The 57,671-nt window shown below is 73.0% G+C and carries 43 protein-coding genes and 1 riboswitch (2 of these 44 only partly in view); of the genes, 19 read left to right on the top strand and 24 right to left on the bottom strand.

The features are described from left to right. The 3 genes in view from ACWDY5_RS23060 to ACWDY5_RS23050 are tightly spaced (at most 41 nt apart) and all read right to left on the bottom strand, a layout consistent with a single transcriptional unit that may run on beyond the window. On the bottom strand, positions 1 to 204 hold the start of the coding sequence (locus tag ACWDY5_RS23060) for an HXXEE domain-containing protein (RefSeq protein WP_449724237.1). Its footprint begins 369 nt before the window's first position; the window shows 204 of its 573 coding nt (coding positions 1-204); its start codon is at positions 202 to 204; the stop codon falls past the left edge of the window. A gap of 2 nt (positions 205 to 206) precedes the next feature. Next, entirely contained in the window at positions 207 to 2,840 is a 2,634-nt protein-coding gene (locus ACWDY5_RS23055) for a PEP/pyruvate-binding domain-containing protein (protein WP_449724236.1), read from the bottom strand. Between the two features lie 41 nt (positions 2,841 to 2,881). Further along, positions 2,882 to 5,626 (bottom strand): AAA family ATPase, encoded by a 2,745-nt coding sequence (locus tag ACWDY5_RS23050; protein ID WP_449724235.1) that lies wholly within the window; start codon positions 5,624 to 5,626, stop codon positions 2,882 to 2,884. Between the two features lie 135 nt (positions 5,627 to 5,761). Between ACWDY5_RS23050 and ACWDY5_RS23045 the strand changes: the two genes are divergently transcribed. From ACWDY5_RS23045 to ACWDY5_RS23030, 4 genes are all read left to right on the top strand, one after another. Continuing rightward, positions 5,762 to 8,920 carry a non-ribosomal peptide synthetase gene (locus tag ACWDY5_RS23045; RefSeq protein ID WP_449724234.1) on the top strand — a complete coding sequence of 1,053 codons (3,159 nt, stop codon included), beginning with the start codon at positions 5,762 to 5,764 and terminating at the stop codon, positions 8,918 to 8,920. Next, the gene (locus ACWDY5_RS23040; protein ID WP_449724233.1) at positions 8,917 to 11,637 is read left to right on the top strand and encodes a beta-ketoacyl synthase N-terminal-like domain-containing protein; all 2,721 of its coding nucleotides are present in this window, start codon (positions 8,917 to 8,919) and stop codon (positions 11,635 to 11,637) included. Before ACWDY5_RS23045 ends, ACWDY5_RS23040 begins: the two co-directional genes overlap by 4 nt. A gap of 35 nt (positions 11,638 to 11,672) precedes the next feature. Further along, complete coding sequence (locus ACWDY5_RS23035) at positions 11,673 to 12,590, top strand: tetrahydrofolate dehydrogenase/cyclohydrolase catalytic domain-containing protein (RefSeq protein WP_449724232.1); 918 nt, start codon at positions 11,673 to 11,675, stop codon at positions 12,588 to 12,590. Positions 12,591 to 12,685: 95 nt separating this feature from the next. After that, on the top strand, positions 12,686 to 13,921 hold the full coding sequence (locus tag ACWDY5_RS23030) for a cytochrome P450 (RefSeq protein ID WP_449724231.1): 1,236 nt from the start codon (positions 12,686 to 12,688) through the stop codon (positions 13,919 to 13,921). 16 nt (positions 13,922 to 13,937) lie between these two features. On the opposite strand, the gene ACWDY5_RS23025 is transcribed toward ACWDY5_RS23030, so the two are convergent. The 4 genes from ACWDY5_RS23025 to ACWDY5_RS23010 all read right to left on the bottom strand — a co-directional run bounded on the left by ACWDY5_RS23025 (position 13,938) and on the right by ACWDY5_RS23010 (position 17,168). Continuing rightward, the gene (locus ACWDY5_RS23025) at positions 13,938 to 14,843 is read right to left on the bottom strand and encodes an ATP-binding cassette domain-containing protein (protein WP_449724230.1); all 906 of its coding nucleotides are present in this window, start codon (positions 14,841 to 14,843) and stop codon (positions 13,938 to 13,940) included. After that, positions 14,840 to 15,628, bottom strand: a complete 789-nt coding sequence (locus ACWDY5_RS23020) for a hypothetical protein (protein WP_449724229.1) — start codon at positions 15,626 to 15,628, stop codon at positions 14,840 to 14,842. Before ACWDY5_RS23020 ends, ACWDY5_RS23025 begins: the two co-directional genes overlap by 4 nt. 113 nt (positions 15,629 to 15,741) lie before the next feature. Further along, positions 15,742 to 16,626, bottom strand: coding sequence for a hypothetical protein (locus tag ACWDY5_RS23015; RefSeq protein WP_449724228.1), 885 nt, complete (start codon positions 16,624 to 16,626; stop codon positions 15,742 to 15,744). After that, the gene (locus ACWDY5_RS23010; RefSeq protein WP_449724227.1) at positions 16,623 to 17,168 is read right to left on the bottom strand and encodes an RNA polymerase sigma factor; all 546 of its coding nucleotides are present in this window, start codon (positions 17,166 to 17,168) and stop codon (positions 16,623 to 16,625) included. The genes ACWDY5_RS23015 and ACWDY5_RS23010 overlap by 4 nt, the downstream gene beginning before the upstream one ends. Before the next feature lie 218 nt (positions 17,169 to 17,386). On the opposite strand from ACWDY5_RS23010, the gene ACWDY5_RS23005 reads away from it, so the two are divergent. Then, a complete protein-coding gene (locus tag ACWDY5_RS23005; protein ID WP_449724226.1) occupies positions 17,387 to 18,148 on the top strand; it encodes an ABC transporter permease in 762 nt (253 codons plus the stop codon). Between the two features lie 2 nt (positions 18,149 to 18,150). Continuing rightward, complete coding sequence (locus ACWDY5_RS23000; RefSeq protein ID WP_449724225.1) at positions 18,151 to 18,852, top strand: ABC transporter ATP-binding protein; 702 nt, start codon at positions 18,151 to 18,153, stop codon at positions 18,850 to 18,852. Here ACWDY5_RS23000 and ACWDY5_RS22995 read toward each other — a convergent pair. Further along, a complete protein-coding gene (locus ACWDY5_RS22995) occupies positions 18,774 to 19,841 on the bottom strand; it encodes an MsnO8 family LLM class oxidoreductase (RefSeq protein ID WP_449724224.1) in 1,068 nt (355 codons plus the stop codon). The two genes, ACWDY5_RS23000 and ACWDY5_RS22995, sit on opposite strands and share 79 nt — an antisense overlap. A gap of 64 nt (positions 19,842 to 19,905) precedes the next feature. Then, entirely contained in the window at positions 19,906 to 21,033 is a 1,128-nt protein-coding gene (locus ACWDY5_RS22990; RefSeq protein WP_449724223.1) for a class I SAM-dependent methyltransferase, read from the bottom strand. 110 nt (positions 21,034 to 21,143) lie between these two features. Between ACWDY5_RS22990 and ACWDY5_RS22985 the strand changes: the two genes are divergently transcribed. The 3 genes from ACWDY5_RS22985 to ACWDY5_RS22975 all read left to right on the top strand — a co-directional run bounded on the left by ACWDY5_RS22985 (position 21,144) and on the right by ACWDY5_RS22975 (position 23,168). After that, the gene (locus tag ACWDY5_RS22985) at positions 21,144 to 22,070 is read left to right on the top strand and encodes an ATP-binding cassette domain-containing protein (protein ID WP_449724222.1); all 927 of its coding nucleotides are present in this window, start codon (positions 21,144 to 21,146) and stop codon (positions 22,068 to 22,070) included. Next, entirely contained in the window at positions 22,067 to 22,921 is an 855-nt protein-coding gene (locus ACWDY5_RS22980) for an ABC transporter permease (RefSeq protein WP_449724221.1), read from the top strand. The genes ACWDY5_RS22985 and ACWDY5_RS22980 overlap by 4 nt, the downstream gene beginning before the upstream one ends. A 61-nt stretch (positions 22,922 to 22,982) precedes the next feature. Next, a complete protein-coding gene (locus ACWDY5_RS22975; RefSeq protein ID WP_252482030.1) occupies positions 22,983 to 23,168 on the top strand; it encodes a CsbD family protein in 186 nt (61 codons plus the stop codon). Positions 23,169 to 23,218: 50 nt separating this feature from the next. On the opposite strand, the gene ACWDY5_RS22970 is transcribed toward ACWDY5_RS22975, so the two are convergent. The 3 genes from ACWDY5_RS22970 to ACWDY5_RS22960 all read right to left on the bottom strand — a co-directional run bounded on the left by ACWDY5_RS22970 (position 23,219) and on the right by ACWDY5_RS22960 (position 27,568). After that, positions 23,219 to 23,842: a helix-turn-helix transcriptional regulator gene (locus tag ACWDY5_RS22970; RefSeq protein ID WP_449724220.1), complete on the bottom strand. Its 624-nt coding sequence runs from the start codon at positions 23,840 to 23,842 to the stop codon at positions 23,219 to 23,221. A 208-nt stretch (positions 23,843 to 24,050) separates the two neighbouring features. Further along, positions 24,051 to 26,882: an ATP-binding protein gene (locus ACWDY5_RS22965; RefSeq protein WP_449724219.1), complete on the bottom strand. Its 2,832-nt coding sequence runs from the start codon at positions 26,880 to 26,882 to the stop codon at positions 24,051 to 24,053. Positions 26,883 to 27,301: 419 nt separating this feature from the next. Continuing rightward, entirely contained in the window at positions 27,302 to 27,568 is a 267-nt protein-coding gene (locus tag ACWDY5_RS22960; protein ID WP_449724218.1) for a hypothetical protein, read from the bottom strand. A gap of 823 nt (positions 27,569 to 28,391) precedes the next feature. Here ACWDY5_RS22960 and ACWDY5_RS22955 point away from each other — a divergent pair. Next, a complete protein-coding gene (locus tag ACWDY5_RS22955) occupies positions 28,392 to 28,703 on the top strand; it encodes a hypothetical protein (RefSeq protein ID WP_449724217.1) in 312 nt (103 codons plus the stop codon). A 42-nt stretch (positions 28,704 to 28,745) separates the two neighbouring features. Here the strand turns inward: ACWDY5_RS22955 and ACWDY5_RS22950 are convergent, their stop codons facing one another. Further along, complete coding sequence (locus ACWDY5_RS22950) at positions 28,746 to 30,806, bottom strand: LuxR C-terminal-related transcriptional regulator (RefSeq protein WP_449724216.1); 2,061 nt, start codon at positions 30,804 to 30,806, stop codon at positions 28,746 to 28,748. 62 nt (positions 30,807 to 30,868) lie between these two features. Further along, complete coding sequence (locus ACWDY5_RS22945) at positions 30,869 to 32,053, bottom strand: cytochrome P450 (RefSeq protein ID WP_449724215.1); 1,185 nt, start codon at positions 32,051 to 32,053, stop codon at positions 30,869 to 30,871. A 316-nt stretch (positions 32,054 to 32,369) separates the two neighbouring features. On the opposite strand from ACWDY5_RS22945, the gene ACWDY5_RS22940 reads away from it, so the two are divergent. Beyond that, entirely contained in the window at positions 32,370 to 32,819 is a 450-nt protein-coding gene (locus ACWDY5_RS22940; protein ID WP_449724214.1) for a hypothetical protein, read from the top strand. Between the two features lie 10 nt (positions 32,820 to 32,829). Continuing rightward, positions 32,830 to 34,677, top strand: coding sequence for a DNA helicase RecQ (recQ, locus tag ACWDY5_RS22935; protein WP_449724213.1), 1,848 nt, complete (start codon positions 32,830 to 32,832; stop codon positions 34,675 to 34,677). A 3-nt stretch (positions 34,678 to 34,680) separates the two neighbouring features. On the opposite strand, the gene ACWDY5_RS22930 is transcribed toward recQ, so the two are convergent. Beyond that, the gene (locus ACWDY5_RS22930; RefSeq protein WP_449724212.1) at positions 34,681 to 37,950 is read right to left on the bottom strand and encodes a GH92 family glycosyl hydrolase; all 3,270 of its coding nucleotides are present in this window, start codon (positions 37,948 to 37,950) and stop codon (positions 34,681 to 34,683) included. 358 nt (positions 37,951 to 38,308) lie between these two features. Between ACWDY5_RS22930 and ACWDY5_RS22925 the strand changes: the two genes are divergently transcribed. Next, positions 38,309 to 39,247 carry an endonuclease/exonuclease/phosphatase family protein gene (locus tag ACWDY5_RS22925; protein WP_449724211.1) on the top strand — a complete coding sequence of 313 codons (939 nt, stop codon included), beginning with the start codon at positions 38,309 to 38,311 and terminating at the stop codon, positions 39,245 to 39,247. Between the two features lie 43 nt (positions 39,248 to 39,290). Then, complete coding sequence (locus tag ACWDY5_RS22920; RefSeq protein WP_449724210.1) at positions 39,291 to 39,881, top strand: TetR/AcrR family transcriptional regulator; 591 nt, start codon at positions 39,291 to 39,293, stop codon at positions 39,879 to 39,881. Between the two features lie 21 nt (positions 39,882 to 39,902). Here ACWDY5_RS22920 and ACWDY5_RS22915 read toward each other — a convergent pair whose 3' ends face one another. After that, positions 39,903 to 40,124: a LuxR C-terminal-related transcriptional regulator gene (locus ACWDY5_RS22915; RefSeq protein ID WP_252482041.1), complete on the bottom strand. Its 222-nt coding sequence runs from the start codon at positions 40,122 to 40,124 to the stop codon at positions 39,903 to 39,905. A 360-nt stretch (positions 40,125 to 40,484) separates the two neighbouring features. On the opposite strand from ACWDY5_RS22915, the gene ACWDY5_RS22910 reads away from it, so the two are divergent. Further along, the gene (locus ACWDY5_RS22910; protein WP_449724209.1) at positions 40,485 to 41,462 is read left to right on the top strand and encodes a methyltransferase; all 978 of its coding nucleotides are present in this window, start codon (positions 40,485 to 40,487) and stop codon (positions 41,460 to 41,462) included. Here ACWDY5_RS22910 and ACWDY5_RS22905 read toward each other — a convergent pair. Continuing rightward, positions 41,459 to 42,676 (bottom strand): PucR family transcriptional regulator, encoded by a 1,218-nt coding sequence (locus tag ACWDY5_RS22905; RefSeq protein WP_449724208.1) that lies wholly within the window; start codon positions 42,674 to 42,676, stop codon positions 41,459 to 41,461. The genes ACWDY5_RS22910 and ACWDY5_RS22905 overlap by 4 nt on opposite strands. A 234-nt stretch (positions 42,677 to 42,910) precedes the next feature. Between ACWDY5_RS22905 and ACWDY5_RS22900 the strand changes: the two genes are divergently transcribed. Beyond that, positions 42,911 to 43,216 (top strand): hypothetical protein, encoded by a 306-nt coding sequence (locus tag ACWDY5_RS22900; protein ID WP_449724207.1) that lies wholly within the window; start codon positions 42,911 to 42,913, stop codon positions 43,214 to 43,216. On the opposite strand, the gene ACWDY5_RS22895 is transcribed toward ACWDY5_RS22900, so the two are convergent. After that, positions 43,213 to 46,305, bottom strand: coding sequence for a family 78 glycoside hydrolase catalytic domain (locus ACWDY5_RS22895; RefSeq protein ID WP_449724206.1), 3,093 nt, complete (start codon positions 46,303 to 46,305; stop codon positions 43,213 to 43,215). The genes ACWDY5_RS22900 and ACWDY5_RS22895 overlap by 4 nt on opposite strands. A 138-nt stretch (positions 46,306 to 46,443) precedes the next feature. On the opposite strand from ACWDY5_RS22895, the gene ACWDY5_RS22890 reads away from it, so the two are divergent. Then, positions 46,444 to 47,277, top strand: coding sequence for an aminoglycoside adenylyltransferase domain-containing protein (locus tag ACWDY5_RS22890; protein ID WP_449724205.1), 834 nt, complete (start codon positions 46,444 to 46,446; stop codon positions 47,275 to 47,277). Here the strand turns inward: ACWDY5_RS22890 and ACWDY5_RS22885 are convergent, their stop codons facing one another. From ACWDY5_RS22885 to ACWDY5_RS22875, 3 genes are all read right to left on the bottom strand, one after another. Further along, on the bottom strand, positions 47,278 to 47,883 hold the full coding sequence (locus ACWDY5_RS22885; protein WP_449724204.1) for a lytic polysaccharide monooxygenase auxiliary activity family 9 protein: 606 nt from the start codon (positions 47,881 to 47,883) through the stop codon (positions 47,278 to 47,280). It lies immediately after the preceding gene. Positions 47,884 to 48,039: 156 nt separating this feature from the next. Then, on the bottom strand, positions 48,040 to 49,503 hold the full coding sequence (gene gndA, locus ACWDY5_RS22880; RefSeq protein ID WP_449724203.1) for an NADP-dependent phosphogluconate dehydrogenase: 1,464 nt from the start codon (positions 49,501 to 49,503) through the stop codon (positions 48,040 to 48,042). 96 nt (positions 49,504 to 49,599) lie between these two features. Beyond that, positions 49,600 to 50,553 (bottom strand): alpha/beta hydrolase, encoded by a 954-nt coding sequence (locus tag ACWDY5_RS22875; protein WP_449724202.1) that lies wholly within the window; start codon positions 50,551 to 50,553, stop codon positions 49,600 to 49,602. 92 nt (positions 50,554 to 50,645) lie between these two features. Between ACWDY5_RS22875 and ACWDY5_RS22870 the strand changes: the two genes are divergently transcribed. After that, on the top strand, positions 50,646 to 51,671 hold the full coding sequence (locus ACWDY5_RS22870) for a helix-turn-helix domain-containing protein (RefSeq protein ID WP_449724201.1): 1,026 nt from the start codon (positions 50,646 to 50,648) through the stop codon (positions 51,669 to 51,671). A 209-nt stretch (positions 51,672 to 51,880) separates the two neighbouring features. On the opposite strand, the gene ACWDY5_RS22865 is transcribed toward ACWDY5_RS22870, so the two are convergent. The 3 genes from ACWDY5_RS22865 to cobN form a co-directional block, all read right to left on the bottom strand. Further along, a complete protein-coding gene (locus ACWDY5_RS22865; protein ID WP_449724200.1) occupies positions 51,881 to 52,195 on the bottom strand; it encodes a hypothetical protein in 315 nt (104 codons plus the stop codon). A gap of 283 nt (positions 52,196 to 52,478) precedes the next feature. After that, positions 52,479 to 52,964, bottom strand: a complete 486-nt coding sequence (locus ACWDY5_RS22860; protein WP_449724199.1) for a hypothetical protein — start codon at positions 52,962 to 52,964, stop codon at positions 52,479 to 52,481. 634 nt (positions 52,965 to 53,598) lie between these two features. Further along, entirely contained in the window at positions 53,599 to 57,204 is a 3,606-nt protein-coding gene (gene cobN / locus ACWDY5_RS22855) for a cobaltochelatase subunit CobN (RefSeq protein ID WP_449724198.1), read from the bottom strand. Between the two features lie 35 nt (positions 57,205 to 57,239). After that, positions 57,240 to 57,371: riboswitch (cobalamin riboswitch) on the bottom strand. A gap of 6 nt (positions 57,372 to 57,377) precedes the next feature. Between cobN and ACWDY5_RS22850 the strand changes: the two genes are divergently transcribed. Continuing rightward, positions 57,378 to 57,671: the 5' portion of a hypothetical protein gene (locus tag ACWDY5_RS22850; protein WP_449724197.1), read on the top strand. Its footprint extends 906 nt past the window's final position; 294 of the gene's 1,200 nt are visible here — the first part of the coding sequence; the start codon lies at positions 57,378 to 57,380; the stop codon falls past the right edge of the window.

Genomic DNA, 57,671 nt, shown 5'->3' with positions numbered 1-57,671 from the left:
CAGGCCGATCGCGGTGGCGGTGTGCACGCCGTCGGTGCGCAGCGCGGTCCACATCCGCTCGGGCACGGCCGGATACCGGGCGCGCAGGCCGCGCAGCCATTGCTCGTTGTGGGCGGGCATGGTGAGCAGCTCTTCCAGGTCGTGCACCGCGAAGGCGGCCAGCAGTCCCCAGGTCACGCTGCCCGGCACCGTTGTCTCCGGCATGCTCAGTCCACCTTCACCACTCCGGCGGTCCCGTCCACGGTGACCGGCTGCCCGTCGGTGATCTTGCCGGTGACGCCGGAAACCCCGACCACGGCGGGAATCCCGTACTCGCGGGCCACCACCGCGCCGTGCGAGTTGACCCCGCCGGTCTCCAGCACGACCCCGGCCGCGGTCAGGAACAGCGGGGTCCAGCCGGGGTCGGTGGAGGGCGCGACCAGCACCTCGCCGGGCGCGATCTTGGCTCCCACCGGGTCAAAGACCACCCGCGCCGGGCCGCTGACCGTGCCGGGTGAGGCGCCGGTGCCGCGCAGGCCGCCGTCGGGGCCGGCCACCGACTCGGTGGGTTCGGTGCCGTCGGAGAGCAGCAGCTTGGGCACCTGCCTGCGCCGGGACTCCCGCTGGTGCTCGGCCCGCCGCTGCTCGATCCGCGCCCGCAGCTCGCTCGTTGCCGCGCCGGAGACGGCGGCGCGCGTCTCGGCCAGGTCCAGGAAGAAGACGTCCTCGGCCGCGGCCAGCACACCCCGCTCGGCCAGCTCGTCGCCGACCGCGCGCAGCTGCCGCCGGGCCCGGTCCAGCAGGGCGACGGTGTAGAACTTGGTGATCTCGCGGTACCCCATCAGCTCGCGGGTCCGGCGCAGGGCGAACCGCACCACCGCCCCGCTCAGCCGCCCGTCCGTCCTGGCGCGGGCCACCAGCTCCCTGGTCATGGCCGTGGCGGCGGCCGCGCCCTCGGCGAAGTGCCGCTCCGGGGAGTGCGCCGGATCGGCGGAGGCCAGGTAGTTGCCGACCACGCCGAGGATGTGCGCGGGGTCCTCGGACCAGCGGGCCGCGCCGAGGTCGATCTCGGCGACGCAGCGGTGCCCGTACTCGGCCAGGAACCCGGCCAGCGCGCGTTGCAGCTTCGGTGGCAGCTCACCGCGCCGGTAGTCCTCGGCCAGTCGCGCCGGGTCCTGGAACAGCGCCGCCGCCTCGCCTGCCTGCTCGGCCAGCCGCCACAGCGCCAGGTCCATCTCGGTGGTGACGTTGTGCGGCAGGCCGCGCAGCAGGGTGAAGACCTCGGCGGAGGAGATCCGCTCGCCGAGCAGCTTCACCGCGATGCCCAGCATCGCCCCGCCGACCGCGGACACCGGCACCATCCGGGGGAAGATCGCGGGCAGCGCGGTGAGCAGGATCCGCTCCACCGCCGCCAGCCGCTCCCGCGCGTCCGCGTTCGCCGGTCCCTCGTACCGGCGCAGGTACCGCTTCCCTGTCCGCCGCACCCGGCGGCGGGCCGAGGCCGGGAACACCAGCGCCTCGACCACGCGCGCGGGCACGTTGGCGCGCAAGGCGATTCGCAGCAGGGCACGCACCAGGCCGCGCTTGGAGGGCTGCCGCAGCGGGAACCGGGGGTCCTCGGTGAGCGCGGTGAACAGCCGGGCCACCCCGTCGTCGACCATGGTCAGCAGACCGGGCAGCGCGGCCCGGCCACCGGCGGAGGTCAGCGCCGGGGTGAGGTCCAGCATGATCCGCCCGCCCGCCTCCGCGCAGACCGCCGGTCCCCGGTCCGGATCGGGCACGGTGCGCCCGGCCAGCCGGGCCATGCCGGTGGCGGCCAAGCGGAAAGCCGAGCGGCCCATCGGGGTCAGCGGTCCGTGCATGCCCTGCCAGACCATGCTGTAACACAGGTAGGCGCGCGGGGTGTCCGGGTCCGCGGCGGCCGGCAGCGGGAACAGGGTGGTGATCGGCCGGGACTGGGTCAGCCACACCAGGCCCTCGGCGTCCAGGGCCCACTCCACGTCCTGCGGCGCGCCGAAGTGCGCCTGCACCTCGCGGCCCGCGGCGGCCAGCCTGCGCAGCGCGCCCTCGTCCAGGCACTCGCCGCCGCCGGAGGTCTCGACCACCTCGACGCCGCCGCCCTCGACCGGCCGGACCTCCTTGCCCTTGTCGCCGGGGACCCTGGAGAGCACCTGGCCGTCGGCGTCGAGCACGTAGTGGTCGGGGTTGACCAGGCCGGAGACCACTGCCTCGCCCAGTCCTGGGCTGGCGTCCACGCTGAAGCAGTCCCGGCGGCCGGTGACCGGGTCGGCGGTGAACAGCACGCCGGCGACCGCGGCGGGCACCATGCGCTGCACCACCACGGCCAGGGTGACCTCGTGGTGGTCGATGTCCTGGGCGGCGCGGTAGTCCACCGCCCGGTCGGTCCACAGCGAGGCCCAGCAGCGCCGGACCGCGGAGAGGACCTCGGGTTCGCCGAGCACGTGCAGGAAGGTTTCCTGCTGACCGGCGAAGCTGGCCCAGGGCAGGTCTTCGGCGGTGGCGGAGGAGCGGACCGCGACCGGGCCCGCGCCCAGCTGCCGGTAGGCGGCCAGCACCGCGGCGGCCACCTCCTCGGGCATCGGGCGGGCCAGCAGCGCCGCGCGCACCTCGGCGGCGGGCGCGCCGGTCCCGGTCAGCGCGTCGAGCGCGGCGCGCACCCCGTCGTCATCGGCGGCCCGGCGGTAGGCCTCGGTGGTGAGGCAGAACCCGTCCGGCACCCGCAGCCCGGCGCTGATCATGGACGCCAGGTTGGCCGCCTTGCCGCCGACCAGGTGCCCTTGGCCGTCCTGGATCGCGCCGAGGTCGAGGACCAGGGGACTGCTCTTCGCTGCCTGACTCACCGCGCCAGTGCACCGCGAAACGCCGCGGGTGCGCATCGTGGTCACCCCGCAGGGATAGCCGCATCCTCGCCGTCGGCCAGGCCGAGCTTGCCGAGTCCGGCGGGCAGCTGGGCCCGGCCGCTGATGCCGAGCTTGCGGTAGACGCTGGTCAGGTGTGCCTCCACGGTGCGGCGGGCCAGGTAGAGCCGGGCCGCGATCTCCTCGTTGGTGGCTCCGCGCGCGGCCAGCAGCGCGACCCGCCGCTCCCCCGTGGTCAGCGGCCCGTCCTGGTCCGGCCGGGGCAGCCGGGGCCGTCCGCCGACCGCGATCAGCTCGTCGCGGATCCGAGCCAGCAGCCGGTCCGCGCCCAGCTGCCCGGCCCTGCGGTGCGCCTCGCCGAGCACTTCCCTGGCCTGTTCGTGCTCCCGCACCGAGCGCAGCAGCCTGCCCTTGACCAGCAGGCCGCGCGCCAGTTCCAGGGGGAACCGTTCGCCGAGCAGGGCCACCGACTCCTCGACCTCGGCGAGTCCGTCCGGTCCGCCGCGCACGTCGCCGCTGCGGCGCAGGGCCACCGCCAGCGCCCGCGCCGCGCCCCAGCAACGCGCCAGCCGCACCTCCTCCTCGGCCAGTGCGAGGGCTTCCTCCTCGCGGTGCAACCGGGACAGCGCGACCGCGGCGGCCGAGCGCCAGGGCGCGGCGGCCGGGTTGAGGCAGCCGATCGCGGTCAGCCGCTGTCCGGCCGCGAGCAGGTCGGCCAGCCCGGCCTCGGGGCGTCCGGCGTCGACCTTCCACTGGCCGCGGGCGGCCAGGGCGAGGTCGGCCACCCACAGCCGGGGCAGGTCGCCGTGCTCGTCCAAGCCGCAGGCAGCCGGTGAGGGGAAGGCTTCCGGGCACTCCTCGGCGATGGTCAGGGCGGCGATCGCCGGGCCGGCCCGCCACAGGTCCCAGTCCCGGCCCTGCGCCAGCCGGATCGCGGTGGCGGTCAGCTCGCGCGCCTGGTCGGGACGTCCGGCGTGCCAGGCGGTGAGTCCGCCGAGCCAGGCCGCGGTGTAGCGGGGCAGCGGGGCGTGCCAGCGGCCCGCCTCGGCCGCGCCCTTGGCGAACAGCTGCTCCGCGGTGTCCAGCTGGTCGGCCCACAGCAGCACCCCGGCCACCACCAGCCAGGTCATCGCGGACTGGTCCGCGGGCTCCAGTCCACCGGCCAGGGCCTGGTGGATGCGGGCGGTCACCTCGGTGGCCGGGCGGCACTCGAAGGCGGCGGAGAGCACCTGGTAGGCCCCGGACATGCCCTCCACCCTGGCCGCGCGCCGCCCGAGGCCGCCGGTCTCCTCGCGGCGCGCGCTGAGCACGTCGTCGCTGCTCAGCGCGATGAAGGTGAGCTCGGCGGCGGCTCGGCCGAGCAGTTCCTGCTGACCGTTGAGCGGCACCCGGTCCAGTTCGGCGCTGAGGATGTCGCGGGCCTGGGCGGCCTTGCCGGTCAGCGCCAGCGCGTGCGCCAGCTGCAGCGCCCAGCCCAGCCGGGACTCCGGCGCGGAGGACTCGGCCATCGCGGTCTCCAGGTGCCCGGCCGCCGAGGGGGTGTGCTGGTACAGCTCGGCGGTGCCCAGCCCGGCCAGCAGCTCCGCCCGCCGGTCGCCGACCACCGGTTCGGCCAGCGCGCGGCGCAGCAGCTGGGCCGCGTCGGTGTAGCGGCCCTGGGCGAGCAACTGGTCCGCGCTGGTGTGCAACAGCTCCAGGTGGCTGGAGTTGCCCTCGGGGTAGACGGCCAGCAGGTGCCGGGCGGCTCGTTCCCGCCCGCCGGGTTCGGCGGCGAAGACGGCCACCACCCTGGACTCGGCCTCGTGCCGGGCCGAGGGCGCCAGCGCCTGCCGGACCGCCTGCCGCAGCAGCGGCGGCCCGATCGCCACCCCGGCCGCGTCCACGCTCGCGCAGGACAGGCGGGCCAGTAGCGCGAGCACGTCGGCGGTCCCGGCAGGCGGCCGGTCCAGGATCTTGGCCGCCACCGGCGCGGGGACCGGCGTTTCCAGCACGGAGAGCACCCGCAGCGCGCGGGCCGCCTCGGGGTGGTGCGCGCTCGCCCTGGCCAGCGCGGCGGCCGCCACCGAACGCGGCGCGCTGCCCACCGGATCGGCGGTCAGGAACGCGGTGACCAGTGCGGGAATGCCGTGGGTGGCGGCAAGGCAGGCGCCGGCCGGGCCGTCGTGCCCGAGCACCCGCCGGCATTCGGCGGCGACCTGGTCGGCGGTCAGCGCGGGCAGCGGCACCCGGAGCAGGTCGGGGTCGTCGGTCAGCTCGGCCAGCGCGCGCTCCGCCTCCGGGGTGGCGGCCGGGTCGGCCCCGACGGCGAGCAGCAGTGGCGCGTGCTCCAGCCTGCGGGCCAGGTAACCGAGGAACCGCAAGGACTCCGGGTCGCACCAGTGCGCGTCGTCCACCGCGATCACCAGGGGGCGTTGGGCCGCCTGCCGGGTGAGCAGCCAGTGCAGCCGCTGCTGGATCTCGCCGGGGGCCAGGCCGCGCAGCGCGTCGAACCAGCCGCCGTCGCGGGCGGCGAACCCGGCCAGGTCCTCCCCCGGCGGCAGCGCGTCCAGCAGCTGGCGCACCGCGCCCCAGGCGAACCCGGACTCCGCGTGCGCGCACCGCACCAGCATCGCGGTGCAGCCGTGTTCCTGGCGGGCGGCGGCGGTGAGCGACCGCAAAGCCGTGGTGCGCCCGGTGCCCGGCCCGCCGTCAAAGCGGACCAGCCGGGCGCGGCCCTCGCGCAGCTCGGCAAGCCAGCGGCCGATCCCCTCCAGGACAGCTCCGTGCACGGTGCTCCGCTCCCCCCGCGGTCGGTGGCGTCCAGATTATGCGGTTGCGGCTGCGGTCGGACCGTGAAGCCGGGAACCACCCGGATCGGATTCTCTTGCCTCAGCCCGCCGAGCCGAGCAAGGAGAACGACAGCCGTGGACGAGGTCACGCTCACCGCACCACAACGCGACATGCTGCTCTACCACCGGATGTTCCCGGCGGACACCTCGTTCACCATGGTGCACCTGGAGCTCATCCGGGGACAGGTCGACCTGCCGCGGCTGCGGGACGCACTGGAGTTCGTGCTCACCGGCAGCACCGGGCTCAACCTCGTCTTCCACCTCGACGCCGACGGCGACAAGGCCCACCGGCACCCCGGCAAGCCGGTGGTGCCGATCGTGGCCGTGCCGGAGACCGCCGAGGAGCAGGCCTGGGTGGTCGAGCAGGTCCGGCTGGAGGGCGAGCGGCCGCGGCCGCCAGAAGAGTGGCCGCTCTACCACCTCGCGCTCTACCAGGGCCGCGAGCACGCCTACCTGGCCATGGTCTGCTCGCACCTGGTCGGCGACGCGGTCACCATGTTCAACCTGGTCGACCTGGCCACCAAGCTGTACAACGAGGAGCCGGTGGAGGAGTACCTGGCCAACCTCACCTACCTGCCGGTGGACCAGCTCAGCCCCAAGCGCCAGGACGCCGCGGTGGAGGCCTTCGCCGAGATGCTGCGCGGCATGCCCCGGCTGGACCACGAAGGCCTTGCGGTGCAACGGCAACGCGGTGGGGCGATGCCGGGGGTGTGCCGCCAGGAGAGCCTGCCGGACAGCCTGGACCGGGTGCTGCGGGAGAGCGAGTTCGTCAAGGAGAACGGGCCCTACACCGTTTTCCTGGCCGCCTACGCGCTGACGCTGGCCAGTCTCGCGGGGCGGCCGGAGGTGGCGGTCGGGGTGCCGATGGCCACCCGCAGGGACTGGAAGCAGATGTTCGCGCTGGGCTACTTCATCAACACGCTGCCGCTGGCGCTGAACCTGACCGAGACGCCGACCTTCGACGCGCTGTGCGCCACCATCAACACCCGGCTGCGCACCATGCTCAAGCACCGGTTCTTCGACTTCAACGAGCGGGCCGCGGACGTGCTGGGCGGCCGGGGGGCCTGGCACCCGGACAACGCGATCACCTACTACCGCAAGGCTTTCCCGCTCGAACTGCCCGGTTGTGCGACCGAGACGCTGTTCGTGCCGAGGAGCCTGGTGCGCTATCCGCTCTCGGCCACCCTGCGCGAGACCGACGAGAACTTCGTGGTGAGCATCGAGTACGCGGAGCGCTTCGCCGCCGCCGACCCGCTGGCCATGATCACCGAGGTGCTGGGCGCGGCGCTGGCCGATCCGCTGGCCCCGCTGTCCGGGCTGCGGGTGCTCGGCGAGCAGGCCGAGGCGCGGATCGACCGCCTGGTCAACGACTACCGACCCGGGCAGTCGCCGGGGTCGGTCGACGAGTGGTTCACCGCCACCGCGCGGCAGCACGCCGACCGCGTCGCGCTGGCCGACCCGGCGGGCGAGTGGACCTACGCCGAGCTGGACGCGGCGGTCTCCCGGGTGGCCGCGGCGCTGACCGACGGCGGCCACGGGCCACACGTGGCGGTCGCCATGCGGCCCCGGCGCGAGCTGATCGCGGTGCTGCTGGGCGTGTTGCGCGCGGGCCGGGCCTATGTGCCGATCGACCCGGCCGCGCCGCCGGAGCGGGTCGCGCACATCCTCGGCCAGTTCGAGGCGATCTCGCTGATCGCCGAGGAGACCGCGCTGCCCTCGGCGCGGGTGAGCTCCCGGCACCGACCGGAAGACCTGTTGTCCTGCAACGGAACCGCCAGCTCGCGGCCGCCCGCGCCCGAGGACCTGGCCTACCTGATCTTCACCTCCGGCTCGACCGGGGTGCCCAAGGGCGTGCGGGTCTCCCACGGCAACCTCACCGCGCTGTTCACCGCCGCGGCCGGGCACTACGACTTCGGCCAGGACGACGTGTGGTGCCTGTTCCACTCCTACGCCTTCGACTTCTCGGTGTGGGAGATGCTCGGCGCCTTGCTGCACGGCGGAAAACTCATCATCCCGGCGGAGCGGGCACTGCGCTCACCGGTGGACTTCGCGCACCTGCTGGCCGACACCGGTGTCACCGTGCTGAACCAGACGCCCTCGGCCTTCCGCAGGCTCACCGACATGCTCGATGAGGCCACCGCCGCGCGGCTGGCGGTGCGCTGGGTGGTCTTCGGCGGCGAGGCGCTGCGGTTCGAGTCGCTGCGGCCGTGGCTGCGGCTGGTCGGCGAACGGGCCCGGCTGGTGAACATGTACGGGATCACCGAGTCCACCGTGCACACCACCTTCTTCGAGATCACCCCGGAGCTGGTGGCCGAGGAGCAGCGCAGCGTGATCGGGAAACCGTTGGCGCACCTGCGGTTGCACGTGGTGGACCGCGACCTCAACCCGTGCCCGATCGGCGTGGCCGGGGAGATCCTGGTCGCCGGGGACGGGGTCGCGCAGGGCTACTTCGGCAACCCAGAGCTCACCGCCGAACGCTTCCCGGCGGACACCCGGTACGGGCGGGTCTACCGCTCCGGCGACCGCGGCTACGTCACCGAGCAGGGCGACCTGGTCTACCTGGACCGGGTGGACCGGCAGGTGCAGCTGCGCGGCTACCGGATCGAGCCCGGCGAGGTGGAGCACGCGCTGGCCACGGTGCCCGGCATCGCGCAGGCCCACGTCGGCGTGCACCTGCCCGAGGGCGGCGAGCCGCTGCTGACCGCCTGGCTGGTGCCCGAAAGCGAGGCCCCCGCCGACGCCGAGCTGCGCGGCGCGCTGACCGGCAAGCTGCCCGCCTACCTGCTGCCGCAGGCGTTCGTGCGGGTGGAAACGCTGCCGCTGACCGTCAACGGCAAGGTGGACACCGCCGCCCTGCCCAAACCCGGATCCCCAGGCCCGCGACCGGCGGTCGCCGAGGACGGCCCCGGCGGGTGGCGGGCGGTGGCGGCCATCTGGGCCGAGGTCATCGGCATCGAGACGGTCGGCCCCGACGACAGCTTCTTCGAGGTCGGCGGCACCTCCATGCACCTGGTACGGGCACACCGGCGGCTGACCGCCGAGCACGGCGCGGACCTCGACATCGTGGACCTCTTCCAGTACCCGACCCCCCGGCTGCTCGCCGCCAGGCTGGGCCACGCCCCGGACGCGCCGCTGCGCCCCGGCAGGCCAGGAAACCGCAGGGCCAGGCCCGTCCGGCAGCCGGTCGCCCGCGCCCACCGCGGCGGGCTGAGCAGGGAGGAGACCGCCGGATGAGCACCAGCGAACAGGACGGGATCGCGGTCATCGGCATGGCCGGGCGGTTCCCGGCGGCGGACTCGGTGGCCGAGCTGTGGGACAACCTGCTGGCCGGCCAGCGGGCCATCCGCCGCTTCGAGGAGACGGAGCTGACCGCGGCCGGGGTGCCGGAGTCGTTGCGCCGCAACCCTTCCTACCGGCCCTTCGGCGCAGACCTGGCCGGGATCGACCTCTTCGACGCGGAGTTCTTCGGCATCCCGGCGCACGAGGCCCGGCTGATCGACCCGCAGCACCGGATCTTCCTGGAGACCTGCTGGCGCGCACTGGAGGACGCCGGGCACGACCCCGGCGGTTTTGCCGGGCGGATCGGGGTGTTCGGCGCGACCGGACTGAGCACCTACCTGCTCAACGTGGTCGCCGGCCAGGCGGAGCTGCCCGAGGACGGCATCAGCTATCCGGTGCTGCTGGGCAACGACAAGGACTACCTGTGCACCCGGGCCGCCTACCGGCTCGGGCTGACCGGGCCCGCGGTGACGGTGCAGACCGCCTGCTCCTCCTCGCTGGTGGCCGTGCACCTGGCGGTGGAGTCGCTGCTGGCCTTCGAGTGCGACCTGGCGCTGGTCGGCGGGGTGAGCGTGGCGGTGCCGCAGCACACCGGCTACCTGCACCGGGAGGGCGGGATCTTCTCCCCCGACGGGCAGTGCCGGGTCTTCGACGCCGAGGCCGCGGGCACCGTGCGCGGCAGCGGCTGCGGCGTGGTCGTGCTGCGCCGCCTGGCCGACGCGGTCACCGGCCAGGACCGGGTGGACGCGGTGATCAGGGGCAGCGCGGTCAACAACGACGGCAGGGACAAGGCCGGGTTCACCGCGCCCAGCGCGGCCGGTCAGACCGAGGTGATCCGGGACGCGCTGGCCGTCTCCGGCGTCCCGGCCGCACAGATCGGCTATGTGGAGGCGCACGGCACCGGCACCGCCCTGGGCGACCCGATCGAGGTCCGCGCGCTGACCGAGGCCCTGGGCGCGGAGCCTGGCCGCTACCTGGGCAGCGTCAAGGCCAACCTCGGGCACCTGGACGTGGCGGCCGGGGTCACCGGGCTGATCAAGACCGTGCTGGTGCTGCGGGAGCAACGGATTCCGGCGCAGGTCGGCTACACCGCGCCCAACGCGCACATCGCCGATCAGCTTGCCGCGTACCGGATTCCCACCTCATCGGTCCGCCCGGAGCAGCCGGTGCGGGCGGCCGCGGTCAGCTCCTTCGGCCTGGGCGGCACCAACGCGCACGTTGTGCTCACCGCGGCCGCCGAACCCGACCGGCCCGCGCCGCCGGGACCCTCCTACCGCGTTCAGCTCAGTGCCCGCGACCGCACCGCCCTGGAGGAGCAGATCCGCGACCTGCACGAGCACCTGGCGCGCCGCGAGGTCCGGCTGGACGACCTCGCCTTCACCCTGGCCAACGGCCGCGCGCCCTTCGCCGCCCAGGCCGCCTGGCGGGTGCGCTCGGTCGCGGAGCTGCGCCAGGCGCTGGCCGATCACCTTGCCGGACAAGGTGATCCGGCCACCGCCCCCACCGGCGATCCGGACGACTTCTCGGTGGCCCGACGGATTCCATTGCCCGGCCACCCGTTGCGCGGGCAGCGGCACTGGATCGACGTCGCGCCCGCGCACACCGCGGCGGCCGGTCTGGCCGAGCAGGTCCGCCAGCGCACCGCGACCTTCCTGCGTAACCCCGAACTGACGCCCGGCGACGACCTCTACGAGATCGGCCTGGACTCGATGGCCGCCGTGGAGCTGGTCACGCTGCTGCGCGAGGACACCGGCCTGCCACTGACCTTCGAGTCCTTCGACGGCCTGCGCACCGTCGAGGAGGTGGTGGCGCACCTGAGCGAACTGGCCGCCGGGGCCGCCGACACCGGGCACCGGCACCTGCTGACCGAGCTGCGCGCCGGAACCGCGCCGGGCCACGTGTTCCTGGTGCCGCCGGCCGGTGGCAGCACCACCAGCTACCTCGACCTCAGCAGGCACCTCGGCGAGGAACGCACGCTGTGGGCACTGGGTTATCCGGTCGAGCGGGCCGCGGAGTTCGCCACCATCCGGGGGCTGGCCGCGCTCTACACCGGGCTGGTGCGCGAGGTGCAGCCGGCGGGGCCGTACACCATCGTCGGCTACTCCTTCGGCGGCAGCGTGGCCTTCGAGATGGCCACCGAGCTGGAACGCGCGGGCGAGCGGGTGGACCGGCTGATCATGCTCGACTCGCACCCGCCAGAGGCCTACCTGGGCGGGGACACCGAGGACCGGGACTTCCTGGCCGCCTTCGGCACCCTGCTCACCGAGCTGTTCCCCGGCACCGTCCTGCCCGCCACCTCGGCGAGCACCGTGGAGGAGGTCCTGGCCTGCTGCGACGACGGCACCTGGTCGCCTGCCGTGCGGGCGGAGCTGGCCAAGTTCTTCCGGATCTGGCGGGACAACCACCGCGCGCTCAAACGCTGGTACCCCGACCACCGGCTGGCCGCCGACATCACCCAGATCCGCGCCGAGGCACCGGAGAACGCCGAGATCATGTCCACTTTGGACATGGGCACGGTGGACAAGGGCCTGTGGGCCAAGCACACCGAGGGCAGGCTGCACGTGCTGCCCACCCCCGGCGACCACTACTCGATGATCAGGAACCCGGACCACGCCGCCGTGCTCGGCAAGGTCCTCGACGGCGCGCTGCGGGACACCCCGAGCGCCCGGTGACAAGCATTTCCCTTTACCAGCAAGGAGGACCGACGTTGTCCGCACGTATTGTCACCGGCCACGCGTTGCGCCGTGACCTGGTGACCCAGGCGGCCAAGCACGCCAGCGACGCCGGCGTGATCCCGGTGGTCGCGCTGATCATGGTCGACAACGAGGACCCGATGACGCCGCTGGACTTCCGGTTGCACCACAAGGTGTTCACCGGGGCCGGTTTTGACGTCCGGCCGTTCGAGCTGGCCCGCGACACCACGCCCGGCCAGATCCAGCAGCTCATCGGCAGGCTCAACCAGGACGACGAGATCGACGTGGTGCAGGTGCTGATCCCGTTGCCGCCACAGCTGGACATCCGTTCGGTGCTGGCCGCCATCGACCCGGTCAAGGAGGCCGAGGGCCTGCACCTGGAGCACGTGATCCGGCTCAACCCGCTCAGCGACCGCCCGCCGACCCGCATCCCGGTGGTGCCCACCGCGGTCGCGCACGTGCTCAACGAGCTGGACTTCGACCCCTCCGGCGGCCAGGTGGTGGTGCTCACCGACCCGGACATCACCGAGACCAACCCGGTGGCCAAGATGGTGGCCAGGGTCGCCGCCTTCGCCGCCCTGCCCCCGGACACCGCAGGCACCTCCGTCCCGGTGACCCATCCGCGCGCCGCGGAGATCACCAGCACCGCCGACCTGCTCGTGGTCTCGGTGCAGCGACCGGAGATCGTCACCGCCGACTGGGTCAAGCCGGGCGCGACGGTGATCGACTTCATCCGCACCTTCCTCGGCTGGCGCGCCAGCGAGAAGGACCCCGCGGGCCGGGTGGCGCACCTGGTCGGCGGCGTGCACCACGAGTCGGTGGCCGAGGTCGCGGCCACCATCGTGCCCGCCATCGGCGGCGCGGGCCCGGTCATGATCGGCGCGCTGGTGGACCAGATCGTCACCGCCACCATCGACCGCAGGAGCCGCTGACCGCCGAGGGCGGCCGGGGCCGGCACGCGTGGGCACGTGCCGGCCCTGGCCAAGGGCTTGACCCTGACGGTGCGTCAAGGTTGGAGGCTGGTCCCATGCCGAACCCGACGACGCACACCGACGCCACCCCACGCAGCCTGCCCACCGACCGCGACGCTGGTCCCTTCGTGCCGCCCAGCCACATCACGCGGATGCGGGAGACCCGGCCGGTCAGCCCGCTGGTCTTCCCCGACGGGCACGAGGGCTGGATCGTCACCGGCTACGACGAGGTCCGCCAGGTCATGGCCGACACCCGGTTCAGCTCCCGGCAGGACCTCGGCGTCGTGCACGAGCCGTACGTGGTCCCCGGCATGCCCGTGGTCACCGAACCATCGCCGCAGGTGCCCGGCCTGTTCATCGCCATGGACCCGCCTGACCACACCCGGCTGCGGCGCAAGCTCACCGGCGCCTTCACCGTCAAACGCATGCGGCAGCTGGAAGAGCACATCAACGAGATCGTCGAACGGCAGCTGGACGAGCTGGCCCGGCTGACCCCGCCGGTCGACCTGGTCAAGGAGTTCACGCTGCCGGTGCCCTCGCTGGTGATCTGCGAACTGCTCGGCGTCCCCTACGCTGACCGCGCGGACTTCCAGGCCAACTCCACCAGGTTCCTGGACATGAGCCTGACCATCGAGGAGAAGATGGCCGCCTACGGCGCCCTGGCCGGCTACCTCGCCGCCCTGGTCACCGGCAAACGCGCCGAGCCGGGCGAGGACATCCTCTCCGACCTGGCCCGCCAGGAGGACCTGAGCATCGAGGAGCTGACCGGCATCGGCTTCCTGCTGCTGCTCGCCGGTCACGAGACCACCGCGAACATGTTGGCACTGGGCACTTTCGCGCTCGTGGAACACCCCGACCAGCTGGCCGAGCTGCGCGCGAACCCGGACCTGCTGCCCGGCGCGGTCGAGGAGCTCCTGCGCTACCTGTCCATCGCCGACATCTTCTACCGCTACGCCACCGAGGACCTCGAACTCGGCGGCGAGACCATCCCCCAGGGCGCCACCGTCGTGGTCTCCCTGCTCACCGCCAACCACGACCCCCACCGCTTCGAGGACCCCGCCACCCTGGACATCCACCGCAACGCCCGCGGCCACCTGTCCTTCGGCCACGGCATCCACCAGTGCCTCGGCCAGCAGCTGGCCCGCATCGAGATGCGCGCCGGTTTCGCGGGCCTGCTGCGCCGCTTCCCGACCATCCAGCTGGCTATCCCGGCCAGCGAGGTGAAGCTGCGCACCAACATGCGGATCTACGGCGTGCACGAACTTCCGGTCACCTGGACGGAAACGGCCTGAACCGGTTGGCGAGCCGCTAGCGATGGTGGTCACCGCCCCGCACCGAATGCATCAGCGCCGCATACCCGTCCTCCAGCGTCGGTTCGTCCACCGGCACCCCGGCCGGCGGCGACCCACCGGCGATCCGGTAGCGCATACCCCCTTCGGCGGCCCAGGCGTTGACCACCACGCCGGCCGCCGGGTCCGGGGGCTGGTCGGCGGTGATCGTGTAGGTCCGGCCGCGGGCCGCCTCGGTCAGGTCCCGGGTGGCGCCGTGGTAGGCCACCCGGCCCTGGGCCAGCACCACCGTCTCGGCGCAGGTCTGGGCCACGTCGCCGAGGATGTGCGTGGCCAGCAGCACGGTGCGGCCGCCGAGACCGCCGAGCAGGGTCCGGAACCGCATGCGCTCCTCCGGGTCCAGGTTGGCGGTGGGCTCGTCCACCACCAGCAGCCGGGGCTCGCCGAGCAGCGCCTGCGCGATGCCCAGCCTGCGTTTGGCCCCGGTGGAGTACCGGCCGATCCGCTCATCGGCGATCCCGGTCAGCGCGGTCTGTGCCAGCAGGCGCTCGATCTCCTCCGCGCGGGCCCGGCGGCTCTCGATCCGTTTGAGCAGGGCCAGGTAGTCCAGGAACTCCCGGCCGGTCAGGTCCGGGTACGGGTCGAACTCCTGCGGCAAGTAGCCCAGCAGCTTCCGCAGCCGCTGCCTGCCCGAGGGCCGGTCCAGGTCGTGGCCGCCGACGCGCACCGATCCGCTGGTCGGCGCCAGCAGCCCGGTCAGCGTGCGCACCAGCGTGGTCTTGCCGGCGCCGTTGGCGCCGACCAGGCCGACCACGCCACCCGGCAGGGTCAGGTCGACCTCCGCCAGCGCCCGGTGACCGCCCCGGTAGACCTTGGTCAGCTGCCGGACCTCGATCCGGACCATGGCCGGCTCCCCTCGGTTCATCGTCGGCCCGCCACCAGGAACCTGGCCAGCACGAGCAGCGTCCCGGCCATCGCCAGCAGCAGGGCCAGGTTGAGCAGCGCGCTCTGCCCGGTCACCGGCGGCGCCAGCCCGGCGGGCTGTCCCTGCCCCGCCCACATCACGCGCGCGCCGAACAAGCCGCCAACCACGTAGTCCCCCGCCGGTGACAACACCGTGCCGGTGATCGACGGCCCGGGAAACAGCCGCGGGTTCCAGGCAATCGCCCACAGCCACACCGCGACCGTGGCCAGCCGGGCGACCGGCGCGCGCAGCACCAGCGCCAGCGTGGCGGCGAACGCGGTGAGCAGCACCGTCGCCGGGTACACCACGGTCAGGCAGGCCAGCACCGCCCAGCCCACGGCGGCCGGATCGGCGTGCCGGACGGCCAGCACCAGACCGACCACAAGCAGCAGGGCGGTCACCGGGGCCAGCGCGACACTGAGCGCACCACCGAGCGTGCCCAGCAGCCGGATGCCCGGACCGGCCGGTGTGGTGGCGAACAGGTCGGCCTGGCCCGCGGCTTCCCTGGCCCGCACCAGCCGGTCGGCCAGGGCGAACGCGATCACCAGCGGGGTCAGCAGGTTCAGCGTCAGCGCCCACTCGCCGAGCACCACCCTCGGCCCGGCGAGGCCGTAGGACATGCGGACCGAGGCCAGCGCGGTGACCGCCAGCACCAGCGTGACCCCGCCGAGGGCCACCCAGAGCAGCCTGCTGCGCGCGGTCATCCGCAGCTCGTACCGAAAGCCGCCGCGCAGGGCCAGGCTCACCGCGGCGCACCGCCGATCGGCAGTCCACCGCCGAGCAGCAGCGCGGGCACCCCGCCAGGCGAGGCGAGCAGCGCGTACCCGGTGCCGGCCGCGCCTGATCTCGTACCGCCACCTCATACCGCGCCCGCCACCCGCGGTTCCCGGCCCGCTCGCGCGGCCATCCGCACCGCGAGCGCGAACAACGCGACCGCCACCGCCATGGTCACCGGCGTGGTCGGCCAGACCAGGCGCAGCGCCGCCGCGAGCCCGGCCTCCGGGTGCAGTGCGGCACCCCTGGTCACCAGCCAGCCCGCGGCCCACACCAGCACCCCGCCGGTCAGGCCCGGCCACGGCGCCCGCCACACCGCGAGCACGGTCGCCACCGCCGCGGACAGCAGCGACGGACCAAGCCAGCTCGCCACCAGACCGGGCAGGGTGCTCGGCGAGCCCGCCGCCCACACGACCGCCGAGCCCGCCACGGCCAGCGCCAGGCCGAGCCCGAGCACCAGGGTGAGCCGGGCCAGGAACACCATCGCGGGCGAGACCGGCAGCGTCAGCGCCAGCTCGCTCCGGCGACCGCGCTCCGGTTCGCACCCCCACACCACGCCGAGCAGCAGGAGCAGGCTCACCATCGCGCCGAACACCCCGCCACCGCCAGACTGGCCGGGCAACCCGAGGACCACCGCGACCACCGCCGCGAAACCGGCCACCCCAGCCAGCACCAGCGCTCTCGGCAGCAGCCGCCACTGCCACCGCAGCAGCTGGCCGGCCAGGGACAAGGAGTCGCGCCACGAGGCAGCCGGTTCGACCGGCGGTTCGGCCAGCACCGGCCCCAGCAGCCGGTCGAAGTCCGGGGCGCGCACCGGTCCCAGCCGGTCGCGGTCCAGGCCCATCGCGGCGGCGACCACCTCGCCCAGCCCGGCGGCCCGCAGCTCGCACACCGCGCAGTCCTCCAGGTGCGCGCGGGCGGACTCCGAGAGCACCGCCGCCCGCAGCTGCTCCTCGCTGAGGTGGCTCATCTGCGCACCGCCTTCCTGGTCAGGATCTCCGACAGCTGCCCGCGCGCGGCCGACATCCGGCTCTTCACCGTGCCGACCGGCACCCCGAGCACCGCCGAGATGTCCTGATAGCCCAGCTCCTCCACCAGCGCCAGCTGCACCACCTCGGCCAGCGGGGCCGACAGCGAGTCGATCGCCGCCATGACCTCCCGGCGCCCGGCCTCGGCCAGCACCGCGGCCTCCACGTCCCCCGAGGGATCCGGCGGGTCCGGCGCGTCCTCCAGCGGCACCGACTCGGCCTCGCGCCGCCGCAGCCGGTTGTGCGCCTGCCGCCGCGCCACCCCGAACAGCCAGCCCCGCGCCGAGGACTCGCCGCGGAACCCGCCGGCGGACTGCCACACCGCGAGCCAGGTCTCCTGCAACAGGTCCTCGGCCAGCCTGGCGTCCGCGGTCAGCCGCCGGAGCAGCCGCAGCAGACCGGTGGCATGCCGCTCGTACAGCACGCGCAGCGCGCTGTCGTCTCCGGCTGCCACGGCTGTCAGCAGCGTCTCGTCACTGTCCATCGCCAGGTACGTAGCAATCCCTGTCTCCGCGGTTCACTCGAGTTCGCGAACCGGCCTCCGCGCCCCGCGACCAGGCGCCCGCACTCCCCGCCGAAGAGCGTCCGGCACCACGCGGGCGACGGTCAAATCAGCGACCGCCTGGTTCCCGCGGTGAACCTTCCGCCGCCCCGCCGCTACGTACGGGGTGCGAGCAACGCTGCTCACTCGAAGGGGGTCACATGACAACCAGGACGGTGCGCCGGGCCGAGGTCGGCCTGGGAGTCGTCACCGGAGTGGAGGTCTTCCGGTGCCGGCGGGGGATCCTGCCGTGGCTGATGCTGACAAGTCCGGTGGTGGTCTCGGTGCCGATGCTGATCGGGGCCGCGGTGACCGGGGACTGGCGGACCTTCGGTTCGCTGACGCTGACCGGCTGGGGCACGCTGCTGCCGGTGCTCATCGGCCTGCTGGCCGCGCTGTCGGTGCACCAGGACCGCGAGGCGTGGCTCTTCCTGCTGGCTTCGCCGGTGGACCGGGCCAGGCTGGTGCTGGGCAAGTTCCTCGCGCTGGGTGCTCTGCTGCTGGCCGCCAGCGCGGTGCTGGCGCTGACCCTGTGGATCGGCGCCACGGAAACCGGCGCGCCGGCCCCGCTGCCGGAGTGGGCCGCGGTGGGCGCGATGTGGGTCTCCGCCCTCGGCGTGCTGGGGCTGCTGCTGTTGTTGTCGCTGTCCGGCGGGCTGGCCGTGACGGTCGGCGCCGGGGCGCTCGGCGCGCTGTCCGGCGCGCTGACCGGGGACAAGTCGATCTGGTACCTGAACCCCTTCGGCTGGCCGCTGCGCTCGATGCTGCCCTTCGGCGAGGTGCACTCCAGCGGCACACCACTGGACAGGGACAGCCCGCTGCTGGCGGTCAGCCCGGTGTTCGCGGCCATGGGGCTGTCCCTGGCGGTCGCGGCCGTCGCGGTGGGGCTGGCCTGCGTTGTGTTGAAGCGCAAGGAGGTCTGAGGATGAACGCGGCTCTGGCGACCACGGACGTGGTCAAGGCATACCACGGCACGACGGTGCTGCACGGGGTGTCCCTCGAGGTGCCCGCGGGCGCGGTCACCGGACTGATCGGACCGAACGGCGCGGGCAAGACCACGCTGCTCAGCATCATCGCCGGGCTCCGGCGGGCCGACGGCGGCAGCGTCTCGGTCCGGGGAAGACCGTGGCGGCGCTGCGACCTGCGCGACATCGGTGTGCTGCTCGACCACCCAGGGCTGTGGCCGTTCCTGACCGGCAGGCAGCACCTGGAGTCGCACGCGAAGCTGCGCGGGGTGCCGCTGAGCCGGGTGGACGCCGTGCTGGATCAGCTGGACCTGCGCGCGCACGCCGATCGCAAGGCCGGCAACTACTCCCTGGGCATGCGGTGGCGCCTGGGCATCGCGATCGCCCTGCTCAGCGACCCACCGATGCTGATCCTGGACGAACCGGCCAACGGCCTCGACCCGGTAGGCATCCGGGACATGCGCGGCCTGATCCGTGCCATGGCCGGGCAGGGACGGGCGGTGCTGGTCTCCAGCCACCAGCTGCCCGAGGTGGCGCACACCTGCGACCGGGTGGCGGTGCTGGTCTCCGGCCGGATCCGCTATCAGGGCACGCTGGACGGCCTCGCCGCGGACGCCGACCTCGAGTCGGCGTTCTTCCGCCTGATCGAGTCCGCCCCGTGAGCCGCCGGACCGTCGAGCCGTGCCAGCTCCGCCAGCTGACGGTACGACTCCAGCATGTCCGCCCGGTCGTAGGTGCTCATGGTCACCAGCACCTCGTCCGCCCCCGTCCGTTCCACCAACTCGCCCAGCGCGGCCGCCACCTCCGCCGCGGTGCCATGGATCTGCCCGCGCAGCGCCTCCTCCAGCAACGTGCGTTCACGGGCGGTCAGCTCCAGGGCCAGCACCTCCTCCGGCGAGCGCAGCGGCGGGAACACTCCCCGGGTCCGCGAGTGCGCGGTGGACCACGCCTCGGGCAGCAACAGCCGCCGGGCCTGCTCGGTGGACTCCGCCACCGCGACTGTCGCGGCGACCACCACATACGGCTCCCGCGCCCACTCCGAAGGCCGGAAAGCGTTGCGGTACCGGGCAATCGCCTCGGTCGAGCGCGGTCCGCCCACCACCAGCGGCAGCCCGAACGCGGCCGCGATCTCCGCCCCCGCCCCGGTCGCCAGCAGGAACGGCGAGACCGCCATCCCCTCCCCCGGCCGGGCGTGCACGCCGGGGTGCGCCGACTGGTCCCCGGTGAAGTACCCGAGCAGCTCACCCAGCTGGTCGGCGAAGGCGTCCGCGGCCTCCTTGTCCTGTCCCAGTGCCCGCCGCACCCCGTTGGTGAACCCGACCGAACGCCCCAGCCCCATGTCGATCCGCCCCGGGTACAACGCCTCCAGCACCCCGAACTGCTCGGCCACCACCAACGGCCGGTGGTTGGGCAGCATCACCCCGCCGGTGCCCACCCGGATCCGCTCGGTGGCCGCCGCCACCGCCGCGGCCAGCACCGTCGGCGCCGACCCGGCCAGCCCCGGCACACTGTGGTGCTCGGAAACCCAGAACCGGTGATACCCCAGCTCCTCGGCCTGCCGCGCGAACCGCACGGTGTCCCGCAACGCCCGCGCGTCACTCTGGCCCTGCCTGGTGCTCGACCGGTCGAGCACGGAGAGTCGTACCGTCACACCAGGGACAACGCGGGCGGCGCGGGGAGATTCCCATGGGTGGTCAAGGCCACCGCGCCCGCGCTCACTTCGGGCCGAAGCGCACCCAGTCCGGTCCCCCGCCCTCCAGGTTCACGCCCTTCTCGATCACCGCCAGGTTGTGGTGGAAGTGCAGGCTCCTGATCTGCTGGTCCGTCGGCGTGGACCGGCGGCCGCCGGGCAGGATCTCCTCGTGGTTGAGGCCGTCGACCAGCGACTTCAGGAAGCCGAGGCTGGTGTGCGGCGCGTCGGGCTCCGCGCTGGTGCCGCCGAATCGGGGCCAGTAGGAGGTTTGCAGGTCTTCGATGGCGTAGTAGCCGCCGTCGCGGAGGTGCGGGAACAGCGTGTGGAAAGTGGTCAGCACGTCCTCGACGCGGTGGCTGCCGTCGTCGATCACGATGTCCGGCGGGCCGGTCCTGGCCACCACCGCCAGCAGCGCCCCGGGGTCGGACTGGTCGGCGCGCAGGGTGTGGATGCGTTGGCGCGCATGGGGAGTCTTGTCGTGCACGTCGACGCCGTAGATGGTGGCGCGCGGGAAGTAGTGCTTCCACATGCGCAGCGAACAACCGCCGGCGGCGGGGTCGGCGAATCCGCCGATGCCGATCTCCAGGACGGTCAGCGGGCGGTCGCGCAACGGCTCGAAGTAGCGCGGGTAGTGCTGGGTGTAGCGGTGGATGCCCCACTTGTCCGACTCGTAGCGGCTGGCCAGCTCGGTCAGCGTCACCTCATCGCGATGGTCCATTGTGGACAGAAGGCGCTGGGTGACGGCGAACCAGACCGGCGGGCGGCGGAAGGAGGCGATGTCGCCGGAGTCGCGCAGTTCCACCTGGCGGGTGGCCGGACCGGCCGCGCCGCGGGGGCCGAGGAGCTGACGGATCACTTCCCCGAGCTGCTGGCCGATGGTGGCGTGCGGGGTCGCGGACCGGCCAGTGGTGTGGGTGGCGCCGGAGCCGGCGACCGTGACCAGGCAGGCGGTGGTGGTGTCGCGGTGGCCGAACAGCAGCTGGATCTCAATCTCCGTGCCGGGGTCCAGGCGTGGCGGGTCGAGGCGGAAGGCGATCTCGTCGGTGGCGATCTCGGCGCAGCGGCCGGGGCCGAGGTCGTCGATGAGTGCGGCGAGGTCGTCGGGATGGCCGCCCGCGGCGGCGGCAAGTCTCATGACGTCGGTGCGCATCTGTGTCCCCCCTGGATCACGTGGTGTGCCGCCCAGTTCTAGCAGGTTCGTTTCCCGGTAACGGCACGGCGACCGTGCGTACCATGGCCTGGTAGTCAGGGGGGAAAACCATGTCTGAACACGCGATTGTCACGGAGAAGCTGACCAAGCGATATCCGGGCGGACAGACCGCCGTCGTCGATCTGGACCTGCGGGTGCGCCGCGGTGAGGTCTACGGGTTCCTCGGCCGCAACGGCGCGGGCAAGACCACCACCATGCGCATGCTGATGGGGCTCATCCGGCCCACCGCCGGGCACGCGTCCGTGCTCGGTGAAGCGCCGGGGAATCCGCGCGGGCTGGCCGGGATCGGCGCGCTGATCGAGTATCCGGCCTTCTACCCGCACCTGTCCGGCCGGGACAACCTGCGCGTGCTGGCCCGGTCCTGCGGCATGCCCGACTCCCGGGTGGAGCGGGTGCTCACCCAGGTCGAGCTGGCGGAGCGGGGCGGTGACCGGTTCCGCGCCTACTCGCAGGGCATGAAGCAGCGGCTGGGCATCGCGGCGGCGCTGCTGAAGGACTGCGAACTGCTGATCCTGGACGAGCCGACCAACGGCATGGACCCGTCGGGCATGGCCGCCATGCGGGACCTGATCCGCTCGCTCGGCTCGGCCGGACGCACGGTGCTGCTGTCCAGTCATCTGCTCGGCGAGGTGGAGCAGGTGTGCGACCGGGTGGGCGTGATCCAGCAGGGGCGGCTGATCGCCGAGGGCAGCGTCGCCGAACTCACCTCCTCGCTGGACGCTGGGCGACTGGTGATCACGGCGAGTCCCCGGCAGCGCGCGGCCGAGGTGCTGCGGCGGCATCCCTCGGTCCGCTCTGTCCGGCAGGAGGGGGAGGACCTGCTGGTCAGCGCGCCGGTGGAGCTCATCGGCGCGCTGAACCGGGAGCTGGTGCTGGCGGAGGTGACGGTGACCCACCTGCGTGCGGTGCGCCATTCGCTGGAAGAGGTCTTCCTGGAGCTCACCGTGGACGAGGAGCCGGCGGGGGTGCCGTCATGACCGCCGCGCTGCGCTCGGAGCTGCTCGCCATCCGCAGGCGCCCGGCCGCCTGGCTGCTCGGCGGCTGCTGGCTGGCGCAGACCCTGCTGTTCACCTCCACCGTGCCCTACATCGTCTACCGCACCCAGTCCGGCAGTGCGGCGGCGAACCCGGAGCAGGCCGGCGCGATGCTGCGCAACCTGCTGCCGGAAAGCCTGGTGGCCAACACGCTCATGTCCTTCCCGATGTTCGGCGGCGCGATCATGGTGATCTTGGGCGCGGTGCTGATGGGCGGGGAGTACCGGTGGCACACCTGGGGCCCGCTGTTCACCCAGGGGCCTGGCCGGATGGCGGTGCTGCTGGCGAAGTTCCTGACCATGGCGGTGGCCGTGCTGGGCATCGTGCTGGCCACCTTCGTGTTCAGCTCGTTGCTGCGCCTGGTCATGGCCGGGGTGGAGAGCGGGCCGGTGGTCTTCCCCGATCCGCTCACCGTGCTCGCCGGGATCGGCGCCTGCTGGCTGCTCGGCCTGGCCTGCGCGACGCTCGGCTTCTTCCTCGCCTCGGCCTTCCGCAGCGCCGGCACCGGCCTGGCCGTCGGCCTGGTGTGGTTGCTGGCGCTGGAGAACGCGGTCAACGGGCTGACCTTCGCACTGCCCGCGGTCAAGGCGGTGCAGACCCTGCTGATCGGGCCGAGCGGCGGCGCGATCGCGGCGGAACTGGGCGCGCGGCCACAGGGTTCGAGTGGCGGAGTGGCGATGTTGGTGGTGGATGTGACCAGCGCGCCGGTCGCGGTGCTGGTGCTCCTCGGCTACGTGCTGGTCTTCCTCGGGCTCAGCCTGCGGCTCGCCCGCGGCCGCGACATCCAGGGTTGAACCGGCCCGGGGTGGGCATCCTGCTGCACGTACACCCGCTGTCTAGCAGGGGAGCTGACATATGAGCACCGGAGACAAGATCGACGCCAAGGCCGACCAGGTCAAGGGAAAGATCAAGGAAGCCACCGGCCGTGCCACCGATGACGAGGGCATGGAGGCCGAGGGCCGTGGCGACCAGGCCAAGGGCGACCTGAAGCAGGGTGTGGAGAAGGCGAAGGACGCGGTCAAGAACATCGTCAAGGACTGACGCGTCCGGCTCGGCGGCGGGTGAGGCCCTCATCACCCGCCGCGCCGGGGTCAGATCATCCCGGCGCGCATCGCGTAGGCCACCGCGTGCGGCCGGTTCTTCAGCTTCAGCCGCTGGGTGACACCGGAGATCACGTTCTTCACGGTCCGCTCGGAGTAGCAGAGCCGGGTGGCGATCTCCGCGGTGTCCCAGCCGTCGGCCATCAACCGCAGCACGTCGACCTCGCGCGGACTCAGCCCCGCGGCGTTCATGCCCTTGGGCGCCAACAGTTCCCGTTGCAGTCGCTCCACGTGCTTGAGCAGCTCGCCGAGCATCGCCGGCGGCAGCACCCCGCCGCCCGCCGCGGCCGCGCGGACCCCGTGCAGCAGCCGGTCACCGGTGGCCGCCGCCCTGGGCAGCACCGCGACCACCCGGCATTCCACCGCCGCGAGCAGTTCGGACTCCTCCAACTGGTTGACCACCAGTACAACCGGTACGCCACCGTTGTTGGCCGCCCGGCGCAGCAGCGAGAGCAGCTCGGGGGTCAGCGCGTCGGCGGCGACCACCCGGACGTCGGCGCGTGGCGACTGCAGGCCTTCCTCGACCGCCATCTCGGCGCAGGCGCGCAGCGTGCCGGAGAGGCCGGCGGCGGTGAGTGGATCTGGTGCGTAGACCGCGACGCGGATTGCTTCCACTGCGTTCTCCCCGTACGTGGTGGGCCAACACCGCCAATCCTCACCCTGAGTGACGCAGGAGACATCGGCCACCTGACGGTGTCCCCGCGGAAGTGGGTTGACCTGCACTGACCGTGGTCCGCACGGGCAACTCCGCTGGTGCGCGAGGGCAACCTGCGGATACCTGCGGTGGCGACCTGTGGACGACGTGCCTCGTCATCCGGCCGGGTCAGCCGGCGCGGCGGCGGAAGACCTCCCTGGCGATCTCCACCCGGCCGCGCATGCCGAGCTTGCCCAGGATGTGCGAGATGTGGGTCTGCACGGTCCGGGGGGACAGGAACAGTCCGGCGGCGATGCCGGGGGTGGACTGGCCGTCGGCGACGAGCTCGGCGATGCGCAGTTCGGTGGGGGTCAGCGCGTCCCAGCCGGTCAGCTCGCGTGCGGCGCGGCGGCCGCGCACCCCCCGGCGGACCCCGTGTTCGCGGAGCCTGCCCTCGGCGCGGCGGATGTCCCATTCGGCGCCGAGCTCGCCGTAGCGGGTGACCGCCTCGTGCAGCGCCTCCCTGGCCTCGGCGTGCTCCCCGGTCGCGGCGAGCACGGTGGCCAGGTCCTCCAGTGCCGCGGCCAGCTCGACCGCGGGACCGGTGGCGCGGTAATGATCGACGGCGGCGCGCAGCGGCACCGGGTCACCGTCGAGAAGTCCTTGGCAGCGCAGCAAAGCCGCGGCGGCGCGGCCGGGTGCGGACTCCGCGCCGGCCTCGGCGCGGCAGGCGGCCAGCGCGGCGCGGGCGGTGTCCGGCTCCTCGTTGGCCAGGGCGAGACGGAGCAGGTCGGGCAGCCACTGGTGGATCAGCGACATCTCGCCGGGCCGCCGGTCCAGCAGCGTGCCGGCCAGGGTGGTCATGGCCGCGCGCGGGTCGCCGTCCTGTTCCAGCACCACGCTGCGCGCGGCGATGAGGAAGTCCTGGTTCTCCCGGTCGCCGATGGTGCTGACCGACAGGGCGGCGCCGTCGCGCAGGTGCGCGCGGGCGGCCTCGCGGTGGTCCTGGCGGGCGGCGATCAGCGCGGCCACCCCATGCCACAGCAGTGACGGCCCGGGTTCGCGCAGCCCTGAGTAGGTGAAGCCAACCCCGGTCAGGTGCTCCGGGTCGAGCTCGGCGCGGGCGTCCGCCCACTCGCCGAGCCAGTACCGCAGCACCGCCGTGGTCACCCCCGGCCTGACCGCGGCGGACCCCCGCACGCCGCCGTCGCGTTCCTGGCGCAGCGCGGCCGCGGCTTCCGGCCAGCGGGCGAGGTTCTGCAGGGTGAAGATCCGCGCGTCCTGGGCGAAGGCCAGCAGGTCGGTGTGGTCCGGTCCGGCGCGCAACACCTCCAGCGCCCGGTCGAGACTGGCCAGCGCGGCGAGGTGGTCACGGCGGACGGACTGGTTGACCCACAGCACGGTCAGCGCGTAGGCGGTGCCGAAGGAGTCGCCGACGCTCTCGGCCATGTGCAGCGCCTGCCGCGCGGTCCGATCGGCCGCCTCGACATCGCCCTCCCCCGCCCGCTGGTACATGGCCAGCGACCCGAGCAACCGGGCCCGCCAGGCCACCGGCAGGTCGGTGCGGGCGAGCGCACGCCGCACCGCCTCCACCGCCTCGGTGTTGCGGCCCAGGCTGAACAACGCCCGCACCAGCACGAAGTACATCTCGGCCCGGTGCCCGGTCCGGCTCGCCGCGGCCAGGCCCTGCCGCGCCCGCACCACCGCCTCGTCGTGGCGGGCGACGCCGAGCAGCACCCAGGCGAGCACCACGAGCAGGGCCTCACCGTGCTCGTCCTCGACCACGGCCTGGTCCACATCGCGGCAGAGCAGCTCGATCGCGATCTCCGGCGCGTGCGCGGCCAGCGCGATCGCCGTGCCGGCCAGCCACTCCCGCGCCCAGGCATCCCCCGGCTGCCCGGAGGCGAGCAGCTGCTCGGCCACCCGCAGCGCCCCGCCACCGGAGTCGGCCAGCGTCTGCGCCGCCTCCCGGTGCAGGGCGGCCCGCAGCGCGGCGGGCATGCCGTCGTAGAGCGCCTGCCGGATCAGCGGATGCCGGAACGCCATGTGGCTGCCGGCGTCCACCACGATCCCCGCGGCCAGCGCGTCCTGCAGCCCCAGCACCAGCTCCGCGGCCGGCCGCCGCATCAGCACCGCGACCTCGGTGACCGCGAACCGCCCGCCCAGCAACGCGGCCATCCGCAGGATCTCCGCCGACCCTTCCGGCACCACCCGCAACCGCCCGGTCAACGCCTCCGCGAACGAGCTCGGCAACCGCGCCCCCCGCCCCGAGGCGCCGCTGCGCCGTGCCGCGTCAGCCAGCTCCCGCAGGTAGAGCGGATTGCCCAACGCGAGCTCCCGCAACCGATCCCGCACCGCCGCAGGCAGCTCCCCCAGCCCAGGCAACCCCGCCAGCAACGCCGCGGCCTGCCCGTCCGCGAGCGGCTCCAGCACCAGCAGCGGATGCCCCCGCCGCGCCAGGGCGGCACGCAGGTCCTGGACCTCGCGGCGGCGCGGCACCGGCCGGCAGGTGGTGACGAGCAGGAGCGGAAGCTGGTCGACCGCGGTCACCAGCCGGTGCCACATCAGGAAGGAGGCCTCGTCGAGGTACTGGAGGTCATCCACCACGAGCACGGTCGGCCCGGCGGTGCACAACTCGTCCACCAGCCCCACCAGCAGCTCGATCTCCACCCACCCGACGTCCGTCGCCTCCAGCAACCCCAGCCGCCGCTCCCGCAACGCCGCCGCGATCCGCGCCCGCCGCGGATCAGCCGACCGCGGCCCGACCTGCAACAGGTCCAACATCACCCGCAACGGCGACCGCTGCGACATCGGATCGGCGACCCCGGCCAGCACGCCGTACCCGGCCGCCCGCGCCACCTCCAGCCCCCGCGCCACCAACGCCGACTTCCCAATCCCCGGCTCCCCCTCAACCCACACCACCGCGCCGGTACCGCGACCAAGGTTCTCCACGGCGGACCGGAACACGGCGAGTTCCGCCTCACGACCGATCCACACGTCGGACGGGGGCTCGGGCTGCATGCGCAGTAACTTACGACCCGGCCGGATCCGGTCGCCACAAGCCCGCAGGCGGGTTGCGGCGGGGCGCGCAGGTCACGCGGAGCGCGGGGCGGGTGATCGGGATTGGCGTGGCGGGGCGGTGGCGGCCCGTCTGCCCCCTGGCTCCAACGCGGGCGCGGTCGCCGCGGCCGAGGGACAACCCGGCCTGGCCGCGACGGCGAGCGAACGCGTTACGGCAAGGCGACAAGGCGCGGCGCGACGGCGAAGGGTCGCGAGCAGGCGCGAACGGCGCCGGGTGGCAGCGGTGGCGGGAACGGGCAGCCGCGGTGGCGAACAGTGAAGCGGCAGCTAGCGGGGGCCGCGGCGGCAAACGCCGGCGCGGACGGCGAACAGCGGCGGGCGGTACCGCAGCGGCTACCGGCGGGGCTCGGGGCGGCCGGTCAGTCCGTGAAGCTGCCGGACAGGTTGGCGGTGTTCTTGGTGCCGGGCGAGCCGCCGCCACCGGTGCGCGTCACGAGCTTTCCGTTGACCGTGGCGGTCGCGGACATGGTTCCGCCGGTGTGCTGCATGGTCAGCTTCCACTCGTGGCGTCCGCTTCCGAACGGGACCGTGACGGTTTTACGCCACGGCAGTTTCACCGACTCCTCCTCGCTGACCTTCCCGTCGAGGGTGAAGGTGACGGTGGAGAGAGTGGCCGAGCCGGTCACCTCGAGCTCCAGCAGGTGTTGTGCGGTCGCGGAACTCTCGGAAGTCGCGGCACCGCTCGCCGAGGACGCGGGGGCCTGGGGTGGTGTGGGCGAGGTCGGGGGTGCCGGGTTCCCGCACGCGGTGAGCAGGGCCGCGGACAGGAGTGCGACGACGACGGTTCGGGTCATGGCTGCCAGTAGATCCGCGGCCGTGGGAACGGGCAACGCGGCGGGCCGGTTCCTGCCATGCTCTCCGCGGCTGCGGACTCGCGCCATGCTCGGGCTCGTCCCGTGCTTCCGCCTCGCTCCATGCTTCTGCGGCATCGGCGTGCGACCCGGTGGTCCGCTGCCGCGCGGCCTGGCGGTCCGGCGCTGCCGTCGACCGGTGCTTCGCCGCTGCCGTCGAGCCGCTTCCGCTCTGGTCGGGTGGACTGCCTCCTTCGTGGTCGGTTGGATCGCTTCCGCTCCCGCTTCGGTTGGGGTGCTGGGTCGAGGGAGGCTTGAGGGCGTCGCGGGGGTGGGTGCCGCGCGGGGGCGCCGCTCTTCTTTCGCGCAACGCGGGAAACAGTGATTCGGTTCCTTTCTGTCTTGATCTTGGCGGGGAAATGGGGGCGGGGACTTGCGGAGCGCGTGCTCCGGTTGGGTTGTAGGTTAGCTGAGCTGGGGGTTTGATGGAGGCGCGTGCCCAGGCGCGAATGGGGGTTCACTCGAAGGTGTGGCGGACCGGGAGTGTGCTTGCGGGCAAGGTCGACTGGGGGTGGGGGCAGATTTGGCAGTGGGGGCTGTCGGGCGGGGCGGCGGAGGTAGTGGACTTCCGGGTGGTGTGATCGGCGGGAGGCGGCGGATGGCTGGCAGCGACACCGGGTACGGCGGGCTGGCCGGCGATCTTTTCCTGCGACTGGCGGCCGATGGGCGGCTCGCGCTTGAGCCGGCGCAGGCGGCGGTGATCGTGGATGAGCTGGTGCGGACGCTGGACTCGGTGTGCCTGTTGCTGCGCTGTGCCGACGCGGAGTCGCGAGAGTCGGCCGCGGACTGGTTGATCCCCGGTGGGCGGACGCCCGCGCTGGACATCGACCAGCCGAGGCTGGAGGCGGCCCGGCGGGAGCTGCCGAAGTACATCGAGGCGTTCCGGCTGGTGCGGGACCGGGCGTCCTAGGCCGGGTTTCCGATGTCACGCCGGCGACGTCCGGCGCACGGGCTAGTCGAGTTCCGGGCCGGTCCAGGCGGCCAGGTCGCGGCGGCCGGTGATGCCCAGTTTGCGGTAGACGCTGGAGAGGTGGAACTCGACGGTGCGGCGGGCCAGGGTCAGCTCGTCGGCAATCTGGGCGTTGGTGTGGCCGCGGGCGACCCGGCGGGCGATGCGTCGTTCCTGCGGGGTGAGGACGGGGCGGTCGGCCGGGTCGGGGGTGCTCAGGGTGGCGCCGCAGTGGGCGGCTAGTTCGCGGGCGCGGGCCAGGTGGGGTTCCGCTGCTGCCGGGGAGCCTGCTTGGCGGTGGGCTTGGGCCAGGTCGTGGCGGGCGTGGGCCTCGGCGAGGGCGGTGCCCGCGGCGGCCAGCAGGCTGGCGGCCTCGGTGAGCAGGGCGATTCGCTGGGGGCCGTCGCTGGTCAGCGCGCGGGCGTAGGTGGCGAAGCCGAGGGCGCGCGGGGTGTCCCAGGCCGCGGCGGCGGTCTGGTCGGCCTCGGCCAGGGCTTGGGCCTCGTCGTGGCGGTCGGCGCGGAGCAGGGTGCGCACCGCCTCGAAGCGCCAGGGCAGGAACTCGGCGTTGAGCTCGGCCCAGCCGGTGACGTGCCTGCCGCAGTCCAGTTGCGCCGTCAACGCCGCGTCCAGGTCGCCGTTGGCCGCGGCGACCGCGCCCCGGCCGCGCAGCACGCACATCGAGGCGCCGGTGTCGGCGTCGAGGCGGTACTCGGTGAGCAAATGTTCGGCCCGGCGCAGCGCTCCGGTGTGCACCAGGGTCTCTGCCAGGTTGGCCGCGGCGGTGGCCACGATCGGATGGTCGCGGGCCAGGCCGTACGCCGCGCACGCGGTCAGCAATGAGTCCAATGTGGACACTGTGTCGCGCAGGTTTCCCTGACGCCGCAGGTAGTACGCCCGGGTCAGCTCACAGCCGAAGCGCTGGATCTCGGCGCCCTCGACCGGCAGGGCGGTGTCCAGCTCGCGGCAGGCGCGTTCGGTGGCCGCGTCGTCCCCGGCGAGCAGCAGTGCCGAGAGCGCGAGCCAGCAGGCGTCCCATTCATGCCGCGGGTCGGCCTCGGCCAGCACCGCGGTGGCCAGCTCGACCGCGTTACCCGCGCGCGGTTCGCGCAGCGCCGCCAGGCAGGCCCGCACCGCGGCCAGACCCCGGCGCGCCGGCGGATCGGCCAGGTCGGCCTCGGCCAGCCAGTCCGCCAGCCCGCTCAGCCGGGTGGTCCCGCCGGGCCGGAACAGCGCGAACCCGGCCCTGGTGAGCTGCAACCGGATCGCGGCCGGCGGATCGTGCTGGTGCAGCCGGTCGGCGGCCTCGTCGAACAGGCGCAGCGCGTCCTGGGTGCTCGGCAGCCTGGTCGCCAGCCGCCGCAGCAACCCGGTGGTGGCGGTGACATCGACGGCGGTGTCCTCCCGCCGCAGCTCCCGCAGCAGGCAGGTGAGGGCGGCCAGCGGGTCGGTCTCGGTGAGCATCGCGGCCAGCTGCTGGGTGTGCGCAACCCGCTCGGCCACCGGCATCGGTTCGGCCAGCGCGTGCCGCAGGTACTCCACCGCCGCCCGCCAGTCCCCCCGGTCCAGCGCCTGCGCGGAGGCGGCGCACAGCGCGTCCGCCGCCCAGTCCAGGCCGACCGAGCCGATCCGCACCAGCTGGTCGGCGGTGCGTTCGGCCGCGCCGGGCAGCGCGCGCAGCATCTCCGCCGCGCGCAGCCGCACGGTGATCCGCGCGCCCACCGGGAGCCCGCCCAGGACGGTCTCGGCGGTGTCCGGCTCGCGGAAGGACAGCGGCACCCGGTTGACCAGCACGCCGGCCGCGGTCAGCACGTCCACCGCGGCCAGGGTGGCGGGCAGGCTCAGCTGGGCCAGCGCCGCGGTGTCGCCCAGTGGCGCCTCCGGGCCGAGCACGGCCACCGCCACCGCGACCGCGCCCGCGTGCGGGCCGAGTCCCTCGAACACCGGCGGCAGCGGCGCGGCGCCGCTCTCCCGCCGTGGCGCGGGGGTGTCCGGCACCCCCGCGACGGCGCGCAGCGCGTCGACGTTCAGTCCCAGTCGTCCCGCCCAGGGCGATCCTGCCAACGTCCCTCTCCCACCTAGACCCGGTTCCGACCGTAGTCCTCCTCCCCCGTGCGGGTGGAGCCTCAGCATCCCCGCAGTGAAACGCGCAGGCCACGGAGCTCGTAGGCGGCGATCTCCGGCCGGTAGGCCACCGTCGGGCCGCTCTCCAGGGTGATCCCTGGCTGGTTGAGCAGGGCGTGCAGGAACAGGTCGCTCTCCAGCATCGCGATGTGCGCGCCGGGGCAGCGGTGCGGGCCGTCGCCGAAGGCCAGCGCCACCGGCGAGGCCCCGTCAGCAAGCCCGCGACCCGGGCGGATGTCGGCCGGGTGGTCGCCGACCGCGGCCGGGTCCACGTTGGTGGCGCTGACCTCGACGTCCACCAGGTCACCGGCCGGGATGGTGACCCCGGTCAGCTCGATCGGGGCGGTGGTGCGGCGGCTGAGCCTGCTGACCACCGGTTCCAGGCGGAGCAGCTCGTGCAGCAGCGCCAGCCGCTCCGGCTCCGCAGCGGTGCGGTAGCGCTGCCCCAGGTCCGCGTCGGCGAGCAGGTGCCAGGCGGCCAGGTTGATGAACTCCCTGGTGGTGACCATGCCCGCGGCGGCGAAGGTCAGGCATTCACCGAGGATCTCGCTGTCCCGGCAGCCCTCGTCGATCAGGTGCGAGATCAGGTCGTCCCGGCGTTCCCGGCGGCGGGCGCGCACGGCCGGTCGGACGTCGCCGAGGTGGAACCGCAGCCAGGCCAGGTTGAGCCGCAGGAACCCGGGCGGGGCGGCCGGGAAGAACGCCTCCAGCCGCCGGTCGATGCCGGGCCTGCTGTCGGTGAGGCCGACGACCTCGGCGACCACCTGGAGCGCGAGCTGGAAGCTGAGCCTGCTCAGGTCGGCGCTGCCCGCCCGGCGCAGCACGGCGAGCTGCTCCTGCACCACCCGGCGCATCAGCGGCCGGTAGTGCTGCTCGACCCGGCGCGGGGTGAAGAACCGGGCGGTCTGGCGTCGGTGCTCGCGGTGCTCGGGACCGTCGCGGTAGAGGACGGGACGGCGCAGGCCGCTGGGCAGCTTGTCCATCCGTTCCACGGCGAGCCCGGCCTGGCGGGTCTCGGTGCTGCGCAGCACGGTGCGGCCCTCGGCGAGGCCACGGACGGACCAGTGCCCGGCCGCCACCTGGGTGATGGGGCAGCCTGCCTCGCCGTCCCGGACCCGCCGCCGGTCCCGGCCCGTGTTCGCCTCGCTGACCATGTCGCACTCCGGCTTCTCGAGCTCCGCGGGCAACGTTACGCGGTGGCCCAGTCGTGACCGCCGCTTCCCTGGTTCGTTGCCCCAGCTCACCTGTAGTGGTGAACGAAGGTGCTGGGGGCTAACGACTTTCCGTCACCGCGCGAGGTCCGGGCACAACTTCGCACGCAGGGAGCGACCATGTGCAGGCGGCCGCGGTGAAAGCCCTGGACGAGGCGTTGCGGGGCACACGAACCAGGGTCAGGTCAGCGAAGGCGACCCGGCCAGGACGAAACCCGCCGACCACCCGCCACCCGCGGAGACGCCGACCTGCGGCAAACGCTACACCTGGCCGGACGGGCTGGCCGTCGAGGTGGCCAAGCCCGTCGCGGGCAAGCCGGACAAGTACGCCGCACCGTCCACAGTGGACCGTGCGGTGAAGTTCAGCGTCACCGTGGTCAACGGCACCGAGGAGCCGGTGCGGACCGGCCTGCTGCTCGGGCCGACCGACGCCCAGTTCGACGGCCGCGACGCCAAGTCGGTCACCGACTTCAACGGTCCCTGCGGCACCGGCCTGGACAGCCGGGCGAGCTGCAGCTGGCGTTCCAGCCGGGGTTCGGCAAGGACAAGGCCGTCTTCGTCGGGCAGGCCTGACTCGCGGCAGACACCGACGGGGACACCCGTGCAGTGGCTTTTCCAGCGCCGGATCTCCTGCCAGCACCAGGTCAACCGGGGTGGCCGAGCGGAAACTCACGGTCGGTCACTGCCCTGGTGCACCCGTTCGGAACCCGGTGCGGCACGGCCTGTCGGCGGGGATCGGTAACCTCGGCCGCGTGACTTCGACGGAGACCGGATCGGACGTGGCAGACGCGACGCAGGTGCTGCGGCGGGTCTTCGGTTACGACTCCTTCCGCGGTGAGCAGCAGGCGATCATCGAGCACGTGGTGGCGGGCGGGGACGCGCTCGTGCTCATGCCCACCGGTGGCGGGAAGTCGTTGTGCTACCAGATTCCCGCCCTGGTGCGGCCGGGGGTCGGGGTGGTGGTCTCGCCGCTGATCGCGTTGATGCAGGACCAGGTGGACGCGCTGACCGCGGCCGGGGTGCGAGCCGGGTTCCTCAACTCCACGCAGCTGCCGGATGAGCGCCAGCTGGTGGAGTCGCTGTTCCTGGCCGGGGAGCTGGACCTGCTGTACCTGGCGCCGGAACGGCTGCGGCTGGAGTCGACCATGCGGTTGCTCGACCGCGGCCGGGTGTCGCTGTTCGCCATCGACGAGGCGCACTGCGTGTCCCAGTGGGGGCACGACTTCCGGCCGGACTACCTGGGCCTGTCCGAGCTGCACGAGCGGTGGCCGGACGTGCCGAGGATCGCGCTGACCGCCACCGCGACCAAGGCCACCCACGGCGAGATCGCCACCCGGTTGAACCTGACCGAGGCCAGGCATTTCGTGGCCAGCTTCGACCGGCCCAACATCCAGTACCGGATCGTGGCCAAGAACGACCCGAAGCGGCAGCTGCTGGAGCTGCTCGGCAACGAGCACAAGGGCGACGCGGGCATCGTGTACTGCCTGTCCCGGGCCTCGGTGGACAAGACCGCGGAGTTCCTCTCCGCCAACGGTTTCGAGGCGGTGCCCTATCACGCGGGGCTGGACTCGGCGACCAGGGCGCGCAACCAGTCCCGGTTCCTGCGCGAGGACGGGCTGATCGTGGTGGCCACCATCGCCTTCGGCATGGGCATCGACAAGCCCGACGTCCGCTTCGTCGCGCACCTGGACCTGCCCAAGTCGGTGGAGGGCTACTACCAGGAGACCGGCCGGGCCGGGCGCGACGGGCTGCCGTCCACGGCCTGGCTGGCCTACGGGCTGCAGGACGTGGTGCAGCAGCGGAAGATGATCGACACCTCCGAGGGCGACGAGGCGCACCGCCGCAAGCTGGCCCAGCACCTCAACGCGATGCTCGCGCTGTGCGAGACGGTGGAGTGCCGCCGGGTGCAGCTGCTCAACTACTTCGGCCAGCAGGGCCAGCCTTGCGGCAACTGCGACACCTGCCTGAACCCGGCGGAGTCCTGGGACGGCACGGTCGCGGCGCAGAAGCTGCTCTCCACGGTGTACCGGCTCAAGCGGGAGCGGAACCAGAAGTTCGGCGCCGGTCAGGTGGTGGACATCCTGCTGGGCAAGAAGACGGCGAAGGTCATCGAGCACGACCACGACTCGCTGACCGTTTTCGGCATCGGCGCCGACCTGCACGAACAGGAGTGGCGGGCGGTGGTCCGGCAGCTGCTGGCGCAGGGACTGCTGGCGGTGGAGGGCGACTACGGCACGCTGGTGCTCACCGAGGCCAGCGGGCAGGTGCTGAGCAAGCAGCGCGAGGTGATGCTGCGCCGGGAGCCGGAGCGCCCGGCGAGCAAGTCCAGCCAGGCCAAGGCGAAGAAGGCCGCAGCTGTGGTCGATCTGCCGGCGGAGGCGGTGCCAGTGTTCGAGCAGCTGCGGGCCTGGCGCGGCGCGCTGGCCAAGGAGCTGGGCAAACCGGCGTACGTGATCTTCCACGACGCCACGCTGCGCACCGTGGCCGTCGAGCGCCCGGCGACCCTGGAGGCGCTCGGCGGCATCAGCGGTGTCGGCGAGGCGAAGCTGGCCAACTACGGGCAGCAGATCCTGGACGTGCTGCACGGAGGTGGCGAGTGAGCATCAGGACAGGGTCAGGGCGTACAGCTCGACCCTCGGATCGTTGGGGAGGCTGATCGAACGAAGTGACTTGGCCGGGTTGAGCGGCACGGTCTGGCCGAACAGGCGGACCGGTGGGCCGTCGATGCCGGTGCCCGCCTTGATGCGGTGTGGCATCTCCAGCAGCACCACGGTGCCCGCTGGGGTGGAGCCCGCCCAGTCGCCGACGGAGATGGCGACGTCCTCGGTGGTGCCGTCGGCGTAGCGGAGGGTCACCGGTGCGGTGACCGGGCCGTTGTGGCTGGCGGAGACCACTTTCAGGCTGCTGCGCCTGCCTTCGGGGAGCAGCAGGGCCTGGCCGCGGGCCTCGACGAAGTTGGGTTCGGCACCGGCCGCGTTCGGGGCGGTGTAGGTGGTGCCGGCCCAGGTGACCGGGCCCGCCGGTGGCAGCAGGGCGGCGTCGTAGCTCCAGCCGCTGCCGTCGAAGTTGCCTTCGGCGGAGGCGGTCACGGTGGCGGTGCCGTCGTGGTCGGCGAAGGTCTTCAGCTCCACCGCGCACTGGGTTCCGCTGGTGCTCGCGCAGGTCGCGGCGGCGCGCAGCTCGACGGTCAGCTCGCGGACGACCTTGTTGCCGCCGAGGGCTTCCACGCGCACCACCACCGGGTACTTGCCGACCGGGGCGGCCGCGGGGACGGTGAGCGTCAGCGGCACGGTCTCCTGGGTGGGCAGTCGGGTGGAGCGCAGGAAGATCGGCGCGGCCGGGGCGTCGATCCGCCAGCCAGCCGGGGCGGTGGCGCGGACCTGGGCGGCGATGACGCCTGGGGACTGGCCGAGCACGTCCAGCGGCAGGCTCGTCTGCTGGCTGCCCGCCGAGGTGGGCAGCACCGCGGTGGGCTGGCGCAGCGAGGCGTCCACGTGGTGCCGGAGATCGCCCGCGGCGCGGTTGATCGAGGGCGGCTCGTCCTGGCGGCTGGTGCCCCAGTCGGAGGGGGTGCTGCCCAGGGTGTGCGCCAGGTTGCCGCCGCGGGCGAGGTCGGCCCAGGACAGCCAGGTCTTGCCGACCGGGCGGTCGTTCAGCGCCACCCGCTGCACGTAGCGGTTGGTGTCGCTGGCGCCGGGCGCGGTGACGGTGAGCGTGCCGCCCTGGCGGCCGCCCCAGTCGCCGATGCGCACGGTGGCGGCAGGGAACTGCGGGCTGGACAGCGCCAGGAAGTTGGCGCCGCTCATCGTCGGGTAGAGGCCGAGGCTGGAGAAGACGTACCAGGCGGACATGGTGCCCAGGTCGTCGTTGCCGGTCATACCGTCCGGGCCGGTGGTGAACAGGGTCATCGCGGCGCGGACCACGGTCGCGGTCTTGGCCGGGGCGCCTGCCCACAGGTACATGTACGGCGCGTGCAGGTCAGGCTCGTTGTTCGGGTTGTAGGTGGGTTTGCCGTAGTAGTCGTAGGGATCGGTGATCCAGTCCTTGCGGGCGGTGCCTGCCGGGTCGCGCAACAGCTTGTCGTAGGCGAAGAAGCGGTCCAGGCGCTGCTCGGTGGCCTTGCGGCCGCCCATCAGCTCGACCAGTCCGGCCGGGTCCTGCGGGACCAGCCACTGGTACTGGTGCGCGCCGCCCTCGTGGAACTGGTGTGCGGCGCCGACCGGGTCGTAGGGGGTGAGCCAGGTGCCGTCCTTGGTGCGCGGGCGGAACTGGCTGATGCCCTTGTCCCACAGGTTGCGGTACCACTGGCCGCGGTCGGCGAACATGCGCGCGTCGGCGCGTTCGCCGAGGGCGTCGGCGAGCAGAGCGAGCGCGGCGTCCGCGGCGGCGTACTCCATGGTCGCCGAGGCGGGGTGCGCGCAGTCGTTGTCGCCGCCCTTGTGCGCGCAGTCCACGCCGAGCTTGAGGCCGGAGGGGATGTAGCCGCGGGTGTTGTAGTAGTCCGCGCCGGACCGTCCATTGTAGACGGAGTTGGCGGGCGGGGTGGCGGTGGCGTTCTTGCGCAGCAAGGCATACGCCTCGCGCTCGTGCCCGGCGAGCAGGCCCTTGGACCAGGCCTCGACCAGGAACGGGGTGACCGGGTCGCCGGTCATGATGTTGGTCTCGCTGTTGGCCAGTGCCCAGCGCGGCAGCCAGCCGCCGTCGCGGCCGGCGGCCAGCACGGACAGCGCGACATCGCGGGCCACCTGGGGTTCCAGCATCTCCAGCAGCTGGTTCTGCGGGCGGTAGGTGTCCCACAGCGACAGGTTCTGGTACGGGGTGAAGTCGGTGGCGGTGCGCACCTTGTCGTCGAAGCCGAGGTACTTGCCGTCGACGTCGCCTGCCAGGTTCGGGTGCAGCAGTGAGTGGTAGAGCGCGGTGTAGAACGCGGTCTGCCGTTCGGTGCTGCCGCCGCCGACACTGACCGAGCGCAGCCGCTGCACCCAGGACTGGTGCAGCTTGGCGCGGACGGCGTCGAAGTCGTGCGCGTCGGCGGTCTCCGCGGTCAGGTTGCGGCGGGCGCCGTCCACGCCGGTGTAGGACAGGCCGACCTTGACCACCACGTCCCGGTCGGCGGTGGCGTCGAAGGTGACCCAGGCGCCGTTGCCGCCCGCGCCCGCGGCGTCCCTGGTGTCCGGGCGTTTGGTGGTGCCGCGCCAGGTGCCGAAGGCGGTGAACGGGCGGTCGAAGCTGGCGGTGAAGTAGACGGTGTGGTCGTCCTTGCCCGCGCAGAACCCGCCTGCGCGGACCCGGCCCTCCAGGGTGCGGTCGCCGACGACGTGGATCTCCGAGTCGTGCACGCCCTGGTTGGCCTTGCCGGTGTTGAACAGCACGTTGGCCGCGGCGGTGGCCGGGAAGGTGTAGCGCTGCCAGCCGGTGCGCTCGGTGGCGGTCAGTTCGGCGTTGACGCCGTAGCGGGAGAGCCCGACCCGGTAGTAGCCGGGCTTGGCCTCCTCGTCGGCGTGGGAGTACTTCGAGCGGTAGCCGGTGTGCTCGACCGAGTCGACCGGCCCGGTGGTGGGCATGATCGGCAGCTCGCCGGCCACCCCGCAGCCGACGCCGGAGAGGTGGGTCTGGCTGAACCCGTGGATCTGGTCCTGCTTGTAGTCGTAGCCGCCCTGGCCGCCGGTGTCCGGGCTGATCTGGACCATGCCGAAGGGCGCGCTGGCGCCGGGGAAGGTGTTGCCGAAGTTCTGGGTGCCGACGAACGGGTTGACCAGCGTGGTCGGGTCGGCCACCGGCTGGGCGGCCGCGGTGGCCGGGGCGAGCAGCCCACCGGCGAGCAGCGCGACGGCCAGTATTCGCGCGACGGTTCTGCCGGGAGATGGTGACACGGTTCCGCCCCCTCGCTGACAACGTTGTCGGAGTCAGAGCGACCATGCCATGTCCCGCCGGGCCGGGAAAAGGGTCTGTCCGGGGAACTGTCCGAATTTGGTCCGGAACCGGCGCGCGGCGCGAGTGCGGGCTGGCGGGCGGGGTGGCGGACGGCGGGGAGGCGGCGGCGGGCGGACTGGCGGCGCGAGCGGGCGGGCGGCGGGAGAGCTGGCGGGCTGGCGGCGCGGGCGGACGGCGGACGGCGAGCGGGCTGGTGGGCTGGCGGCGGCAGGCGGCGGGGAGGCGGCGGGCGCGGGGTCGCGTGGGTGCGGGCGGGGAGCGCGATGGCGGGCCGGGGTGCTCGGGCAGACTTTCGGCATGACCGTTGTTGATGTTCGGCCGCGGCGGCGGGTGGTCGCGTGGCTGGGGTGGGCGGCGCTGGCTCCGGTGGTGGGGCTGGTGCTGGTGCGGGTGGCTGGGCTGGACGACGGGAATGTGCTCGCGCTGCCGATGGCCGGTTTTCCGCTGGTGGCGGCGGGGACCGTGTTGCTGGCGGTGGTGTTCGGGGTGTTGCGGATGAAGGCCGCCTGGCTGGCCGCGGGGCTGGCGGTGGTGCAATTGGTGGTGCTGGTGCCGCGGTTTGTGCCGGACGGCGGTGCGGTGGGGGCGGTGCGGCTGCGGGTGGGCACGATCAACGCCCTGGTTGGGCGGGTGGACGCGGCGGCGCTGGTGGAGCTGGTGCGCACCGAGCGGCTGGATGTGCTTGCGGTGCAGGAACTTCCGGGGGCCGGGGTGCGGTCGCTGGCCGCGGCCGGGATCGACGAGGCGTTGCCGTACCAGGAGCTGCACCCGGAGGAGGACACCTCGATCTACTCGCGGTTGCCGCTGCACGGGGGTGGGTTGCTGGCCGCGCCGACGACCTGGGGGCAGACCGTGGCCAAGGTGGAGGTCGGCGGGCGGGCGGTCCGGCTGGTGGGGGTGCACACGCTGTACCCGTTGGGGGACGCGGAGAAGTGGGGCCGGGATCTGGCCGCGTTGCGGGTGGCGGCCGGGCCGGATGTGGTGATGCTGGGCGACTTCAACGCCACGCTGGATCACGCCTCGATGCGCGGGCTGCTGGACGCCGGGCTGGTGGACACGCACGCGGAGCTGGGTCGTGGGTGGGCGCCGACCTGGCCTTCGGGGTGGTGGGTGCCGCCGGTGATGCAGCTGGACCACGTGCTGCACGGGGCGGGGCTGCGCGGGGTGTCGGTGGGCGAGCACACGCTGGGTGGCTCGGATCACCGGATGGTGGTTGCCGAGCTGGCCCTCGCCTGACCAGCGCAGAGTACAGTATCGGCTGGTACTGAAGGAGGCGGTGATGGCGATCGGGCGGCCCCGGGAATTCGACGTCGACCAGGCGCTGGACCGGGCGCTGGAGGTCTTCTGGCGGCACGGCTACGAGGGTGCGGCAATGTCCGACCTGACCGCGGCCATGGGCATCAACCGGCCCAGCCTGTACGCGGCCTACGGCAACAAGGAGTCGCTGTTCCGCAAGGCGCTGGAGCGCTACGCCGAGGGCCCGGCGCGGCACGTCAACGAGGCCCTGCAACAGCCGACGGCGCGGGCCACGGCCGAGCGGCTGCTCTACGGCACGGTGGACACGGTGACCGCGGCCGGCCGTCCGCGCGGGTGCCTGGTGGTGCAGGGCGCGCTGGTCACCGGTAGCGCGTCGGACGGGGTGCGGGCGGCGGTGTCGGCGGAGCGGATGGCGGCCGAGGTGCGGTTGCGGGAGCGGTTCGCGCGGGCCCAGGAGGAGGGTGACCTGCCGGAGTCGGCGGACGCGGCGGCGCTGGCGCGGCTGGTGATGGTGGTCAGCCAGGGGATGGCGGTGCACGCGGCCGACGGAGTGGGGCCGGCGGAGCTGCGCCGGGTGGTGGAGATGACGATGGCGAACTTCCCAGGGAAGTAGGGCCGCTGGCCGCCGCGACCCTCACACCAGACCCCGGCGCACCGCCCACACGATGACCTGGATGGAGCTGGAGAAGCCGAGCTGGTTGCACATGGCGCGGGTGCGCCTGCGCACGGTGCGCTCGGAGAGCTCGAGCCTGCGCGCGACCGCGTCGATCGGCAGTCCGGTCGAGAGCAGGCGGAGCAGGGTGACCTCTTCCTCGCTGAGCACGGCGTGGTCACGGATGTTGTCGGCTACCACCATCGTGGTCCCTCCTGGGGGTGCGTTGACCAGTTGGAAGCTCATCGCAGGCCCGCCCGGGTCGGTCCGGCTGTCCTGGATGTGGTGTTCCCCCAGTTCGACCGCGGGCAGCACTGTCCACTGTGGACGGAGTGACCGCAGGCCCAGGAAGGAGTTCCGGCTTGCTGTGCGCGCATCGTCGGCTCCCCCTCCCAGCAGTCGAGCCGGTCGACGGCGTCCTTGGCGCAGACCGTCGGCGGCTCCAACACGATCTCACCCGATTGGCCGATGGCGGTACTCGCCGAGGCTGCCCGGGGAGAACTTCTGCCCTTGCGAACCAGTCACCCTGCCCGAAGCGAGCGTCGCGACATCTAGCCTTGGCTGATGAGTGAGCGATCAATCATGGCCTTGGCGGATCTGGCTACGCCGATGGCGATCCGGGTGGCGGCGACGCTGGGACTGGTCGAACGGACTGGGGCCGCGGGGGCTTCCGTGGAGCGGCTGGCTTCGGAGACCGGGACTTCTGTGCTGGCCTTGCGGCGGTTGCTCGACCACCTGGTCGCGGTGGGGGTTTTCGCGGTGGAGTCCGGGCGTTACCGGCCGACGGAGCTGGGTGCGCAGCTGGGGCCGGAGCGGTTCAAGACGCTGCTGGACATCAACTGTGCCGGTGGCCGGGCGGAGCTGGCGTTCGTGGAGCTGCTGGAGACCGTGCGGGACGGCACTCCCGCTTATGCGAAGCGGTACGGGCGGGAGTTCTGGGCGGACCTGGACGCACGCCCGGAGTTGCGGAAGTCCTTTGACGCGCAGATGAACTGGCGGTTCCGGGTGCAGGCGGGGCAGATCGCGGAGCGGTTCGACTGGGGGCGGTTCGGGGAGATCGTGGATGTGGGCGGGGGCGACGGGTATGTGCTGGCGGAGATCCTGCTGGCGCATCCCGGGGTTCGGGGGCGGGTGGTGGATCTGACGCCGACGGCCGCGGCCGCGAGCGAGCGGTTTGTCGCTGCGGGGCTTGGGGATCGGGCTTCGGCGGTGGCGGGGAGCTTCTTCGATCCGTTGCCCGCGGGGGCGGATGCCTATGTGCTGTCCGACATCGTGCATGACTGGGACGACGAGCGGGCCCGGCAGATTCTGCGGCGGTGCCGGGAGGCCGCTGGGGACAACGGGACTGTGCTGGTGATCGAGCCCGCCTGGGAGGACGGGACTGGGACGGCGATGAGCTTGTTCATGTTGATGTGCTTTGGCGGCAAGGAACGCAGTGTCGCGGAGTTGGTGGAGCTCGGGGCTGCAGGTGGGCTTGAGCTGCGGGCGTCCGGGGCGATCGCGGAGGGGCGGGTGCTGCTGGAGTTCGGGGTGGTGAGCTAGCGGGGTGCGAAGTCGCGGACGGTGAGTGCCGCGGCCAGGATCCGGGCGCCCGCTGGGTCGGCTGGGCTGTGGCCGGTGAGGGTGGCTATCCGGCGCAGGCGGTGGTTCAGGGTGTTGCGGTGGATGTGCAGCTCGGCGGCGGCCCGGTGCCGGTTGTGGCCGCTGGCCAGGAAGACGCGCAGGGTCCAGAGCAGGTCCTGGTGCTGGGTGAGCTCGTCCAGGATGCGGTGCAGGCGTTCCCGGCCGGGGCCCGGGCGGCAGAGCTGGTACTCCAGCAGGACGTCGTCGAGCTGGTAGGCGCCGGGTGGGCGGCCGAGGCGGGTGGCCAGGTCGGAGATGTCGGTGGCCTGCTGCACGGCGGCGGGGATGGCCGCGCGGGTGGCGGCGGTGGCGATGCCGGTGAGCAGGGCGGTGCCCGCGGCCAGGTGCAGGCGTTCGGACAGAGCCAGGGCGGTGGCCGGGCCGTCGGCGGGAGCCTCGCCCGGGTCGTTGGCCGGCAGCAGCAGGACACCGCCGGTGTGGTTGACCGCGGCCAGGGTGTGCGGGGGCAGCTCGGCCTGCAGGCGGCGGACCAGGGTTCTGGCGGCCAGCTGCGGGTCGGCGCCGTCGGACTGCGGGGGCGGGCCGAGGCGGAGGTGCAGGACGGTGTGCGTCTCGGACAGCGGGATGCCGAGGCGTTCGGCCAGGGGTTCGGCGGGGGCGCCGGTGAGCAGGGCGGTGACCAGGGCGCGGCGGGCCTCGCGGTGTTCGGCGTCCAGGGTCTGCTGCTCGTGCAGGTAGGAGGCGGCCACGGCGGGCACGGCGACGCTGAGGTAGCCGAGCAGGCCGGGCACGCTGGAGAGCAGCTCGGGCAGCTCGTCCGGCTCGGCCAGGGCGGCCATCGCCTCCCAGCCGACCTGGGCGGCGATGTGGTAGGTGCCCAGCACCACCTCCAGCGGCACGCCCTGCTGGGCGCGGCGGATGGCGGCGCCGATCTGCTCGGTCAGCTCCTCGGGGCGGGGCGGGCGGCGCTCGCGCAGGCAGTGCAGGTACAGGCGCAGGTTGAGCGCGATCGCGGCGCTGATCTCCCTGCTCACCAGCTGCGGCGGTAGCTGCTGGTAGCCGGCGGCCCTGGCGAAGAAGGCGGCCAGCACGTCCTCGGCGATCCGCGGGATCGCGGCCTCGGCCCGTTGGTACAACTTGGCCAGCGGATCGGGTTCGGGGATGTCCACCACCGCCTGAGCCTGCTCGACCGGCGGGGCAAGCGCAATCCACTCCCGCCCTGCTACCCAGGTAGGCAGCTGCACAACGGTGGCCGTGCGGGTTGTGCAGCTGACCAGCGGTCCTCCCCTGATCGAGCGATGAGCGCCGTCAGCGCCCTGGCACCCCGGCAGAATCGTGGGCTCCACGGCGGCGGGAGGACGATGGGACAGGACGACGGAGCCGGGCCGATATCAGTCTCGGAATGTATGAAAATGCTGCGGCGCAAGGGCTTCCGGCAGAGCGTGATCCGGGACGAGGTGGCCAGCACGGACGCGGTGATGTTCAACCGGGTCTGGCGGGGGGTGCGGGAGACGGTGCTGGCGTACTCGGAGTCCGAGGCGCTGGCCTACCGGGTGCGGGCGGAGGACGTGGACGCGGCGGATCCGTTCACGGTGGACCCGGACCGGCGGATGTGGCACCGGGGCGGGGAGTTCCTGGAGGTGGCGCGGCAACTGCTCGCGTTGCCACCGCCGCCGGGGCACAGCGCGTTCCCGGCGACCGGGATGGCTTAGCCGGTGGTGAACGTCCAGGTGCCGGAGCCGACGCGGTAGGGGGCGTGGCCGGGGATGGGGGGCAGGGTGACCGCACCGGGCGGGGCGGTCACCTGGTGGGCGGGGCCGGGGCGGGCCGGGGCGGTGGGCACGTGGATCTCCGCGGTCGCGCCGACCGGGACGGTGGCGGTGAGGGTCAGGCCGGTCGGGGTGGTCGCCCAGCTGACCGCGGCGCGGCCGCGGACGGTGTTGATGCTGGTGCGGGCCCAGGCCACGCCGGCCCTGGCGTCCGGGCGGATGAGGATGCGTTGGTAGCCGTTGGCCAGTGGGCGCAGGCCCGCCACGTTCTCGTACAGCCACTGGGTGACGGTGCCCTGGAAGTAGTGGTTGCGGGAGCGGGAGTCCTTGTGCCACATCTCCCACATGGTGTCCGCGCCCTGCTCGATCCAGTAGCCCCAGCTGGGTTCGGTGCGCTGCACGGCGATCGCGTGCGCCAGGTCGGCGTGGCCGTGCGCGGTGAGCACCGGCAGCAGCACGCTGGTGCCGAGGCAGCCGGTGTTGAGGTGGTTGCCGCGCTTGCGGATGTCTGCCGCGAGACTGTCCACAACGGACTGGACTGACTCCGGTGGCACCAGGCCGAAGGCCAGCGGGATGGCGTTGCTGGTCTGGCGGTAGCCCTGGTCGCGGTCGCTGTTGTAGTGGCCGCCGCGCAGGAAGGTGCGGTTGAGGGTGTCCTTGGCCTGCTCGGCGACCGCGCGGTAGCGGGTGGCGGTGGCCTGGTGGCCGAGCAGCTCCCCCATCTCGGCCACCCCGATCAGCGCGCGGTGCAGGTAGGCGGTGGCGGTGAGCCGGTTGTCCTCGGGGGCCACGCCCCAGGGCGCGTCCGGGGACAGGAAGTCGCCGAGGGCGGTCAGCGCCAGGCCGCCGCTCATCCGGTTGATCTCCCAGTCCAGGTAGCGGGTGAGCGCCGGCCAGTGCTCGGCGGCCACCCGGTCGTCGCCGTACCAGCGGTGCAGCTCCCTGGCCAGGAACGGGAAGACGGTGGTCCACTCCGGGGTGGGGGCGAGCTGGCGGTAGCCCCAGCGGCCGCCGTTGGGCACGATCACCGGCACCTGGCCCGCGCTGTCCTGGGCGTCGGCCAGGTCGCCTGCCCACTTGGCGAACAGGCGCTGCATGCCGAAGGCGTAGGCCATGCTGGGCGCGCCGACCTGAGCGTCGCCGGTCCAGCCGTTCTTCTCGTACGTGGGGGTGTCGGTGGGCAGGGCGTGCAGGTTGTTCGCGATGGTGCGGCGCATCATCCGGTCCAGCTGCTCGAACATCGGCTCGGCGCAGCGGAACTCGCTGACCTCGGGCACATCGCTGTGCACCAGCCGCCCCAGCACCTGCTCCGGCCGCGGCCCGGTGATCTGCACGTAGCGGAAACCCTTGTAGCAGAACCGGGGTTCCCAGGTCTCCGCGCCGCTGCCCGCGGCGATGTACTCGTCGCGCTGCTGGCGGGTGTCCTTGACGTGCTCGTTGACCGACTGCACGCTGCCATCCGGGTTGAGCTTCTCCCCGTGCAGCAAGGAGATCCGGGTGCCGGCCGGGGCCCGCACGGTGATCTTGGTCCAGCCGGCCATGGTGCGGCCCATGTCTGCCACGTGCACGCCGGGCCGCAGCTCGGTGATGCTCGCCGGGCGGATGGTCCCGGTGATCCGGATCGGTTCGTTGGGCTGGGCGCGCAGGATCCCGGTGGGGGCGGGGACCAGCTGGGCGTCGGTCCAGTGCTGGGGAACGTGCCGGGCGTCGTAGGTTTCGCCGGAGTACTGGGAGTTCGCGCGGGTGGGGCTGTCGGTGAGCCGCCAGCTGCCGTCGGAGCCGATGGTGGTGCGCCCGCCGTCGGGGTGCTCGATCTCCAGCTGGGCCAGCAGTCTGGGCTCGCCGTGCCACTTGGCCAGGTGCCAGTCCCAGACGTTGATCGTGGTCATGCCGTAGAAACCGCGGCCCAGCGTGACGTCGAGCCGGTTCGCACCTTGCTGGAGCTGGCCGGTGACGTCGTGCACGGCGTAGAGCACGGTCTTGTCGTAGCCGGTGAAACCCGGGTCCAGGACCTGGTCGCCGACGCGGTGGCCGTTGAGCTGGGCGTCGTAGTAGGCCAGGCCGCTGAGGTAGAGGCGGGCGCGGGTGACCGGGCGGTCGAGCTGGAAGCCCTTGCGCAGCAACGGGGCCGGGCGCGGTGGGGCGGGCACGGTGATGTTGCGGGACCACGGGCCTTCACCGTAGCGGGCCAGGACGGCCGCGGCGGGCCAGCCGGAGTCGTCGAAGGCCGGGCTGGTCCACCGGGGGTGCGCGGTGCCGGTGGCGCGCCAGCCCGCGCCGGTGGTCAGTTCGCGGGTGCTGCCGTCGGTGTGCTCGACGAGCAGGCGCAGCAGCAGTCCGGCCGGGCCGCCGCGGTTGACGGCCTCCACCGCGACGGTGAGCCGGGATCCGGCGGCGCGGACCTCCTCGGTGACGTCGAGCAGGTGCGCGGCGGTCCAGGCGTTGCCGGAAGTGTTGGCGGACAACACTTCCTGGCCGTTCAGGTGCACGTTCAGGGCGTCGTCGGCGGTGGCGACCAGGGTGGCGGCGCGGACCTCGGCCGGGAGGTCCAGGGTGGCGCGGAACCAGCGGGAGCCGGTCGGGGCCCCGGTCAGGGTCCAGCCGGGGCCGCCGATCCAGGACGCCTGGTCCAGGGCCGGTGGCGGCGGTGGTGCGGCGGGGCCGATCCAGCTGGCGGACCACGGTTGGCCCAGCTGGCCCGTTTCCCACCAGGCCGGGGCGCTCCAGGGGCTGGGGCCGTTCTCGCCGTCCCAGACCCGGACCCGCCAGTGGTAGCGGGTGCGGGGGCGCAGCGGCGGGCCGTCGTAGCGGATGCCCAGGGTGCGGCTTGACGCGATCCGGCCGGTGTCCCAGCGGGGGCGGCCCTCGGCGAGGCGGCGCGGGTCGGGGTCGGCCTGGATCTGGTAGGCGGACTGGGTCGCGCCGTTGACCTCGGCGCTGAGCACCCAGGCCAGGCGCGGGTGCGGGACGTCGGTGCCGAGCGGGTTGTCCGCGTACTCGGTGGTGAGCCGGGTGATCGCCACAGCGCACACGGGTTGGTCCTCCCCAGCCTCGGCGGTCCCGTCAACCGACAGTGCCACCGCCGCCGCGCCCGCGCCAGCGCCACGCGAGAAGTCCCGCCGGTTGCCGGTCAGCGGCGAACGGGTGAGCTTCGCTGGCACACTGGGCTGATGCCGTATCCCGGAGCCGAACGCGCCGCCGCCCGCTACCTGGCCGTGGCCGACCGGCTGCTACCCGGCCGGATCACCGGCTGCTACCTGGTCGGCTCGGCCGCGCTGGACGCCTGGCGGGCCGGGCGCAGCGACATCGACTTCATCGCGGTGGTGGACGGCGGGTTCAGCGAGCGGGAGCTGCGCCGCCTGCGGGTGCTGCACGTCGCCGGCAACCTGTCGGCCGCCGGACGCGCGCTGGTCAGGGCGGACCCAACCATCCCCGGCACCATGAACGGCGCGTTCGTGCCCGCGGCGGAGCTGGGCAAACCGGTGACCCGGATCCGGCCGCTGGCCTCGCACAGCGGCCGTTCCTTCAAGCGCGGCCGTGGGTTCGACGTGAACCCGGTGATGTGGAAGGTGTTGCGGGAACAGGGAGTCACCGTGCGCGGCCCAGCCCCGGACCGGCTCGGGCTCGACCCGGAACCAGACAGGCTGCGGGAGTGGAACCTGGACCAGTTGCGCGGCCACTGGCGGGACTGGGCACAGCAGTGCGTCACCAGCCGGGCATCGGGCAAACCCCTGGTGCCCGCGCATCGGGCGGCGCTGGCCAGGGTGCTCGGCCCGCCGCGCCTGCACCACACCATCGCCACCGGCGCGGTGATCTCGAAAGAAGCGGCGGCCGAATACGCATTGGACGTCTTCGACGCCCGCTGGCATCCGCTACTGCGCGCCGCCTTGGCTCAGCGCACCGGCGGGCCGGGCCCGGAAATCCCGGAACCCGGCCTGCTGCGGCGGCTGGCCGGTGAGTTCACCCTGGAACTGCTCAGCGATGCGGAACGGTTGGCGCGCTGATCAGAAAGTGACGTCGATGCACTGGTAGAACGCGTTTCCGGTGTCCGCGATGTCCCAGACCGCCAGGATCAGGTGCCTGCCGGTCTTGCCCGCCGGCACGGTGCCGGTGTGCGAGACCGCGTTCGGCGGCCGCGCGCCACCGTTGCTGACACTGATGAACGGGGCGGGGTCCAGTGCGGCGCGGGTCAGTTTCGCGTTGGCGTTCCAGCCGTTCTTGGTGATGAAGTACTTGAACGAGGTGGTCGCGTGCGGCGCGGTCAGGTACCAGCTGAACGTGCGGCTCGCGCCGCTGGTCAGCTGGGTGGACGGCCAGCTCCCGCCGCGTGGGTCGTCCAGCTGCGCGAACTGGCCGAGCCCGCCGGCACAGATACTGCCGTCAGCGGGTCCGCGGGCCGGGAATCCCTTGGGGCCCTCCACACTTTGTGGTTCCCACTGGATCGGCCCGCAGTTCTTGGCGGTGCCGAGTTTGCAGAAGTAGGCCCGGCTGTTCGGGCCGTTGGTGTAACCGTGCGCGCTGGCCGTGGCCGGTACCAGGACGGAAAGCGCCATCAGCGCCAGGCTCATCAGGCCGACGAGAATCGAGCGCGTGATCGGAGTGGTGTGCAAGGCAACCTCCGCGGTGTTTCCGGCGGCGGGGGTTGCACCTCATGATGACAGCGCGCGGAGATTTCCCGGCAGCGACTAACGTCGGATTACCGGTCCTTCGGCGAACGCCAGACCGGGTGTCGCCGGAATCGCGGCGACACCCGGCCCGCAGTGGTCTCACCCGGCCTGTTCGGCCTTCTCCGGCGTGGCCCACCGGGTGTGGAAGGAGCCCTCGGCGTCCACCCTGCGGTAGGTGTGCGCGCCGAAGTTGTCCCGCAGGCCCTGGATCAGCGCGGCCGGCAGGCGGTCGCGGCGCAGGCCGTCGTAGTAGGCCAGCGAGGAGGAGAACGCCGGGGTCGGCACGCCCTCGCGGACCGCGTCCACGACCACCCGCCGCCAGCTGTCCACGCCGCTGGAGACCGCCTCGGCGAAGTACGGGGCGACCAGCAGGCTGGGCAGATCGGGGTTGGCGTCGTAGGACTCGCGGATGCGGTCCAGGAACCGGGCCCTGATGATGCAGCCGCCGCGCCAGATGGTGGCGGTGGCGCCCAGGTCGATGTCCCAGCCGTACTCCTGGCTGCCCGCGCGGATGTGGTCGAAGCCCTGGGCGTAGGCGACCACCTTGGAGGCGTAGAGCGCCTTGCGCACGTCCTCGATGAACCTGTCCCGGTCACTGTCCTTCACCCAGCCCGCGCCCGCCTCGCTGCCGAATGCCTCGGCCGCGGCGGCGCGCTGGCCGGCGTGCCCGGACAGGGACCTGGCGAAGGTGGCCTCGGCGATCCCGGTGATCGGCACGCCCAGGTCCAGCGCGCTCTGCACGGTCCAGCGGCCGGTGCCCTTCTGCTCGGCCTGGTCCTGCACGACGTCCACGAACGGCTTGCCGGTGCGGGCGTCGGTGTGCGCGAGCACGTCCGCGGTGATCTCGATGAGGAAGGACTCCAGGTCGCCCTCGTTCCAGCCGCGGAAGATCTCCGCGATCTCCGCGGGGGTGGCGCCGAGTCCGGCGCGGAGCAGGTCGTAGGCCTCCGCGATGAGCTGCATGTCGGCGTACTCGATGCCGTTGTGCACCATCTTCACGAAGTGGCCCGCGCCGTCCGGGCCGACGTGCGCGCAGCAGGCCTGCCCGTCCACGGTGGCCGCGATGGACTCGAACACCGGCCCGAGCCGCGCATAGGACTCCTTCGAGCCGCCCGGCATGATGCTGGGGCCGAGCAGCGCGCCCTCCTCGCCGCCGGAGACGCCGGCGCCGACGAAGTGCAGGCCCTTCTCCTTGAGCGCGGCCTCGCGGCGGCGGGTGTCGGCGAAGTGCGCGTTGCCGCAGTCCACCACGATGTCGCCGGGTTCGAGCAGCTCGGCCAGCTCGTCGATGACCGCGTCGGTCGGGCCGCCGGCCTTGACCATGACGATCGCCACCCGCGGGCGCTCCAGCGCGTCCACGAAGTCGGCGAGGGTCTCCGCCGGGACGAAGGTGCCCTCCTCGCCGTGCTCGGCGACCAGGCTCTTCATCCGCTCCACCGACCGGTTGTGCACGGCGACCGGGTAGCCGTTGCGGGCGAGGTTGCGGGCCAGGTTGCGGCCCATCACCGCCAACCCCGTCACCCCGATGCGTGCCGTCGCGGTCCTGGAGGTCTCGCTGCTCATCCTGCCCACCGTTCCGTGTCTGTGGCTGGTGCTACCTAGCGCAACACCAACCCTGCCACTCCTACTCCCTGTTCAACGTGCGGGACCAAGGATCGTTCACCCGCGGCCACCCCGCAGTGCACGCCGGAGCGCGTCGGTGAGGTCCCGGCCCATGCGGAGGGTGACCGCGGCCCCGGCGACGAACGAGGAGCCGTGGAAGGTTCCCGGGTACAGGTGTAGTTCGGTGGACACTCCGGCCTGGACCAGTCGCTGCGCGTAGTCGAGTCCCTCGTCCCGGAGTGGGTCGAACTCGCACACCGCGACGAAGGCCGGGGGCAGCCCGGACAGGTCGGTGGCGCGAGCCGGGGCGGCGTACGGGGAGACCTCCTCGGTGCCGCGCTTGCCATCGCCGAGGTAGAAGTCCCAGCTCAGGATGGCGTTGGGCCGGTGCCACATCGGGGTGTCGGTGAAGGCGGTCATGGACGGGGTGCTCAGCCGGTCGTCCAGCTCGGGGATGTTGAGCGCCTGGTAGGCCAGCGCGGGGCCGCCGCGGTCGCGGGCCAGCAGCGCGACCGCCGCGGCCAGTCCGCCGCCCGCGCTCTCCCCGCCGACCGCGATCCGGTCCGGGTCCACGCCCAGCTCGGCGGCGTGCTTGGCGGTCCACTCCAGGGTGGCGTAGCAGTCCTCCAGGCCCGCTGGGAAAGGGTGTTCCGGGGCGAGCCGGTAGTCCATGGCGACCACGACCACGCCGACCTCGTCGGCCACCCGCAGCGCGGTCCGTTCGGCCATGTCCAGGTCGCCGATGACGAAGCCGCCGCCGTGGATGTGCAGCAGCGCGCCCAGCGGGCCGGGTGCGGCGGCCGGGGTGTAGACCCGGATGTCCACCTCGGGCGCGCCCGCCGGGCCGGGGATGCTCAGCGCGCGCACCTCGACCGGGTTCTTCGGCTGGTAGGAGGGGATCACGTCGGCCATCTCCCGCATCCGGGCGCGGATGGCCGCCGGGTCGGTGAAGTCCGCCTCGGGGACCATGGTGATCCAGGTGGCCAGTTCGGGGTCGATCGGGTAGCTCATGATCGAAGTCTGCGCGGCAGGCGGGGGCCACGCCCACCGCCAACCGCCGGTGGTCACCGGGCCTTGACCCGCCAGCTGGCTACGCTGGCGGCGTGGAAGGCCTGCTGCTCCGCCTGTCCGCGTTGGACGCCGACGCGGCCGGTGAGGTGCGCGTGATCGCCTTCTTCGACTCGCTGATCGCCCGCCGGGTCGGCCTGGACACCCTGCTGTCCACCACGGCCCAGCTCGTCGAATGCCCGGTCGGCCTGGGCACCGCCAAGCGGGGGCTCGCGCTGGCCGCCGATCCGGCTGGCGGCGTGCGGGCCGGGGTGACGACGCCGAAGGGCGCGCGGGCGCGGGAGCTGCCGGACGGGTCACGGGTCTGGCTGGCGCGGCCAGGGGCTGGGCTGCCGATGGACGAGATGGTGCTGGAGCGGTTCGCGATCGCCGCGGAGCTGGTGCTGGCCAGGGGCGGGTTGCCGGAGCTGGGGGATCCGGCGCTGGTGGAGCTGGTGCTGGCGGAGCGGGCCGGGGAGGCGGAGCGGGCGCGGGCGCTGCACCTGCTCGGACTCACGCCGGGGACGCGGGTGCGGGTGCTCGCGGTGGCGGGTGACTCGACCGGGCTGGGCGGCTGGTCGGCGGAGCTGGGACAGCTGCGGGCGGTGCTGCTAGCCGAACCGCCGGAGCTGGACCAGGTGCGGCCACCCGCGCGGGTCGGGGTTGGCGGCGAGGTGGCCGCGATCGAGGCGCGCCGCTCCTGGCGGCAGGCCCGGCTCGCGGTGCGGCTGGCCGGGGCGCTGCCCTGGGATCCGCCGGTGTGCCGCTGGGAGCACCTGGGCGCGCTGGCCGCGGTCGCCGAGGGACTGCGCGCCGAGGACATCGAGACGATCCCGGACGTGCGCGCGCTGGACCGGCTGGCCGCGGCGCCGCTGGGCGCGGACCTGCTGCTCATCCTGTCCGCGGTGTGCGCGCACGAGTCCGTGCGCAAGGCCGCGGCCGAGGTGCACCGGCACCACAGCTCGGTGGCGGCGCGGCTCGCGCACGCCGAGGCCGAACTGGGCTTCCCGGTGACCACGGCCGCGGGGCGGTTCCGGTTGCACCTGGCCATGGTGTTGCGGCGGTTGCGGGACACGCCCTAGCCCGTCCTGCACGGGATCACTCGTGGTTCGACGTCGTGTTGTGCGCCCGAGGGTCCAGTGCAGGCGCGGTGGCTCCGCTATTTCCACTCGGCCCTGACATGACGAATTGCTCGGGCACCGATGTGCTGGTGCCCGAGCAATTCGTTGAGTCGCACAACCACCTCATGCGGGAATTGCCGTCAGCAGACTCGGCGATTCCCGTCAGGCGGTCACTTGTCCAGCTGGTCAGCGAGCTTCTCGGGGTCCTGGACCACGGTGGTGGCGTCCAGGTTGCTCACGACCTTCTCGTCGTTGCCGACCGGAGCGTTGATGCACTCGTCGGTCTGGTACTCGGTCGCAATCGGGATGGTGAGCCCGATGACGTCGATGTGGCTGTTGCACAGCTGGACGGGCAGCACGCTCACGTTGGTGAGCAGGCTGCCGTCGTCGTCGAGGTCAGAGGTGGCAGCCGTTGCCGTGCCGGCAGAGGCCAGAGCGGCCGCCGCCGCCATCAGGGTGATACCGATGCTGCGGATCTTCCGCACGATGAATCCCTTTCAGACTGGTTTCACAGACTTGCAGCCAAAGATCAACCACTGGATGGAGGCGTGGCCGATCCGGCGCGGAGGAAAGTTATCAAATATCGGCACGGAAAAAGGCGGAATTAACTCGTTTGAACGACTTCCGCGCGGCATACACTCTATCGAAGCTTGTCGAGTTACGAAGAGTAGCGGCTCTCCGGTGGCGTTAGCAGGAGCCGTGAGACAGCCCGATCCGGGGATCGGCGCGGACTGGCCTACGTGCCGTAGTTCGTGAAGCGCCATCGACTCACGTCGCGGCAGGATACCTGAAGACGTTGTGCGGCAAAGGGTTCGAGCACTTCGGCCGGGTCGCCCCGCGCACTGGCGCGCGGCGGACCGGCACCAGTGCGACAGCCGCCCGTCGGCGGAGAGCGCCAGGGCGTGGGTGCGGCCGCTCGGATCGGCCACCACCGCGGGCTGGTGCAACCCAGGCGCCGGACTGGGTCCGCCAGGTGTGGCCGATCTTGCCCGCGTTGCCGTCGGCCAGGCGGTGGACGACGCGGCCGCCGGTGGCGGTGGGCGGACCCTCGGGCTCCAGGGCGCTGAAGTCCGGGTCCAGCCGGAGGGCGGCGCCGGGTTCCGTTTGGCGCCAGCGTTTGAGCACCCCGAGTCCGGCGTCCACCGCGCAGGCGAAGACCTCGACGCGGCCTTCCGGACCAGTGGTGGCGGACAGGCCGTCCTGCACGCCGGGGCCGCGACCGGCTGGCCGGGTGCGCCGCCGAGATCGGTCCACGGCCCGGTCCAGTCGCCGCGGGAGTGGACCAGGCTGACGATCCGTTCGGTGTCCTTGCGCAGCCTGCCGTTGGGCACGGCGAAGGCATGGGCGCGGCCGCCGGCGTCGATCCCGGCCCAGTTCACCCCGCCCCAGTGCCGGTGGTACCGGCGTTGCGGCCAGGCGCGGTACCCGGCGGCGTCGCCGACCTGCTGGTCGTGCTGGGCGTACTCCAGGAACTGCTCGCGCTTGTCCGCGGTAGGTCACCAGGTGGACGGGCGCGGTCAGCCTGCGCACGGCCTCGATGGCCAGCCGGGCGGTGATCATGTGGTCGCTGTGGTCGTGCGGCTGCGCCGCCTCGCCGTAGCCGGGGTCCAGCACCCGCACCACGGTGGGCCGGAACCGTTGCGACAGGCGGAGTACTGTTCGCGGCACAGCGGGTGGCCGGGGCGGCAGGACGGCGGCGGGGTCCCCGGATCCGGGCTCGGGGCGGCGCAGCCCTCGCCCGCGGTGAGGAACACCGTGGTTGTCGTCGTCCTGGTGCGCCACCACCTGCACACAGCAGCCCGCGAACGCGGCGGCCGCGCGCGGTCCTCCCGCGCGCGGCCCGCCCCGGTGTTCCCCAGTGGTCATTCCGGGGAATCCAGCCGCTCCGCTAGCTGTCGCCCTCCAGGTCGCCCTCGGTGGCGAGGTAGGCCTCGCGCAGGGCGTCCAGGGTGGCCTGCTCCGGGCTCTCCCAGAGCTTCCGCTCCGCGGCTTCCAGGAGCCGTTCGGCGATGCCGTGCAGGGCCCAGGGGTTGGCCTCGGTGAGGAACTTGTGGTTCTCCTCGTCCAGCACGTAGCTCTCGGCGAGCTTCTCGTACATCCAGTCCGCGACCACGCCGGTGGTGGCGTCGTAGCCGAACAGGTAGTCCACGGTGGCGGCCATCTCGAAGGCGCCCTTGTAACCGTGGCGGCGCATCGCGGACAGCCAGCGCGGGTTGACCACCCGCGCCCGGAACACCCGGGAGACCTCTTCGTTGAGGGTCCTGGTGCGCACCGCGTCCGGCCGGGTGCTGTCACCGATGTAGGCGGCGGGGGCCTTGCCGGTGAGCGCGCGGACGGTGGCCACCATGCCGCCGTGGTACTGGAAGTAGTCGTCGGAGTCGGCGATGTCGTGCTCGCGGGTGTCCACGTTCTTGGCGGCCACCGCGATCCGCTTGTACGCCGACTCCATGTCCCCGCGCGCGGGGAGGCCGTCGAGCTCGCGGCCGTAGGCGTAGCCGCCCCAGACCGCGTACACCTCGGCCAGGTCGGCGTCGTCGCGCCAGTTCCGGCTGTCGATCAGCGGCAGCAGGCCGGCGCCGTACGCGCCGGGCTTGGAGCCGAAGATGCGCATGGTGGCGCGGCGTTCGTCGCCGTGCTCGGCCCGGTCGGCCTCGGCGTGCGCGCGGACGAAGTTCTGCTCGGCCGGTTCGTCGAGGGCGGCGACCATCCGGACCGCGTCGTCCAGCAGTGCGACCACGTGCGGGAAGGCGTCCCGGAAGAACCCGGAGATCCGCACCGTGACGTCGATGCGCGGGCGGCCCAGCTCGGCCGGCTCGATGACCTCAAGGCCGTTGACCCGGCGGGACTGGTCGTCCCACACCGGGCGAACGCCAAGCAGGGCGAGGACTTCGGCGATGTCGTCACCGGCGGTGCGCATCGCGCTGGTGCCCCACACCGACAGCCCGACCGAGGGCGGCCACTCGCCGGTGTCCTTGCGGTAGCGGTCCAGCAGGGAGTCCGCCATCGCCTGCCCGGTCTCCCAGGCCAGCCTGCTGGGCACCGCCTTGGGGTCGACGGAGTAGAAGTTGCGGCCGGTGGGCAGCACGTTGACCAGGCCGCGCAACGGTGATCCGCTCGGCCCGGCCGGGACGTAGCCGCCGTCCAGGGCGTGCAGCAGGTTGCCGAGCTCGTCAGTGGTGCGGGAGAGCCGGGGCACCACCTCGGCGGCGGCGAACTCCAGCACGCGGGCGAGGTCCTCGTTGTCCTTGTCCAGCACCGAACGCACCACCTCGGTGGCGCTGCCCTGGGTCCAGCCACCGGCCTCCATGGCCACGACCAGCTCACGGGCCTGCGCCTCGATCGCGTCGGTCTCGGTGCGCGAGGCGCTGCCATCCTCAACCAGGCCAAGGGCTTCCCGGATGCCGGGCAGCGCGGCGACCTGTCCGGCCCACATCTGCCGGGCCTGGATCATGGCCAGCACCAGGTTGATCCGCGCCTCACCCTCCGGCGCCGCGCCGAGGATGTGCAGGCCGTCGCGGATCTGCACGTCCTTGACCTCGCACAGCCAGCCGTCGACGTGCAGCAGGAAGTCGTCGAACTCGGCGTCGTGCGGCCGGTCGGTCAGGCCGAGGTCGTGGTCGAGCTTGGCGGCCTGGATCAGGGTCCAGATCTGCGCGCGGATCGCGGGCAGCTTGGCCGGGTCCATCGCGGCGATGTTGGAGTGCTCGTCCAGGAGCTGTTCCAGGCGGGCGATGTCGCCGTAGCTGTCCGCGCGGCTCATCGGCGGCACCAGGTGGTCGACCAGGGTGGCGTGCGCGCGCCGCTTGGCCTGGGTGCCCTCGCCGGGGTCGTTGACCAGGAACGGGTAGATCAGCGGGATGTCGCCCAGTGCCGCGTCGGTGCCGCAGCTGGCGGACATGCCGACGGTCTTGCCGGGCAGCCATTCCAGGTTGCCGTGCTTGCCCACGTGCACCATGGCGTGCGCGCCGAACTCCTGCGCCAGCCAGCGGTAGGCGGCCAGGTAGTGGTGGCTGGGCGGCAGGTCGGGGTCGTGGTAGATGGCGATCGGGTTCTCCCCGAAGCCGCGCGGCGGCTGCACCATCACCACCACGTTGCCCGCGGTCAGCGCGGCCAGCACGATCTCGCCGTCGGGGTCCTGGGAGCGGTCCACGAACAGCTCACCGGGCGCGGGACCCCAGTGGTTCTCCAGCTCCGCGCGGAAGTCCGCGGGCAGGGTGTCGTAGAACTCGCGGTACTTGGCCGCGCTGATCCGCACCGGGTTGCCGGTGAGCTGGGCTTCGGTGAGCCAGTTCTCGTCCTGGCCACCGGCGGCGATCAGCGCGTGGATCAGCTTGTCGCCGTCCTGGCCGGCCACACCGGGCAGCGCGCCCGCACCGTCGGCGGGTCCGATGTCGTACCCGTTGTCCCGCAAGGCCGCGAGCAGCTTGACCACGCTGGCCGGGGTGTCCAGGCCGACCGCGTTGCCGATCCGGGAGTGCTTGGTCGGGTAGGCCGAGAGCATCAGCGCGATCCGCCGTTCGGCGGCAGGGATGTGCCGCAGCTGGGCGTGTTTCACCGCGATCCCGGCCACCCGCGCGGCCCGTTCGGCGTCGGCCACGTACACGGTGAGGCCGTCCGGGTCGATCTCCTTGAAGGAGAACGGCACCGTGATGATCCGGCCGTCGAACTCCGGGATGGCCACCTGGGTCGCGGTGTCCAAAGGGGACAGTCCGTCGTCGTTGGACGCCCAGCTCTCCCGGCTGGAGGTGAGGCAGAGCCCTTGCAGGATGGGCACATCGAGCGCGGCCAGCGCGCCCACGTCCCAGGCGTCCTCCTCGCCACCGGCGGAGGCCGCGGCGGGTTTGGTGCCACCGGCGGCGAGCACGGTGACCACCAGCGCGTCGGCCTTGCCCAGCTCGGCCAGCAGCTCGGGTTCGGCGGTGCGCAGCGAGGAGCAGAACACCGGCAGCGCCTGCCCGCCCGCGTCCTCGATGGCGCCGGCCAGCGCCTCGACGAAGGCGGTGTTCCCGGCCACGTGGTGCGCCCGGTAGTACAGCACCGCGACCACCGGCCCGGTGCTGGTGCGCGCGGTGCGCTCCAGCACGCCCCAGGTCGGGGTGGGCTGCGGCGGGGCGAAGCCGAGGCCGGTGAGCAGCACGGTGTCGGAGAGGAAGTTGTGCAGCTCCGCCAGGTTGCCGGCGCCGCCGTGCGCCAGGTAGGCGTGCGCCTCGGCGCAGACCCCGCCGGGCACCGTGGACAGCTCCATCAGCTGGGCGTCCGGGGCCTGTTCGCCACCGAGCACCACCACCGGGCGCGGCCCGGCGAGCAACCAGTCCAGGCCTTCTTCCCACATCCGGCGGCCGCCGAGGATGCGCACCACGACCAGGTCCACGCCCTCGACCAGGGCGGGCAGGTCGTCCACGAGCAGCCGCGCCGGGTTGGCCAGCCGGTAGTCGGCGTCGCTCGCGCGCGCCGAGAGCAGGTCGGTGTCAGAGGTCGACAGCAGCAGGATCACGCCGGTCTCCACATCCCTCGGGGTCCGCGCCCCACATCGGTCGGGACGGTGAGCGGAGTGTCTGGCTCCCAGGCGGGCCTGGTGACAGTGGCGGGACCGCGCCGGACTCGCACCGGCTTCCTCCGTGGTTCACCGTTCGGAGAGGACCCTACCCGCCGCGTAGCATCCGGCGCGTGCCCTCTTCGCCACATCGCTCGCGCCCGGACGCCTGTCCCGGCGCCATCGAGGTGCACCCCGCCGCGGACGGCGGGCTGGCCAGGGTGCGGATCCCCGGCGGCACGCTGACCACCGACCGGCTGGCCGTGCTGCGCAAGGCCGCGATCGAGCTGGGCGACGGCTCCCTTGAGCTGACCTCACGGGCGAACGTGCAGATCAGAGGCTTGACCCCCGGTTCGGAGCCGGAGCTGGGCGAGCGGCTGGCCGAGGCCGGTCTGCTGCCCTCGCTGACCCACGAGCGGATGCGCAAC

Source organism: Crossiella sp. NPDC003009, assembly GCF_053591555.1.
The sequence above is the reverse complement of the archived record's forward strand: the minus strand, read 5'-3'. Positions and strand labels throughout refer to the sequence as shown.

Bases quoted from the DNA above. Each gene is read 5' to 3' on its own strand.
- ACWDY5_RS22975 (WP_252482030.1), top strand. From the start codon at position 22,983: ATGAGCACCGGAGACAAGATCGACGCCAAGGCCGACCAGGTCAAGGGA.
- ACWDY5_RS23025 (WP_449724230.1), bottom strand. From the start codon at position 14,843: ATGAACCGAGGGGAGCCGGCCATGGTCCGGATCGAGGTCCGGCAGCTG.
- ACWDY5_RS22910 (WP_449724209.1), top strand. From the start codon at position 40,485: ATGAGTGAGCGATCAATCATGGCCTTGGCGGATCTGGCTACGCCGATG.
- ACWDY5_RS22985 (WP_449724222.1), top strand. From the start codon at position 21,144: ATGTCTGAACACGCGATTGTCACGGAGAAGCTGACCAAGCGATATCCG.
- ACWDY5_RS23010 (WP_449724227.1), bottom strand. From the start codon at position 17,168: ATGGACAGTGACGAGACGCTGCTGACAGCCGTGGCAGCCGGAGACGAC.
- ACWDY5_RS22920 (WP_449724210.1), top strand. From the start codon at position 39,291: ATGGCGATCGGGCGGCCCCGGGAATTCGACGTCGACCAGGCGCTGGAC.
- ACWDY5_RS22980 (WP_449724221.1), top strand. From the start codon at position 22,067: ATGACCGCCGCGCTGCGCTCGGAGCTGCTCGCCATCCGCAGGCGCCCG.
- ACWDY5_RS22990 (WP_449724223.1), bottom strand. From the start codon at position 21,033: ATGCGCACCGACGTCATGAGACTTGCCGCCGCCGCGGGCGGCCATCCC.
- ACWDY5_RS23030 (WP_449724231.1), top strand. From the start codon at position 12,686: ATGCCGAACCCGACGACGCACACCGACGCCACCCCACGCAGCCTGCCC.
- ACWDY5_RS22955 (WP_449724217.1), top strand. From the start codon at position 28,392: ATGGCTGGCAGCGACACCGGGTACGGCGGGCTGGCCGGCGATCTTTTC.
- ACWDY5_RS23005 (WP_449724226.1), top strand. From the start codon at position 17,387: ATGACAACCAGGACGGTGCGCCGGGCCGAGGTCGGCCTGGGAGTCGTC.
- ACWDY5_RS23040 (WP_449724233.1), top strand. From the start codon at position 8,917: ATGAGCACCAGCGAACAGGACGGGATCGCGGTCATCGGCATGGCCGGG.
- ACWDY5_RS22890 (WP_449724205.1), top strand. From the start codon at position 46,444: ATGCCGTATCCCGGAGCCGAACGCGCCGCCGCCCGCTACCTGGCCGTG.
- gndA (WP_449724203.1), bottom strand. From the start codon at position 49,503: ATGAGCAGCGAGACCTCCAGGACCGCGACGGCACGCATCGGGGTGACG.
- ACWDY5_RS23015 (WP_449724228.1), bottom strand. From the start codon at position 16,626: ATGAGCCACCTCAGCGAGGAGCAGCTGCGGGCGGCGGTGCTCTCGGAG.
- ACWDY5_RS22965 (WP_449724219.1), bottom strand. From the start codon at position 26,882: ATGCAGCCCGAGCCCCCGTCCGACGTGTGGATCGGTCGTGAGGCGGAA.
- ACWDY5_RS22925 (WP_449724211.1), top strand. From the start codon at position 38,309: ATGACCGTTGTTGATGTTCGGCCGCGGCGGCGGGTGGTCGCGTGGCTG.
- ACWDY5_RS22900 (WP_449724207.1), top strand. From the start codon at position 42,911: ATGAAAATGCTGCGGCGCAAGGGCTTCCGGCAGAGCGTGATCCGGGAC.
- ACWDY5_RS22875 (WP_449724202.1), bottom strand. From the start codon at position 50,553: ATGAGCTACCCGATCGACCCCGAACTGGCCACCTGGATCACCATGGTC.
- ACWDY5_RS22915 (WP_252482041.1), bottom strand. From the start codon at position 40,124: ATGGTGGTAGCCGACAACATCCGTGACCACGCCGTGCTCAGCGAGGAA.
- ACWDY5_RS23000 (WP_449724225.1), top strand. From the start codon at position 18,151: ATGAACGCGGCTCTGGCGACCACGGACGTGGTCAAGGCATACCACGGC.